Source organism: Dyella acidiphila, from assembly GCF_014863405.1.
GTDB lineage: Bacteria > Pseudomonadota > Gammaproteobacteria > Xanthomonadales > Rhodanobacteraceae > Dyella_B > Dyella_B acidiphila.
On sequence record NZ_JACZZA010000007.1, the window covers coordinates 1 to 57,671 of the forward strand.

Here is a 57,671-nt window from a genome sequence, read left to right on the forward strand (position 1 = left end):
AACACGGTTCGGCCGCATAGCGCGTTGAATTATCGGCCACCGGCTCCTGAAGCTGTCCTGCCAGCCATCCAGGATGTACATCTGAAGCTCGCTGCTTAAACTAACCCTACATCTGGACCAGTTAGTGCAGGCCACTCACTGATGTCACGTACTTATTCCATAGGCCTCTTTTCTTATCGTCTTCAGCATCAATGTATGTCTCCGATTCGAGCATCCTGAAGTCGTTCAAACTACGCTTTATGAGATAGCTCGCGAGAATGTCCTTCTCGTCCATCGCAATAATAAGATTACCAGAACGAACCGCGCGCTCCTTCTCACTTAGGTAATGAATAAAGTCGGTAGCAGTGCTCAACTCATCGAGAACTAGGTCGAGCGTAGCTCCATCGAACACATGAACGAACGTCTTTGATCCATCGAAGCCAGGAACAGTGAAGGGATGTGAAGCAGCGTCATCCACATCCATTTGAAGCCTGCATTTCAATGAGCCGTCCGATTCCCCCTCGCAAGATTCAAAGTATTTGCGCGCAGCCTCGCTGCTGTTGTGAGTGACCGCAACCAAATGAAATACGGGATTTCCCGTACTGATATCAAACGGGAAAGGCTTCTGGCATTTTTCATCAAGGAAGAGACCATTCTCCTTCCTCTGGATGCACATCTTCGCACCGTAAAGCTGCTCTACAGACTTAACAACGGAGCTTTTATACCACCGCCTCCAGGCCATATCGACATTCGGATCAGCGGGAAATGCAATATTTTTATCCGAAAAAAGAACTATGTGGCCATTAAAATGAAGAAGAAGATCGACAAGTTCTTTGCCAGTGCCGTTAGCTGAACATCCATCGTCTCGAAAAAGTGAAGAGTACGGCCATAGAGGGCTAAAGATTTGGTCAGCCTTAGCTGATAGGTATTGCTCTGATGGTGTAGTTCCAGTTTTCTTTACTATCTTTTCAAGCATATCGGCCCCACGGCTCATTGCCAGAATAATTGGCGTATCCCAGGTATCACAGCTGATGTTTTTGCTATGCTTTAGCTTTGATCGTCGTGTTGGAACAACACTAAGACGCGCTCTTGCCTCTACATCTCCGCTAAAAGATATTAGACGTGAACATTTTTTTTGCACGTCAGATGAGTCAACCCAAAAGACACCCACGAAAGTGTCTGTCTTGCATTAGCTGACTCATGAGTGCGTTCTCCTTATGCCGCTCTGCGAGCTCGCAGACGCGCCTTATTTTCAGCAAGAGCGTCATCGATGTAAGGCAGCTCGGAGAACTTAGGAATCCTAAGACTATCCGAGAAAATAAAAACTTCTCGTCCTTGATATACCCGAGAAGCGTTGTATTGAAGGTCATATAGAAACGACCTTCGCTTCTTGTAGTAGGCAAGAATTTCGGGCGCACTGTCGTAGGACACCATCCAGTTGTGGCCCACCTTTGTTTGAATATATTTGGCGATACGCTCGTGATCATCTGGCTCATATGAGTTGAGGTACAGACGACTTGCCTTTTCAAAATACGGAGGGTCGCAATAAACCAGCGTGTCTTCTGGAAGACCACCTACATGGTCAGTCATGAAACGCTCGGCATCCCAATTTTTAATGACAATGGCTGACTTTCGGTCTGCAATCGTTTCAATACGGCGAATAAGTTCATTCCTCGTGAAGCGAGCATCCATTTTCCAATCGCCAGTTTGGTCAAGCCCTCCAATCACCCCACCTGAAAGGACGCCAGACCGGTTGCAGCGATTGAGGAAAAACGCGCTGTATCCAACCTCAAGAAGAGTATGATTTTTCGGACTCCTAACAATGTCGCGGCGTCTTTTCCACTCTTCCACTGTCATGGACGCGGAAGAAATCATCGCGTTCAAGGCATCTGTTTCTTTCAACACAGAACGCCAGAAAGCGTAGATGGGTAAGGCAGAATCATTAAGATGAATCTTGCGCACGTACTTGCGCAAAAGAAGCTCCAGAGCCACGCCAGCACCACCGGCATAAGGCTCCGCATATTCGCCACCAATCAGGTCGTTGGCTTCGAGTACCTCGATGACAAATGGCGTCAGTTTTTGCTTCCCGCCTGGGTACCTGAGCGGGGTGTGATATCGGGCTGACATGTTCGGCTCCTCAGTTCATTTCTTCGAGGAGCGGGAAAATATTTCCAAACAGAACCACGATATCTCCAACCTGAAGTGAGAACTTCGGATTGTGCACCAGTTGATTCATTGATGTAACTGACAAAATTCCATCGTGGCGGCCGAGCTCAGTCATGGCCCCATGGAGTCGCTTGAGAGCCTCCTTATCCTTCTTATCATTTGTCAGGTGCTTTGTAATATCCCGCAAGACATCGACGAGTGGTCTGTCTCGACCGTCTTTTCCAATGACAGTCAAGCCATCGGCCTTATGGTCTATGCAATACGCTTTGGCCGAGACTTCGAACATACTCCGCAGAAGAAAGCAGAAGGCAATCGGGTTCTTGTCTAGACTGAGTACTCGGAGTTCCTCTTGGAGAGAGACAACCTTTTCTCGGTTTTTGCCTCGGGGACTGAACGCTCGAAGGGTTCGAGCAACACGACGGGGGTCGTCCATTGCGACCGCTTTTGGCCCTTTCCCATTTCCAGGAGTGCCAGTGGCGCCCGTACCATCTCCCTTGCTACCAGTTCCACCTGACGCGCTTCCACTGGAACCTGAGGTGCTCCCCGATTTACTACTAGTGGACCCACTGGAAGAGGCTCCAGAGGTACCTTGGCCAGGGAGTTGAGGGATGCCGTAATCCGAGGCGAAATCTGTCTTTCGTATAGCTTCAAAGCCTAGCTCTTGTTGGCCGATATCTTTAATGATTTCTTCGAGTTCAGGTCGATTTTTAACCCTTGGATAAGACTTAGCCAATTCGGGACTATTGGTACAACCAAGGCGAACAGCGACCTTCTTCATCGCTTCTTCCAGGACTGTAATTGGAAAATCACCAGCCCAACGTTGCGCTTGTTGCTCTGTCCTGTTTTTGCCTTTTTGCAGATATTTCTCAAGGAGGTCAAGGGCTGGCTCTGAAGCTCCATTCTCCTCTCGGTTATGACGAGCCCTGGCCACGGGCGTCCACTTGTCACGACCAGCTTTTTCACCCTTGCCATGGGTGAGGCTTCGGATGCGGTTGACTACATCGCTTTCACTAAGCTCATAGATAGCAGTTGGAACGGATGAGTTCGCCTTCTTCCATTCCTTAGAAATGGATTCGATGGCGGTCAAAATATTCGTTGGGACCGATAGGCCCTCTGTCGAAATCAGCCCGTGAACGAGCTTCAGGACAGAAATGCGTCGATTACCCTCTTTAACTGTGAGGCCAGCCCTCGGGCCTGTCCCATCCTTCTGCACAAGGATGTTTTCCGTTGGAAGATAACCATCGTCAAGCAGGCTCTGTGCCAGTGCCCAAAACCAGTCCGGGTTGGTAGCAATGATAGCCTCGACAGCACTGCGCTCGTTTGGCTGGTGCAAAGTTCTGTAATTACTTAAATCCAGCTTTAACTGCTTGACTGGTGTAAGTGCGGTAACTGGCATTTCCCTACCCTCTTGGTTACTTAACTTTACAAAACCATCTTGACAAAAGAACTCTTATTGATACAACTAATTAAAATTTATACTTTAGGAAATATATTTATGAGATCGAAATTTAAAGAAATCCTAATAAATTTAGTAGCAAACGTCACTATATTGACAATACTTATTCTGACAGCACTTACTATTTCTTTACTAAAAAAACATTCCATTATCTAAGTTTAATCTTAGAAAGAAGAGGAACCACCCAAGAAAAAATGGAAATATTAAATCTCTTATGAATGCTTTTTTGCCGAAAAAATAAATGATATAACCAAACCCTATGAGCATAAGGAAAGCCACAAAAGCCTTGCCGTTGCTTACAATAACTTTGTCATGAACCCGATTATAAGATAGCGTTACCACCAAAATAAATGGACCAGCTATGTAAAAAAATCTTACCAGCTCCGACAATGTTTCCATAAATAGTCTTTCTAGCTTTAGAAGCCAATATATGGCCATAACGAGGACTGACCAAACCAATAAAACTGCAAACACATTTATATCAAGAACACTTATAAGAAAAGCATTTATTGAATCCATAACCTTTGTAGAATCGTCCCACCAATGCAATTTGAAAAATAAAATATATATAGCCCCACCAAGTGCCCAAAAAATGAAGTTAGATAAGATTTTAAGTCCATGCTCACCTATCTCTTCTAAGTTATTGTGGGTCACCTGGTTGTGCTGAGACATGATTACCACCTATATGAAAGATCCACTTTTGTGGGATTTGAAAAATATTTTGCGTCTCCTTTAACCATGACGCTCGCCATCAAATCCGCACCCTTTTCAAACAATAGCTTTTGTGAAACCAAACAATTTTCGAACGTCAATACACGAACACCCCTGATGTCCCCATCAAGGTGTTGGCATGCCTAAGTTGGTAGTCCCCTATCACGCTCACAGCCCCCTGTATGCGTGTATGGCCGTATTCCTGGCCGGTCCTTAGATTGTCACTGCCCAGGCCTCTTTATGAGACCCTCGTCACATAGTTGACCATTTCAGGGCGTGAAGGAAATGTGATCCTAGGCGGTTCAAGCTGAGCCAGGACACGGAGTTATGGTGAGGTCGTAAGGAGCATCCACCGGTGCAAGAAAACGCACCTACAGTCTGGACGAATTTCTCAGCCGGGTTCTGTATTACAGGGTTGATGACAGGCCGGTGGTATCCACCCATGCGTCAGTCAAGATAGGACATGTGAGGTTCGAATCCCCACGGGGATTCGAACCTGCGGAAGGCTCTTGCTTGCACCAGGTAGCGTCCTATCACTGCCATGAGATTATCCAATCGTTCAGCAGACAACTAATTGGTCATAAGTATATTTTGGCGGCCCTTTTAGCACCCACTTCCCACCGTTATCGTATCGATTGGGCTCATAGGCTAAACAATAACCAGCCTGACGCCTTTGCTTTAAAAAATCTATGTATTCAAGATATCCATAAGCCCATAAAATTGTTTTCCGCTCTGAAATGCTTTTCCACGCATCTTGGGAAAGATGCGTATCTCTTGATATCTCGTAAACGTGTCCTTTTTCGACGATTCTGGATGAGACTTCGTCGATGACACTGGCCATCGGATAGGTCGGTTCAAGTGGGAGTGCCTGATCAATTTGCGTTAGCAAAGAGTGCGAGGAGATGATTGCTGGCGTCCTACCATGATTCCCGAGATTTATGGTTAGAGTTCCTTTCATTTTCGAAATGGTTACGTTTTCGATTACAAAAATCGGCAACTCCAAAGCTATTGCGACTTCGGACGCGCGCTTTGCAAGTGCAATTGATGTTTTCAAGTCCTCGCCTTGCTGATTCGATATCTTCCGAAGACGCCTGGTTTCCAACCATAAGTAACCACTAGAGAGCGCAAGGAAAAACGTAAAGACTGCGACAAGCCCATTAAATACAACAAGCAAAGAATCTTCCCTTTCTTTCTTTTCTTTCTCTCGCATGTCTTGAGCTATCTCATCCTTAGATTTCGGTGGAGATAAATCAATTACGTAGAGAGGCGAAGACACCGAGCCCAAAGAGGTTTGTTTAGGGTCACCACCCCAACAACTCTGCGAAAGACTCCAAACAGGTGAAAATGAAGTACATAGCGAATCTGCTTTGGTGTTTGCAAAACTGACTGAGACGCACAAAAAGTACAAACACGTCAACATAGACAAAGTAGCCCAGCATCCAAGACTCTTCGACTGGCAAACCCACCTCCAGTTAAAAACAGAAAAAGTTCCGGCGCTTGCTGGCCTTGAATCGAATTGTATTTTCATCGGTACGTAACCTTTGAATTTACGAATCTGACTTCCAATTCAACTTCTTCACCGCATCCAACAGTTCTTTCATGGTCGGTGCCCTGCTGTAAGCAGCATGATGTTCATCGTCTAACTCATGTCCAACATACGCAGCACGAAGTTCCGCAGGGACACCCAAGGTTTGCAGACCTTGAACAACAGACTTTCGAAGTGAGTGAAAACCGAACTTTCCTTTCTCTGGTTTTCCAACAACTGCCAGCACATGACGACTAAAGGCCTTTGATAGCCAGTTCCCCATGCCGTTCACACCATTCGTTTTCACGCTTGGGAAAAGGCGCGTCTCCCCTGCTTTACGCAAAGCGTCAACCCGTTTGAGAAGACCAAGCTTTATCAGTGCAGGATGGACGGGAATGGTTCGGATACTGACGTCAGATTTGACGGACTGACCTTCCGACTCATCACAGATGCGTATACATGGAATCCCATCGACTTCTACAAAATCAGCCAAGGTAAGCTGACCCACTTCGGCAACTCTTGCGCCTGTATAGAGGCCAACCCAGGCGCCCCAGCGGGCCGACTCACTGAGTCCATCTTCCATCGCCTTGTGGTCAAACAAGGCTTGAACTTGTGTTGTTGAAAATGGCTTAAATCCAAGGGAGCGGCGCTGACGTTTCTCGCGTGTTCCATACACCACCTGCCCAGCAGCAGGATTTTCATCTTTCGAAAATGGTGGGTAATACCCACGCGCCTTGGCCCAGTCGAAAAATCCGCGCAAGTAAGAAAGCTTGTTGACGATGGTCGGAGTTTCAAGCTTGCTTGCCCGAAGTGCTTGCACCCAATTGCCTACATCAATGCGCTGAGCATCCTTCAACGCATTCTTCTCACCATAGTGTTTAGCGAACCCTTCAACCGCCGTTGTTTTGATTTTAAACGTCTTGGTCTTGGTCGAAGACTTGATTTCAGCCAGCCATTGCGTCACCGCCTTGCCGATGGCAATGCTGGGAATGGAAGACGAAGGATTAGCAAGAGTCTTTGCAGAAGCAGCTTGAGCTTGAAGGACGATACGTTGCGCCTCGGCCTTGATAGCTTCCTGATGGAACGGCTCTTTCACCAGAGGACCGATGTGGTCCACAGCATCCATGGCAAAGTCATGGTCTTCTTTGCCGTTCGCTTCGATTTCGACAGTCCCATCGGGTTTGACAATAACCCGATAACCCAAGGCAATCGCCTTGGCGATTTCATCAACCGTTGGAATGCCATCCATAGCCACACTCAGCCCCCTGACTGTGAAGGCTTGAGCATACGCTTGGACCAATGCCAAAGCACGTCTTTGAGCTGTGAAAAGGTCGCGTGTCTGTAGGCTTCTTTTGACTTCCACCTTGCCCAATTTTTGAGCACTGTGGGCGGGAATACGTTGGCGAAAATGCCAGATGCCAGACGGCGCACGCTGAAGGTAGTTTGGGATACGCATCTCGGTCTCTGTGTACCGATTTGTGTACCGACAGACTTTTCGCCAGACAACAAAAAACCCTGTAAAAACAGGGCCTTTGCGTTACTGGCGGAGAGAGTGGGATTCGAACCCACGGTAGGCTTACACCTACGGCAGTTTTCAAGACTGCTGCCTTAAACCACTCGGCCATCTCTCCGTTTTAGATTGTCGCCGCTCGGCTTCCCGCTGCCGACCGGGTTTTGCAAGGCCGCCAATCCTATCAGGAACCGCGTACCCGCGGGCTATTGGCCCCGTTGGGGCCTTTGCGCGAAAGCGCTACCAGTGCCCACACCATGATGCCTACCGGAATCAGTCCACCCAGCAGCGGAAACAGTGTGGCTGGATGACGCAGCACCATCGGCACCAGTTGCGTGGCGGTGGCGAAGGCGATGATCCACACGCGCCAGCTGCGGCGGTTACGGGCGATCCAGAAGCTGGCGATGACCAGCAGCAGTGCGGTGATGCTCAGTACCAGGTCCAGCGTGGGCAGTTGCCACACGCTGGCGAAGCTCAGGCGCGTGCCGATCACCGAGGCGAGCACGAACATCAGGAAGTAGCTGGTGTAGAACTCCACTTTGTCCCATGACGTGCGCGCCGGTGTGTTCATGCAATTTTCTCCGCGCCTCCGAGATAAGGGCGCAGTGCTTCGGGGATGGTGATGGAGCCGTCGGCGTTCTGGTAGTTCTCCATCACGGCGATCATGGTGCGGCCTACGGCCAGGCCGGAGCCGTTGAGGGTGTGTACCAGTTCGGGCTTGTTGGTTTCTGCGTTGCGCACGCGTGCCTGCAGGCGGCGCGACTGGAAGTCTTCGCAGTTGGAGCAGCTGGAGATTTCGCGATAGGTTTTCTGGCTAGGCAGCCACACTTCCAGGTCGTAGGTTTTGGACGACTGAAAGCCCATGTCGCCGGTGCACAGCAGCAGCTTGCGGTAGGGCAATTCCAGCTTCTGCAGTACGCGCTCGGCGTGGCCGACCATTTCTTCCAGCTGGGCGTAGGAATCGCTGGCGCGCGCCACCTGCACCATTTCCACTTTCTCGAACTGGTGCTGGCGGATCATGCCGCGCACGTCGCGGCCGTAGCTGCCGGCTTCGGCGCGGAAGCACAGCGAATGCGCGGTGAAGCGCAGCGGCAGTGCGTCGGCATCTTGAATGGTGTCGCGCACGAGGTTGGTGAGCGAAACCTCGGCGGTGGGGATCAGATAACGGCGGGATTCGCCCACCTGGGTAGCGAAGAGGTCTTCTTCGAACTTGGGCAGCTGGGAGGTGCCGTACATCGAATCGCTGTTGACCAGCACCGGCACGTTGCATTCCAGATAGGCGTGCTCGCGCGTGTGCAGGTCGATCATGAACTGACCCAGCGCACGATGCAGCGCCGCCAGTTGGCCGCGCAGCACGGTGAAGCGCGCGCCGGAGAGTTTGGCGCCGGCTTCGCCATCCAGCCAGCCGTGGCGTTCGCCGAGGTCGACGTGGTCTTTCACCTCGAAATCGAAGTTGCGCGGCGTGCCCCAGCGGCTGATTTCCTTATTGTCGCTTTCGTCTTTGCCGATCGGCACCGACTCGTGCGGGATGTTGGGAATAAGCAGCGCGATATCGGAGAGCTTGGCCTGCACCTCGGCCAGGGCCAGTTCGTTGGCCTTGAGCTTGTCGCCGATGCCGGCCACTTCGGCCATCAGCGGGGCCACTTCTTCGCCCTTGGCCTTGGCCTGGCCAATGGCCTTGGAGCGGGTGTTGCGCAGGTTCTGCAGTTCCTGCGTCTCGGTGGCCAGCTGCTTGCGTTGGCTTTCCAGCGCCTCCACGGCGGTCACGTCCAGCGTGAAGCCGCGGGTTTCCTTCAGGCGCGCGGCAGTTTCGGCCAGGCGCGAACGCAGCAATGCGGGGTCCAGCATGTTCGGATCCGATATGAGGGCAAGAACGCTGGATTATCGCCGTGTGGCCTGCGCCATCGCAACGCGGCGAGCTCCGCTGCCGGTCGCGCGCTCAGGCCGCTTTGCGGCGGCCGCGGCCCAGCCACCATGCCATCACGGCGCCGGCCAGCAGCCAGCCGATCAGCTGCTCGACCAGGGCTGCCCAGGTAAAGCTGCCGGGGAAGCGGTACCAGTTCCAGTACGGCACCAGCAGGCTGAGCCAGGCGAATACCGGCGCCACCACGGCAATCAACAGGCGCTGGCCGAAGCTGAAAGCGGCCAGCCCCATCACCACGGCCAGGGCCAGCGCGGACAGGGTATCGGAGGCCCATTGGCGTGCCAGCGCGCCGCCCATGCGGGTCATGTCTTCGCCCTGCGGCAGGTACACCACCAGCGCGTAGGGCGATACGGCTGCCTTTTGGGCGTAGGCGGCCTTGCTGGCGGGGTCGTTCCAGTGATGCGGGTCGAGCGAGGGCAGCAGGTAGACGCCGGGCTGGGGCCCCAGGCCTTCGTGCAGGCTGTTGAGTACGGTGTCTTCGTGGGCGGGCTGGTTGATGCCGATGTTGCCCAGGCCCAAGGCCATATGGGCGGCGGCGCCCCAGAGGAACATCACGATGCCGCCGAATATGGCGGCGATGAGTATGCGCATGGCCCTACCCTCCCCGGTCGGATGCTTGGGGAAATCTAGGCTTGGGGTTGGGGTGGTGGCAAGTGCGGGGGCAGATGGTGGGGCGTGCGTGTTTGCTGATGCCCGGGCCTTGGCCTTCGCCAGGCGTCAATCACTCACCAATGTTCCCGGCGAATAAAGCCGCTTCGGCCATACAAGGATGGTCAGATCGCCGCGTGGTCCCGGCGCTGTGAGCCGGCGTTGCGGTGGACCCCATTGGCGGATGACGCCGGCTTCGCATTGCGCGGGGTCCGGGCAGATTTCTCCGTCGTTGCCGAGGATCACGAAGAAATCGTGCTGATCGGCGGGCATGTCTTGCGGGGTGATCCAGTACCGCGAAGCTTGCTGGTGTTGAGTGCTCACCTGGCCGGTAGCGGGATCGAAGCGGATCGGCCGAATGACCACGCGTCCCCGGCTGTACCACGTCACGGCATTGGCCTGCGCGCCCCAATAGGCGCCATAGCCATAGGTGAGGTGTTCGCGTTGCAGCAGTTCGGTGAGCGGTTTAACGGTGCGCACCAGCGACAGGTCGCCTTGCGCGATGGTTTGCAGCGATCGCTCCATCTGCAGCACGCCGCTGATCGCAATGACCGTGCCCCACGCCATTGCCGTGCGCGCGAATGACAGCGACGTGCTCCAGCATGCACTGCTCGCCACGATCACCGGCACCAGGAAGTACGCGTTGATCATGAAGTGCATGGCGCTGAAGCCAGCGGGCGTGGGGCCGATGACGGCACCGGCGGCGGTGCCGGCGATGGAGAGTGCGAAGCTCAGCACCATCCACGATCGCTCGCCCGATAGCGCACGCCAGCCGGCCAGCAGCCGCAGGCTGGCCCAGCCAAGCAGCACGATGACCAGCACCAGCCCAACCAGGATGGCGCTGCTGTTTTCCAGATCGCGCGAGGGCCACGGCGCAAAGGCCATGCCGAGCGAGCGCAGCGTCCATGCGGCGTTCTGGCCGAGGGTGTGGATGTCCGGTCGTTGCAGCGGATAGCCCGGCAGAAACAGCAGCAGATGCAGCACGCGCGTGCGTGCCAGCAATGCGGTCAGCAACCACAACGCACTCGCCGCTGCGAAGAACCGGCGCTGCGCGCGCGGAGCGCTTACGGCGAGCACTAGCGAACTGAGCAGCGCCGGCAGGATAAAGGCCGCCATGGACCATGGATCCGACAAGCCGACTATCAGCGCCGCCACGCAGGCGCCGGCCATCCAGCCAAGTCGGCGCACACGCAGACCGCGCCAGGCCAGCAGCCAGCCGACCAGGCACCAGATCATGGAACTGTTGTGGGTGATTGGATGCCCCAGCAAACCGGCCGGCCCGATGGCCAGGTAATTGGGACATACCAGCAGCGCAAACACCGCTGCGCCCACCCATCGGCGCTCGGTAAGGCGGATCACCAGATAAGCCGTCAGCGCGGCGCAGAGCAGAAACACCACCCAGCCCGATACGACGAGCACGAAGGGTGTGTCGCCTACCGTCGCGTAGAGCAGCCAATACCAGGGCAGCAGAGAGAACACCCAGTTGTCGGTGGTGTAGATCCAGCTCGCCAGAAAGGCCCATCCGTGCCTCGCCACACCATCCCTGAGCATGGCAACGTTGACCACGTCGGGATCCACGAACCAAGTGGCCATGACGGAGCGGTAAGTCAGCAGCAGCCCTGCCGCTGCCAGCACGGCGAGCATGGTCCATGCGAATACGCGGTAGCCCGGCGCCGACCTTTCCATGTCCCGCTCCTTGATGACGATTGGCGAGGTGGTGTGGGCGAAAGCTCGCATCGCCACCCCGTGCGCGGGCATCTTCCATGGGGGCATGTGGTTGGTGCAAGCCGAGGGCTTGGCTGCGGGCATGAGGAGGCGCGTGCTATACGCAAGTACCCCTCACCGTCATTCTGGCGAAAGCCGGAATGACGATGAGGGGTAGTAAGGATCGCGTCAGCTTGCCGGTTTGGCGCCGCGCGATTTACGGCGCCGTCACTGAACGCGCAGGTGCATCGCGCTCCACCTGCCCTTTGAGATCGGCCAATTGCGCCGTCGACAACTGCGTGGCTGCTGTAGACATGTAATCGGTCACATGCTGCAGCTGCCGCTTGCTGTCCATGCGCTCGGCGAGCGCCAGCTGATACCAACCTTTGGCCGCGTCGTGCTCGATGCCTACACCTTTCACATACGCAATACCCATCGCGTAGTGCCCGGTCATCTCGTTCGCTGCAAGCGCCTTGCGTGCCAGCACCACACCGCGGGCGCCATCTACCGGTACACCGTATTCGCCGGTGAGGTAGAACGTGGCCAGTTCGCCGGCTGCATTGGTATTGCCGCCATCAGCCGCAGTCTGCAACCAATGCGCGCCCTGGACGACGTCTTTATGGCCAAGGTTGCCGGTGAGATAGAGGCCGCCGAGTATGGATTGGGCCTGCGTATCGCCTTTTTGCGAGGCGAGCAGCAGCCAGTGTTCCGCGGCGGCCGGGTCTTTGGTGGCACCCATCTGGCCGGAAAGACTCAGCATGGCCAGCAGCTCCATACCTTTGGTCGAGCCTTTGTCAGCGGCTTTTTGGGCCCAGTTTGCAGCGTTATTGCCTTGCTCGCTGGAGAACATGCCGGTGACCATCATGGCGAAAGCCATGTTCGCCATGCGATCGGGCACGGGATCGGCCTGAACGCTTTTTTGCATCCATGCGATGGCGCTGGATGCATCGCGCGTGACACCGACGCCGCCCATATAGGCACTGCCGAGCATCCACGCACCATCCGCATCGCCCTGCTCCGCCGCTTTGCGGAACCAGTCGGTGCCGGCGGCCTTGTCGGCCTCCACACCATCGTTTTGCAGGGCGCGGCCCAAGGCCACCTGGGCTTTCGCATTGCCTGCCGCGGCTTGCTGCCGCAGCGCATCGGGGATGCTCGAGGCATTGGCGAACGCGAAAGAAGTCGTTACAGCAAGCGCCATCAGCGCCAACACAACATGAGAGCGATGCATAGCGTAATCCCTCACTCAAAAGCTTCGCTTGCGCGGACTGTACGCTTGAAAGCACATGCTGCCAAGCCATCATTTGCGCAGGAAATTCCTGTATTTATGGGCAAAATTTTGCGTTTGTATGGATGAATTTCACGCGCAAGTGCGCATATTCCTGCGTGCAGGCGGCGGTGCGCATCAAGTCGAACGGCTTTCGGCCGATAAGCCGGTGTGAAACCAGGGAGCAGACGCCATCCGCGGTATTGCGGCCACGGGCGTTCATTGTTTGGAGGAATGGCTTATGAGTTACAAACAGCCCCCGCTTCAGCGCGGCATCAACCCGTTGAAGATGAATTGGCTATGGCGCCTGATCGGCGAAGCCACGCATGTCTCCATCGATGACATCGCCGCAGCGCTGGCCAATGCCGGTATGGAAGTGAGCCGGCAGCGCATGCAGGGGTGGTACAAGGCGGAGCACGAGGAAGGTTATTTTCCGCTGACCATCGCCGAGCTGGAACAGAACCTGCGCGTGCTCGCTGCAGCGCACGCTTCACCCTCGCCTGCGGAGCCGCAGGACGCTGCCAGCTGAGTTTCAAAAACGACGGTCGACTGCCGCGATCTCACACCACTTCATCGGTAATGCGCACATGCGCGTTGGTGATGTGGAATCCGTATTGGGCGATATCGTCGAGGCATTCGGTGCTGTCGAGCCCCAGTGTAGCTTGCCCTCGCACCACCTCTTGTGATCGGAATGGCGCCCACGGCGCAAACTTTGCGGGCAGGTTCGCACCCGCCGCATCCTCGGTCACACCAAATACACGGCCCGGTCCCCGAAAAATATAGACCTGCATCGCGTAACTCCTGACTGGATGGTCGATGGATTGCCGATGGCGCGCGTCAATCCTGGCGCCAGGTGATCGCCGGCAGTAAATTGTGCCGCTTCGCTTACGCAGGGTCCGAACTATGCAAGATCCCATCATCGATGTCACGGACCAGCTGGATCAATACGCCATGGATGTGATCGGCAGCGGTCTCAATGCGTTCAACGATGAAAACACCGGCATCAACGATCGCCTGCCGCTGGGCGTGCTGGTGAAGGATCCGGCGAGCGGAAAAGTAGTCGGCGGCGTAACCGGCCGCACATCGCTGGGCCTGCTGTTTCTGGATGTGTTCTATCTGCCGAAGGAATACCGCCAGGCAGGCCTGGGCAGCCGCATTTTGCAGCTGGCAGAAAATGAAGGACGGCGCAGGGGTTGCTGCGCCGCCGTGCTGTATACGATCAATTTTCAGGCGCCCGGTTTCTACGAGCGCCATGGCTGGCGCAGATTCGGCGAGATTCCCTGCCTGCCTCCCGGCACCAGCCGGATCTTCATGACCAAGGATCTGTAATCGGTTGCCGGCGAACGGACGCCCTCACGCATGTCCCGGGTGGCTGTTCGCGTAGTCCTTGTGCAGGAAATTCGATACGGGAAAGCAGGCCGGCGCCGTGGTGTTGCTCAACACGATGATGGTTTCGCCGGTGCGCGGAAAACTGCGCACATCGGTGCAGGCGCCGCTGGCGCCGCCGGCGTGTCCCCAGCGAAAGTCGCGCAGCAGGTGGCCGGGGCCATAATCGGTGGCAAAGAAGCCAAGGCCGAAGGCCATGCGATAGGTCTTGGTAGCTTGGGCGAATAGTGCCGGCGGCATCAGCTTGCCGGACTGCAAGGCGGTGACGAAGCGATACATGTCTCCGGCGGTGGATGCCTCGCCGCCAGCCGGAAAGCCGGGCAAGGTTTCGCAATCGAACAGCAGCTTGCCGTCGGCGCTGGTACCCGCATAGCCCACCGCGAGATCCGGCGTGCGGGTGGCGCAGTCGATAAAGCCGGTGTGATGCATGCCGGCCGGCTCGAAGAGGTGCTTGCGCAAGTAAGTCTGGAAGTCTTCGCCGGAAGCGACTTCGACCATGCGGCCGAGCACCACAAACGCGTAGTTGCTATACAGAATTTGCGTGCCGGGCGTAAAAGCCGGTGGTTGCTGGTCGGCCAGCGCGACCATGTCGGCAACGCTGTGCACGTGCGCGCGATTGGCCTCATTCTCGTTGCCAAGCAGCGGCACATCGCTGGCGCCACTGGTATGCGTCAGCAGCTCGCGAACGGTAACGGTGGTGGCGAAACTGCGGTTGCGGTAATCCTTCAAGATGTCGCCTACATGCGTATCCAGCGACAGCCGTCCTGCGGCAATTTGCTGCCACACTGCCACGCTGGTGAACATCTTGCCCGCCGAGGCGAGATTGAAGCGGGTATCCAGCGTATTGGCATCGCCGTGTTTGGCGTCGCGTATGCCATAGGCCTTCTCGAACAGGATCTGTCCGTTCCTGGCGACCAGCACCACGCCGGAGAATTTGTGCTCTTGCGTCAGCCCCGAGGTAAAGCTGTCCAGCCGTGCCAGTGCGGGATCGTTGGCGCTTACGGGGCCGTCATCGGATTGCGCTAGCAGAGGTGTCGCCAGAGCGGCCAGCAGGACGGTGGCCATGCAACGGGTAAAGCAGCTGGCGGATCGCATGGCAGACGGCTCCGACGTGCGGCGGGGATGGGCGCCTGCAGATTATCGGATGTTCGATTCCACCGGCAGGTGGCCGCTGCCATGTCGATACTCTGGCTCGCCAGCGGTGGCCTTGCTCACCAGCGTGGTGAATGCCGCTTCGGTCTGCGCATCGGTGAAGTTGCAGTGCCCATCGCCAACCGGCGGCAGCACGGTGAGCAGCTTGTCGTCCCCTGCGGCATGGACCAGCTTGGGATAGCCATCATGAAATCGTGCAGGCACGGTTTGATCGAAGCTGTTCCACTGCATCACCAGCGGTACGGCAATGTGGCCGGTCAAAGTGGCGTTGCGCTGCACGTAGGCCATGGCCGCGGGCGAGCCGGCATAGCGATGCACTTTGCGATTGAAGTCAGCATCGTCGCCGAAGCCTTGGTAGACGGTGTTGCGGTTGTCTACCGGCATGCCGCCGGCACGCTTTTCCAGTTCGCGCAGAACCATGTAATAGAGCGACAACGACAGCGTGCCGGGCCGTTCCTGCAGGCGCTGTTCAAGGATCGCAGCCTGCTGCGGATGCGCCTGCAGCGCCTTGTCAAAGACTTCCGGCGGAATAAAGGCCGGCGCATCGGGCGCGGTCAGGTCCGGCAGTACGCCGGGAATCAATGCATCGAAGGCCACCAGCGGCGTGAGGGCGCCATCGGCGATAATGTCGGCAGTCGAAACAGCAACACCGCAGGTGACCAGCGCGCCGGAATAGATATGCGGATAGCGCTCGATGGTGGCCAGCGTTTCCAGGCCGCCGAGCGAGAAGCCGTATACGTAAGTGTGCTTCGGATGCGCAAGGTTGTGCTCGAAATAGTGGCGCAGCCGCTCGTTGTCGACGATGGCGTCGTCTACCGCCCAGCCCTGCGATGCGTATTGGCTCTGTGCAACCGCATAGCCCAGCTTGAGCAACACGGATGTGGGTTCGGCGGCCCTCATCGGCGTGGTGATTTTCGCGCCCACAGGCTGGTAGCCGTGCATCAGCATCACCAGGTCGCCGTTCCAGTGGTCGGGGATATCGATGCGATACAGCGCGCCCTGCAGCGTGCCCGCGTGGGTGCCCGGCTGCAGCTCGGCCGCACGTACTGGCGCCAGGCCGATACCGATCGACACGGCCAGGCCAAAAACCATACAAATGCGGCGGAACATGGTGTAGTCGGCAATACGTGTCATCTCATCACTCCAGCGGGCACAGGGGCATCGAGGTGGCCATTCGTGATGGCCACGGGGATCGGAGGGGTGCTAGGCGCCGGTCAGGTCTGCGGGGCCAGACCTGCCGGAGAGATCAGCGGTAAGCAAGGCTTAGCGGTGCCGGAAAGCGCTCACCAGGGTGCCGTGCTCATCCACCACCAGCGTGACAGTTTCCGAACCGTGCTGGCGCTTGACCAGGTAGACGTCGGAGCCGAACTGGCTGACACCCTGGAACGTGTAGGACTCGACCGGCCCCAGCGCGGCGAGATATTGCTCTCTCGATGCCTTTTGCTGCTTGCGCACGAAGACCAGGTCGGGACTCATGCCGGCACCGCTGTCGGGATCGCTGAGCAGCAGCTGCAAGGCCTTCTCGCTGCCGGGGAACGCCTTCTGCGCCTTGATGCGCGCGGCGAGCGCTGCGAGGGTCTGTTCGGCGGTGGCTTGATCGGTGCGCGGCCGGTTGAGGACTTCGTGTCCGTCTTTGTTCTGCGTGGCGACGAAGCGCAGGCCTCGGCCCTGAGCGTCGGTAACGAAGTGCACGGTGTCGTCCATGCCGTCCACGGCGAAGCGAGTCTGGTCGATCGGCACGAGATGGAGCGGCTTGGGCGCGGCGATCTGGCCACTGACGCTCGCGATAAGGCCGTTGCCGTCACGCGTTACGGTGATCACCGACATCGGGCTGATCAGGTAGTAGCCGGTGTAGCGGTCCAGGATATCGCTGCTCAGCACGACCGGTGCATGGGCGTCGCGCTGGCCGGCGCTGGGCGGTGTGACCTGCGCGGCAAACGCCGCCATGCCCAGCGACACACAGATCAGCGCCGCTGCCGATGCACCCGCCCATTTGTTCGGCTTGCGCAGCATGTGCCGGATGCGCAATTCCAGGAACGAGGCGGAATCGGACATCGCCGGCACCACGCCGAGACGGCTGGACTGACGTTGCCCGACCTCGATCAGCGTTTCGCAATACGCATCGATATCGTGGCCGCCGCGCAGCACACGGGCATCGCAGTCCACCTCGATGGCGCGACGCAGGCGGCTGAACTGCCACCACAGCAGCGGGTTCCACGGCATCAACGTCAACAGCAGCAAAGCGAAAGCGACTAGCTGCGGATCGCGTGCATGCAGATGCGAGCGCTCATGCGCGATAGTGCATTGCTGTTGCGCCTGGCCGGCTTGCAGCAGCCACACCGGCACCACGATGCGCGAACGTAGCAGGCCAATCACCGCCGGGCCTGCATCCGGCGCGATCAAGATCGATTCGCCGCACAACTGCCCTGCTGCCCAGCCACGCTGGCGTCGTTGCAGCAGCAGGGAACTCAGCACGAGCACCAGGCCCATCAAGGCCGACGCGGCGATCCAGCTGTCGCGCAGCAGCGTGTCGATGCGGGTGGAGGTGTCGTCGGGCTGCGCATCCCCAAACTCGAGCAGCGCTGCCGGCATCGCGATCGAGGTGGTATTGCGCAAGGCGATAGAGGCCGGTGCCGTGCTGGGCTTCAAGCCAGCAGGCAGGTGGATCGATACCGATGCAATCACCGGCGGCAGCATCAGCGAGCCGACCAGCGCGGCCAGCCATAGCCAGCGTGTGGCAGCGCGGCGCACTTTTGCCGCACGTTCGGCCGTGAGCGCGGCGGCGCTCAGCATCAGGGCGACGAGTATGGCGTAGATCATCCAGGCGATCATCACGATTCCTCCTTGCCGGAGCGCTCGGCCAGCAACTGCCGCATGCGGCGGATCTGCTCGGCGCTGAGTTTTTGTTCGGATACCAGATGTGAAAAGAGCAGTTCTGCCGAGCCCTTGAACAGCTTGTCGGTCAGATGCTGCACGGCATTCTTGCGTGCGGCCTGTTGCTTGACGCTGGCGAAGTAGCGATGCCCGCGGCCTTCTTCCTCGTGCCCCACGTAGCCCTTGCCTTCGAGCGTGCGCAGCACGGTAAGCACCGTGGTGTAGGCGAGTTCGTCGCTCAGCCGCTCGCGCACTTCGGCGACCAGCGAGGGCCCGTGATCCCATAGCGCCTGCATGACATCGGCTTCGCGATCGGTGAGAGAGATCTTCACGATGACTGTCCGTCCTTTTTGTCAACTATGGACATAGTAGATACCCGCAGCCTCCCGGCTTGTCAACTATGGCCATAGTTGATCGACACCCTGCACCGGCTGCATATGACAAATTCGCGCTAGACGCCGGCGTATTGCTGCACCTGCGTCGCAGTTATGCCAGCGCGGCGCAATAACGCCCCTGCAAGATGGAGAGATCGTGTGAGGAGCGGTGATTTGCACGCGATACCAGGCGATTTCAGTTGCGTGCCAAGCGCAAATCCGGCGCATATATTCCGGAGCGGGCTGTAGGAGCGGACAGCCATGCATGCCACGGGGAATGGACTTCTGGATGAAGATCCCGGCGCTGCTTTCGGCGCGTGGCACTAGCTTGAACGCGGGGAATTCACATGTCGAATCACAAGCATCGGCCGTGGCTCGCGGTTGCCAGCCTGGCCCTGGGCATCGGGGCACCGGCCGCAGCCAGCGCCAGCACCGCCACGCAAAGCCCTGGTTATCTCCCACCCGTTACGCAGGACAAGGCGCAAATCGCCGGGTCCGTCAACGACAACCAAAAAATCGCCCTGGTCAATACACGCTCGGCCTATGCCCTGGCTACCTACGACAAGGGTGCGCTGCCTGCCACGCAAAGCTTTTCGGATCTGTCGCTGGTGCTCAAGCGCAGCGTGAGCAAGCAGCAGGAGTTCGACAACTTGCTCAGTGCGCAGGCCAATCCCAGCTCGCCCTACTTCCATCATTGGTTGACCGCGGCGCAGATCGGCCTGTTCGCGCCCAATCCATCCGACGTCACCAAGGTGACCGCGTGGCTGCGCTCGCACGGCCTGAAAGTGAAGGACGTCAGCCCGGACGGCATGATCATTCACTTTTCGGGCAACACGGCGTCTTTGAACAGTGCGTTCAACGCCTCGATGCACAGTTATCAGATCAACGGCGAAAAGCATTTCGCCAATGCAAACGCCGCGCAGATTCCGGCCGCACTGGCACCGATCGTGCAGTTTGTACGCCTGCATAACTTCCTGCCTAAGCCGCAGCATATGGACGTTGGCGTGGTGAGCAAGAACAAGGCGAACGGCCGCTGGAAGATGGTGGCGAAAGCCGATGCCACGGCCAACGGCAAGCCGACTGCGCAGTTCACGGTGCCGGGCGGCACGGTGGATCCGCAGACCACCTACGATGTGGCGCCCGCCGATTTCAACACCATCTACAACGTCAACCCGCTGTGGAACCAGGGCACGCGCGGTGCCGGCCAGACCATCGTGGTGCTGGAACGCACCGACGTGAATCCGGCCGATATCCTGGCTTTCCGCAAAGCTTTCCTGCCGGCCGATGCCAAGGGCAGCATCAGTTACATCCATCCCAACAGTTGTACGGATCCGGGCGTCAACGGCGACGAGAGCGAAGCGGCGCTCGATGCCGAATGGGCCGGCGCGGCCGCGCCCGATGCGAACATCGTGTTTGCCTCGTGCGCGGATAGCGGCAGCGATTTCGGTGCGTTCCAGGCCGGCTTCGGCATGGCCGCCACCGCCGGTCAGGCGCCGGGCAATGTGTGGAGCCTGAGCTATGGCGAGTGCGAATCCGCCGCGGGTGGCGACACCACCGCATCGCTGCTGTGGTCGGATGCGGAAGCCGAAGGCGTTACCGTGTTCGTCTCCACCGGCGATGCCGGCTCGGCGGCGTGCGACCAGAACGCCATTGCGGCGGCATCGGGCGGCGCGCAGGTCAACATCATGGCGTCCACGCCGTACAACGTCGCGGTAGGCGGTACGGACTTCAATGATCTGAACAACTACAGCCAGTACTGGACCTCGACCAACCTGGCCTTGAACGCGTCGGCCATCAGCTATGTGCCGGAGCAGACCTGGAACGACTCCTGCGCCAGCAGCGTGCTCGATGGCCTGATGGGTTATGCCAACGGCATCGATGCGTGCAACAGCAGTGGCGAGGGCAGCAACTATCTCGACACCGGCGGTGCCGGTGGTGGCCCCAGCAATGTGTTCCCACAGCCGGCATGGCAGACCGGTGTATACGGGCAAACCAATTTCAGCTCGCGCACCCTGCCCGACGTGTCGCTGTTTGCCGCCAACGGCTTGTATGGCCACGCCCTGGTGTATTGCATGTCCGACGCCAACGAAAACGGCACGGCCTGCAATTACAGCAATCCTGACGATGTGTACTACAACAGTGCCGGCGGTACGTCGTTCGCGGCACCGGCGATGGCAGGCGTACAGGCCTTGATCAACCAGGCCACCGGCGATACCAGCGGCAATATCCTGCCGGCGCTGTACAACATCGGCAGCAAGCAATACGGCACCAATGCCACGCCGAACAAGGCCACGGTGAGCAGCTGCGATGCGTCCAACGGCGCCTCGATCGGCAGCAGCTGCGTGTTCAACAACGTCACCCTGGGCAATATCGACGAGCCGTGCTGGGCGGGTACCGCCAATTGCTATCTCGGCCCGAACAGCAATTCGCTGCAGTCGTTCGGTGTGATCTACGCCACGCCGAGCCAGAGCTCGCTGACCCTGGTACCGGCCTGGAATGCCGGCCCGGGCTACAACATGGCTACCGGCCTGGGTTCGGTCAATGTCACCAACCTGGTCAACGCGGTGGTGGCGTTCGAGAAACCGTTCCATCGCGCGAACAAGTACGTGGCGCCTTACGACTTCATGTCGTCGAATGTCACCATCACCGACTGGTTCAGCAATGACGGTTTCAGCGACATCGCGGTAGTGGATCCGGTCAAGGGCAGCATCACCACGCTGGCGATGAAAGGCAGCGTGATCCGCGGTCAGGTGACGCAGCCGTCCACGCCCGGGCAGACCGTGGCCAACGCGGCGGATTATTTCCCGGCACTGGATGCGCTGGGTCTGGATTCCGCGCACCTCGCCTGGACCGGCCCGGACAATCAACTGTACGTGTGGGTGTCTGACGATATCGGCGGCTTCTACCAGTACCAGGTCGCGCCGTATGCAGCGGGCTGGAAACTGCTGGGTTCGGAGGTGACCGACAGCAGCGGCGCGCCGCAATTGCTGTGGTACAACGCCAGCGCCTCGCAGTACGCCTGGTGGAAACTGGGTACCGATCCGAGCACCGGTGCGCCCACGCTGGCATCCAACTCCGGCGCCATCGCGGCGAACAAGGGTGATGTGCCGACCATGGCCGACGTCAACGGCGACGGCTACGGCGACCTGGTCTGGACCAATCCGGCCAATAACACCGTCACGGTATGGATCAACAACCAGCAAGGCGGCTATGCCACGCACACTATCGCCAACCGTCCCAGCGGCTACACCTTGGTGGGCGCGGGCGACTTCAACGGCGATGGCATTACCGATCTGGTGTGGGTGAATACCTCCACTCACGATCTGCAGATCTGGACCATGAACGGCTTCACCGTCACCAAGCAGAAGACCATCAGCTACAACGCCACCTACACGCTGGCGGCGATTGCCGACTATGACGGCGATGGCCTGGCCGACCTGCTGTGGGTGAACACCAAGGGCGCGGTGTTCGACTGGCAGAGCGACGGCAGCGGCGGCTTCCAGAAGCTGCAGGTGGCCACGCCCGACGGCACGCCGTTCAAGGTGCCGGCCGGCTCCAGCATCCAGCCGAACTGGCTGCAGGGTTCGGCCACGGGCGGCATCGCTGATCCGCCGGCCCTGGCAAGCCACTGAAAGCCATCGAAAATAACTGCGACACCCTTAAAGCCGGGCAGCGATGCCCGGCTTTTTTATGCTGCATCACAGATTGGCAACCGGTTACTGCCTACCTTATGGTGGTTAAGGTTGCTGCCCATTGGGGGATGGTCAGCTGGCGTCACGCTTCAGATAGTGATCTCGATACCCACGTGAGTTCGCAATCTCCTCTCCATGTGCTGCTGCTCGAGGACGACGATCTGTTGCGCGATCGCGTACTCGCCCCGCATTTGCGGCAATTCGGTTTTCAGGTGGAAGCCATCGGCCACGCGGCGGAGCTCGACGCCAGGCTGCAGCATCAACTGCCGGACATGGTGGTGCTGGATATCGGCCTGCCCGACGTCGACGGTTTCGAAGTGGCGCGCACGCTGCGCGCGAAGGCGGCCGGCATCGGCATTGTGATGCTTACCGCGCGCTCCGAGCCGCACTACCAGGTGCGCGGTTTATCCGAAGGCGCCGATGCCTATCTGGCCAAGCCGGTGGATATCGACGTGCTGGGGGCCACGCTGTACAGCCTGGCCCGACGACTGCAACTGCGTACGAGCGTGCCCGTCGATCACAGCTGGCGCCTGGGTGCGGATGGCTGGTGCCTGCTGTCGCCCGGCGGCGATGCGGTGGCGTTGAGCCAGCTTGAAAGCCGCTTGCTGGCGCCGTTGATCGACGCACCCAATCGCGTGGTTTCGCGTGAGGCGTTGATCCAGGCGTTGACCGCCAATATCCATACCTATGATCCGCATCGGCTGGATACCTTGGTGCATCGCATCCGTAAAAAGGTGATGCGGGTGCTGGGTACACCGTTTCCGTTGAATGCCGTGCCCGGGCAAGGATATGTGTTGGTCTTCCATTGATGCCGAGCGTAGGTTGGGTTACCCCGGACTTGATTCGGGGGTAACCCAACATGGCGGTGCAGCATTGTTGGGTTACGCTGCGCTAACCCAACCTACATTGCATGGCGTTGAGCTACTTGTTGCACGCGAGCCAGCAACGTTTCCGGTGCGAACGGCTTGGGCAATCGCTCGTTGAGTGCGTGATTCACCTCACCGCCATCCGTATCCCCTTCCAGGTAAGCGGAAATAAGAATGGCCGGCACGGCGGGATAGCGTTCGCGAATATGCGCCAGCAGGGTCGAGCCATCCATGTCCGGCATGCGGTGATCGCAGATCAGCACTTCGGGTGGCGCTGAGGATTGCGCCAGCTGCTGCATGGCTTGCGTGCCATTGGCGGCTGCTTCCACCACACAGCCGCCTTGCGCCAGCGCGGAGCTGAGTAAGGTGCGCAGGTCATCGTCGTCATCGATCAGCCAGACGCGCAGCGATGCGGGGGATTGCTCCGGCATCTGCGCCGTGACGCTATCGGTTCTGGGCAGGCGGATTTTCACCGCCGTGCCGAAGCCCGGCGTGCTGTCGATGATCACGTCGCCGCCGGCGCGCTGGACCAGGTCGTACACCACGCTCAACCCCAGCCCGGTGCCGACACCGACCGGCTTGGTGGTGAAGAACGGTTCGAACGCACGCTGCACGGCTTCGGCGGACATGCCGCTGCCGTTGTCGCGGATGGCGATTTCGATCTGGCCATCGCCATAGGGTTCAGCGCCCACTACGCATACGCCACCTTCCTGCATCGCATCGCGCGCATTGGTGACCAGGTTGAGCAAGGCCAGCTCGAATTGATTGCGGTCGAAATGGATCGGCAGCGGTTGGTCGGGTGTCTTGATCTCCAGCCGGATATTCGGCGGCAGCAGTTGCTGCAGCAGCGGGCGCAGTTCGCGCAGCGCTTCGGCGACGTCGAAGGTTTCGGTCAGGGTGACGCTGCGGCGACTGAAGTTCAGCAGCTTGCGGCACACCGCCGCGCCGCGGCGGGCGGCAAGCTCGGTGCCTTCCAGCGCATCGGCCAGTTCCTGCGCTACCGGTGCCAGGTCGTCCTGCGGTTCGTCCAGGCGCTGGCGGGTGCGGGCGAAGCCCAGGATGATGCCCAGCACGTTGTGGATATCGTGCGCGATGCCGCTGGCCAGCTTGCCCACGGCATCCATTTTCTGTGCATGCAGCAGTTGCTCCCGCGCCTGCTCGCGCTCGGCGATTTCGCGCTGCAATTGCTGGTGCTGGCGATTGACCTGCTCGTAGCTTTTGCGCAGCGACTGCACGCTGCGGTCCAGCACGATCGCCACCGCGATATAGGCATACATGGTTCCCGGCAAGCCGGCATACAGCCCGACCAGCACCTGCGGCAGCGGCGGCGGAAACAGCGTTTCCACGGTCATGCCGGCAAAGTAGGCCAGCAGCACGCCGCCATACACGTACCACAGCGCACGCCGCCCCAGCATCAGGCCGGCGATGATCATGGCCACGAAGAAAATCGAGTCGTCGCGCGTATCGGTAATGCCGGTTACCGCGAAATACACCACGGCCGAAACGATGATCACGCTGAGAAACTGTTTTACCGCTTGCCGGAACAAACCGCGGCGGATCAGATAAAAGCCGATCCACGCCGACGCGGACATGGCCACATCGGTGGCCAGGTCGACGATAAACGGAATGCTGGTGCCGCGCAGCTCATGGCTGTGCGAGGTCATCAGCAAATGCAGATTGGCATGCGACAGGATGTACAGCTTGTTCAACGGCTGCATGCAACCGTAGAAAGCGAAAAAGAACTGCATGAAAAACGCGTTGCTGCGATCGACCGGATCGTCGACCGGTATCGTCGCGAACCATGCCAAGGCGCGCTTTGCCAAGCCGCCGCCGCCACTCGCCACCGCGCTGCGTGAGATCACTGGTCGCCCCGCCCCGTTGCCGGCCTGAACATCGAACAGGTAGTGCAGGCCGCCCCTTCGGCTGCGCCGGCATCCTACCGCAGCGGCGGCGGCAAAGGATATTCAGCCGCCTGGGCTTGAGACCTGTCGCACGGAACGGGTGCGGCCGGAGATCGGCGGAAAAACGTGGGCGGAGGCCCCGAATGTTCCCGCACGACAATGATTTAGACGGCCAAATGCCGGCACCCTGTGCGGGTGCCGGCCGGATCTTCAGGGCTGCGCCGCGGCGCGGATGGTCGCCTCGTTGATCGCCCGTACCTTGGCTTCGTCCGCTTTTTCGATCTTGCGGTCGTAGGTGTACAGGCCGTTGTGCTCGCCTTCCACGTCGGTGATCTGGGTGTAAACGCTGCCGGACATGCCCTTGGGCACGCCCTGGTCGCGCAGCACGGCGGTGTTGGCGACATAGCCGGCGGTGAGCGCGGCGCGGTCTTTTACGGCGCCGTAGGGATTGATCGGCGTGTTCGGCCAGACGTGACCGGGAATGCCCAGGGTCAGGCCGCCGTGTTCGCCGTCGATGGCGGCGCGCGTCGCATCCGGGCTGGGCAGGCCGGGGCCCTGGTAGTCGTGCACGTCATAGACATCGCCGGCATGCGGGTCGCCCTTGGTGTCGCAGCAGTTGGCGCCGCTGCGCGCATCGACCAGGCGCGAGGGATCCAGCTGCTTGATCTGCGCAGCCAGCTCGGTAGCGGCCGGAATGCTCCACTGGCCCCAGCCTTCGTTGAACGGGATCCAGCCGATGATCGCGGTGTCGCCCTTGAGCTGTTCGACAATCGCCGACACGTCGGCGCGAAAGCGGGCCTTGTCGGCGTCGCTGAGTTTGTCGTTGCTACCGGTGGGCAGCGCCGGCATGTCCTGCCACACCATCAGGCCGATGCGGTCGGCCCAGTAGTACCAGCGTGCCGGCTCCACCTTGATGTGCTTGCGGATGGTGTTGAAGCCCAGATCCTTGGTCTTCTGGATATCGAACTTCAGCGCCGCATCGGTGGGCGCGGTGTAGATGCCATCCGGCCAATAGCCCTGGTCCAGCGTGGCCAGCAGGAAGGTCGGCTTGCCGTTCAGCACGATGCGGTTGTGACCGCCCACGTTCTGGATCGCGATGGTGCGCAGGCCCGCATAGCTGGTGACGTCGTCGTGTTGATCGCCCTGCGTCAGGGTGGCCTTGAAGGTGTAGAGGAACGGATCCCGCGGGCTCCACAGATGCGGATGCGCAATAGCCAGATGCAGCGACTGCCCGGCCGGCCCGCTCGCTTCGCCAACTGACTTGCCGTCGGCATAGGCGGTGACATGCAGCGTGGCGTTCGCGTCGCCGCCGTGCAGCGTGGAGGTGACGTCGAAGGCATCCAGGCTGCGCGCGGCAGTGAAATTCAATTGCGCCAAGCTGGCGGCCGGCACCGGCTCCAGCCATACCGATTGCCAGATGCCCGAGGCCGCGGTGTAGAAGATGCCGTCGGGCTTCAGGCGCTGCTTGCCGATCATCACGTTGGCGCCATCCACCGGCGCATGCACGGCGACGACGATCTCCTGCGGCCCGTGCGGGCGCAGTGCCGGCGTGATGTCCGCACTGAAGGCGGTATAGCCGCCGGCATGCTGCGCCACCTGCTTGCCGTTGACGTATACCGTGGCCTCATTGTCGACTGCGCCGAAGTTCAGCTGCACATGCTGGCCATGCGCGGTGAACGCCGCCGGGATTTCCACCAGACGGCGATAGACCATGAAATCCGCATGCTTTTGCACGCCCGAGAGCACCGACTCGATCGGATATGGCACCAGCACTTGTTCTTTCAGCGTCTGGCCGAACGGCGGCGGTGACTGCCCGTCCGTGGCGGCGTATTGCCACAGCCCGTTCAAGCTCAGCCATTGCGGATGCTCCAGCGACGGACGCGCCAGCTGCGGGCGCGGATACTCCGGCAACGCATGCGTGGGCGACACCTCGGCCGTCCACGGCGTGGCCAAAGGTGCCTGCTTGCCGTTCCACACCTTCGCCTGATCCGGTGCCGCCATCGCCAGCGAGGCAAAGCTCATCGCCATCGCTACGCCTATCCACGTACACGCGCCCTGCATGCTGATCTTGCTGGTCATCCGCCCTACCCTCATCGGCCTCGGTAAAAAGCAGCGCTGAGCACTGCCATTCCCTAAGAATGGCCAATTGTCCGACAAATGTCCAAGCCTGCCGGCGATATAGGGCATAGGCAGCAGGTCGCGCTTGTTTTGCTGCGGCCTGCGCGAGATCAGTAGTCGCGGATATCCAGCGCGATAAAGCAGCGCGCGCTGTAGCCCTGCTCCGCGGCAGGCCACGACAACTGGCTCAGCAGGCGATCGCCGGCCGGCCATGGCTCGTTGTCCAACAATGCCTCCGCCATCACCGAACCGTCATCGGCGCGACGGTGGAACAGACGGATCCAGTGCAATTGGCTACTCAGCGATTCGTTGCGCAGCGCATCGTGCAAGGCCGGCAGCAAGCCGTCGGGTGCCGCAAGGTCGTCACGGCTGAAACTCAGCGGGCCGACCAATACATCCCAGCTGCGTGCGCCGAGCTCCCAGCTGTGCACCTGGATGCGCCGATCGTCGGTGAGGTACCAGCATGCGGCCAGCAACACGTACATGGTGTTGCGCTCGAACGCGCGCAGTGCGTCGCGGATGCCATCGGTGCCACGTCCGTTGCCGGCAAAGCTTTCCTCGATCTGGCGCTCTTCGCTGATCACCACGTCGATATCCAGGCGGCCCGCGCCGGCGCCGTCCTCCTGCCAGTTGGCACGCACGGCCGGAAAATCGCCATCGGTAACCAGCCAGTCTTCGTCTACTTCGAGCTCCACTTCGTGGCGGTCGAACAAACGAAGCAATTCGGTTTGCAGGGCATCGGCGTTGGCCATGGTTTTCTCTGGCAGCTAGGTTGCTGTGGGTGATGGATGTTTCGAAAGGGCATGGCCGATCAAGCAGCTGGTCACAGTGCCCTGTGGCGAGAAGACGTCTATTTCTTGCGTGCCTGCGCGCGCGCTTCGCGCAGGGCCAGCAGCTTTTCGCGCAGCTTCAATTCCAGGCCGCGCTCCACCGGATGATAGAACTCGGTACCGACCAGGGCATCGGGCAGGCATTGCTGGTCCAGCGCCACGCCGCCCTGCATATCGTGGTCGTATTGATAGCCCTTGCCATAGCCCAGCCCTTTCATCAGCTTGGTGGGCGCATTGCGCAGATGCATCGGCACCTCCAGCGTGCCGCTGTCGCTCACTACGCTGCGCACCTGGTTGTAGGCCATATAGGCGGCATTGCTCTTGGGTGCGATGGCCAGCCAGATCGCCAGCTGCGCCAGGCCCAGCTCGCCTTCGGGGCTGCCGAGGCGTTCGTAGGTATCCCAGGCATCCAGCGCCATGCGCCAGGCGCGCGGTTCGGCCAGGCCGACATCTTCCACCGCCATGCGGGTAAGGCGGCGCGCCAGATAAAGCGGGTCACAACCGCCGTCGAGCATGCGCGCCAGCCAGTACACCGCAGCATCGGGATCGGACGAGCGCACCGATTTGTGCAAGGCGGAGATCTGGTCGTAGAACTGTTCGCCGCTCTTGTCGAAGCGGCGAGTGCGATCGGCCAGCACCTGCTCCAGCGTGCTTTGCTCGATCACGCCGCCATCGGCGAGTTCGGCAGCGATTTCCAGCAAGGTGAGCGCGCGGCGTACATCGCCGTCGGCGGCCTGGGCGATCAGCTGCAGGGCGGCATCGGTGACATCGAGCTGCAAGGCGCCAAGGCCGCGTTCGGCATCGCCCAGCGCACGCCGCAATGCCGCGGCGATATCGTCGGGCGAGACCCCATCCAGCACGTGTACGCGACAGCGCGACAGCAATGCGGAATTGAGCTCGAACGACGGGTTCTCGGTAGTGGCGCCGATAAAGATGATCACGCCGCGTTCGATATGCGGCAGGAACGCATCCTGCTGCGCCTTGTTGAAGCGGTGCACCTCGTCGACGAACAACACCGTGCGCCGCCCCTGCGCAAAGTTGGCTTCGGCTTCGGCCAGCGCCTTGCGCACGTCGGGCAGGCCGGAAAGCACGGCGGAGATGGCGCGGAAATCGGCATCGGCATAGCGCGCCACCAGCAGGGCCAGGGTGGTCTTGCCGCAACCAGGCGGCCCCCACAGCACCATGGAGTGCACGCGCCCGCTTTCCAGCGCCCGCCGCAATGCCTTGCCCGGCGCCAGCAGGCGCTGCTGGCCGACGATCTCGTCGAGGCTGCGCGGACGCATGCGCTCGGCCAGGGGCTTGAGTTCTTCGGAGTCCGACGCGAACAGCTCGGAGGTGTGATGCGATCGATCCATCGCCGGATGATAGGGCATCCGGCCCGGAAGAGCCCGGCGCGTCAGCTTCGCGACAGCCGGCCCTTGCAATGCGAAATTAATCGCATTTATTATTTCTCTAAATCGACATTACGCTTACCTTGCATTTCTTAGGGCAAGCTTATATTGCTCAATTAATAATCAATACGAAGCCCTTTTCATTACAGCTTTCTGGCAAATCTTAGATTAAGCTTAGCGTATTAACTTTCGCATTATAAAATGCGTCGATTTAATCCATTTGTTATGGAACCGTCATAAAGCGTCTTTACGGTGTCGGCCTTTCTAACACCCCGCCGATACCGGAAAAAAACAATGACGCCATCGACCCATGCCCTGTACCGCCGCTCGCCGGTCTATCTTGCTCTTTGCCTTGCGCTGGCGATTTCCGCTCCGATTTCGGCACAGGACGCCGTGGCCTCCGCCAATACCACGGGTGGCGCATCCGATAATACGACCGGCACTAATTCGACCAAGAATGCCAAAACCCTGGCCGGCATGCAGGTAACGGCCAATACGGCGGTCAGTGCAATTGCCCCCACGCAGGGTTCCACCATTGCCACGGAACCGCAGTCGACCATCGGCGGCAAATACATCCAGGAAAACATCGCACCGACCGGCGACTACACCGATGCGGTGGCGATTTCGCCCAGCGTGTACACCGTGACGCCGAACGGCTCCGGCCTGATGGAAACGGCGGTGGTGTCCATCCGTGGCTTCCAGGACGGCCAGTACAACGTGACCTTCGACGGCATTCCCTGGGGTGATTCCAACGACTTCACCCACCACTCCACGTCGTATTTCACCAATCAGGAAACCAGCAGCGTCACGGTCGATCGCGGCCCGGGCACGGCCGGCACGCTGGGCGACGCCACCTTCGGCGGCACCATTTCGGTGGATTCGATCAACCCGCGGAGCCAGTTCGGCATCAGCCCGTACATCAGCTTCGGCAGCTGGGCGACCGCCGTTGAAGGCGCCCGCATCGATACCGGCAGCCTCAACAGCAGCGGCACCAGCGCGGTGATGAACGTGCAGAACAGCACGTCCGACGGCTATCTCAGCTATGCCGGACAGCGCCGCCAGAGCGTGTTCGCCAAGGTGGTGCAGCCGCTGGGCGACAACACCACGCTGACCTTCGGCGGCCTGTGGAACAAGATCAATCAGTACATTCCGTTCGGCGCCACCAAGGCGCAGATTGCCGAATACGGCCCGAACTACGCGCTGAACAACGATCCGGCCAGCCAGACGTATTACCGCTACAACCAGGACCAGATCAGCACCTACATGGGCTATATCGGCCTGCATTCGGAATTCGACGGCTGGACCATCGACAACAAGGGCTACACCTACGCCTACAACCACTACGGCTACAACGGCCTGGATCCGAACGGCGAAACGCCGAACGGCACCTTCTGCAACGGCAAGGGCGACGACTGCCTGTATCCGGACAATGTGCCGGGCCAGCACATGCGCAACTGGTACCGCTCCTTCGGCGACATCCTGCGCGTCAGCAAGGAACTGGGCCCGGGCGAATTCCGCACCGGCCTGTGGTTCGACAACCAGGACAACCTGCGCTGGCAGTATGAGTTCGACGATACGCTGGACGTGCCGGCGATCAATACCACCGGCCAGCCGACCAAGGGCAGCGACAGCCCGGTCGACCGCTTCATGACCGACTCGCTGCGCACGCTGCAGCCGTTTATCGAATACCAGTGGAACATCACCGACAACACCTACCTGATCGGCGGCGTGAAGTACGAGAATTTCGAGCGCAATATCGATTCGCTCTACAACCAGAAAACCGGTCTGCCGCTGAACTATTCCAAGGACTGGAACGCCACCCTGCCCTCGGCCTCCTTCCACTACGCCTTCACTTCCAACTGGACCGCGTACGCGCAGTGGGCCAAGGGTTTCCTGGCGCCGAACCTCAACCTGTTCTACGTACAGGACCCGAAGGTTACCGACTCGCTGGTACAGCCAGAAAAAACCACCAATATCCAGCTGGGCACCACCTGGAGCAGCGACCGCCTGACCTTGTCGGGTGACGTGTACAAAATCGACTTCAACAACTTCGTGCAGACCGAAAGCATTGGCGGCACGCAGTACTTCTACAACGTCGGCGGCGTGCACTACAAAGGCGTGGAGCTGGAAGGCACTTACATGATCGGCGGCGGCTTCAGCGTCTACGCCAACGGCTCGCTCAACCGCGCGGTCCAGACCGCCGACAATATGTGGAATGCCAACACGCCGCACAAAACCGCGGCGCTGGGCTTCATCTACAACGACGGCCCGGTCTATGCTTCGCTGGTCGACAAGTTCGTCGGCAAGACCTACTACACGGCCAATGCCACCGACGACACCCCGATCGGCGGCTATGCGATCACCAATTTCGCGGCCAGCTACAAGTTCGATCCGCACATCAGCGAGGTGAAGGATCTGAAGATCGGCGTGCAGCTCAACAACCTGTTCAACAACACGCATATCAACGCACTGGCCGGCACCACCGTGGCCGACAGCACGCCGCTGTTCTTCACCATCCCCGCCCGCAACTTCAACTTCACCATTACGGCTGACCTGTTCTGATGAAAACTGCTTTAGCCACCAAGTCTGCGCTGCTGTTGTCGCTGTTGTTGCTCGGTCAGGTCGCGCTGGCCGACGATGACGATGCACCCGCCAAAATCGAACTGACCCGCCTGCTGCCGCCTCCCCCGGCAGCAGGTTCGGCGGTGGCTCAGCACGATCTTCAGGCGGTGCTGGCAACGCAGCAGCAACGCACGCAGGCGGACATGGATGCGGCCAAGGCGGACACCGAGCGATCGGTGTTCCGCTTTGCCGATGTGCTGGGGCCCGGCCTGCAGCCAAAAGGCCTGCCGAAGACCGCGGCCTTCTTCGATCGCCTCGCCGCGTTCGACAAGGCCGAGGTAAAGGATGCCAAGGAAGACTGGAAGCGCCCGCGTCCGGCGGTAGTTTCCAGCCAGGTGCATCCGCTGGCGAAGGAAAAGGCCAACGACTGGAGCTATCCGAGCGGCCATGCCACTTTCGGTTACTCCACGGCAGTACTGCTGGCGAACATGTTGCCGGAGAAGCGTGCGGCGATTTTTGCGCGGGCGGATGTGTATGCCGAGCATCGCATCGTGATGGGTGCGCATTTTCCCAGCGATATCGAGGCGGGGCATCTGGCGGGGACGGTGATTGGTGCGGAGATTCTGCGCGATCCCAGCTGGAAGCAGGATTACGAGCTGGCGCGACTGGAGTTGCGGCATGCGCTGGGTTTGCCGGCCAATCCGCCAAGGGATGCGGATGGCGATGGGGACGATCATTGAGGCATAAAAAAAGACGCCCGCCGGGCGTCTTTTTTTGGTTGGGTCAGGCCGGCGCTGTCCGAGATAAGCCGATGATGTTTGCTTGGATGAGGGTTCGTTGGGTTGCGCTGCGCTAACCCAAGCTACGCAGCTTAGTCGTGTACGCGTAATACGAAGTAGCGGTATGCCGCGTAGCCGAGTCCCACCACGCCGGTTACGGTCGCCGGTATCAGCAGCACGCGCTCCTGCAGATATGCAAAGCCGATCGTGCCGAGCACGGCCCCGAGAATGAAATGCCCCGCCACCAGCAGGCAGACATGGATGCGCAGCATGTCCACGTCGAGCCCACGCAGGCGCTGGCCCAGGTAGATGCCAAGGTCGGTGAAAATGCCCGACAGATGCGTGGTGCGCAGGCTGGCGCCGCTATAGGTGCTGACCATGGCGTTCTGCAGGCCGCAGGCCGCGGAGGCCAGATACAGGCCCAGGTCCTGCGTGTCGCGGATCAGCGGCGTGGCGGCGAACAGCAGCAGCGATTCCAGCATCAGCACCACGCCATAGCGCCGGCCGAGCTGCAGCGTGCTCTGCTTGACGATAAACCCGCTGAGCATGGCGCCGAGCAGGAACGACACGATGGTCAGGCCCCAGTGCGCCACGCCGGCCAGATCCCGCATGGCCAGCGCAATGCCGAACTCGGTGCTGGTGCCGGTGAGATGGGTGATCGGCTGGTGGCGAAAGCACAGATAGCCGACTGTATTGATGCAACCGGCGACCAGCGCCAGCACGCCGCCGCCTACCCAGGCCCAACGCGGCAGCTGGCGAATCACGGCGGCGTCAGTTCTTCAGGGGTTGAGTGGTGAGCTCGGGCAGATCGCCGATCACGTCCGCGCCCTTGGGCGGGGTGAAGTTGAAATCCTGCGGCGGAATCGGCGGATTGCGCTGCCAGTTGCTGAAGCGGATATCGCTGAGCGAACCGAGCTGGTCCTTGAACTGCATGCGCGCCAGGCCGTTGGCGTCGAAGCCGAGATCGACGTAGTTGAATTGCGAATCCGGCGAGTTCGAGGTCAGGCGCAGCCAGTTCAGGCCTTCGCGCTCGCCCTGCTCGGTGACTTTGAAATCCTTGTCCAGCTGCTTGAGGTCGGTAAGCACGGTGAGCGGGCTATGCGCTTCCTCGGCGTCCTGCTTGCGCACGGTGACCTGTTCCAGATCCGGGTCGTAGATCCAGATGCGGCTGCCATCGGCCACCAGGGTCTGCTTGTTCGGCGCGAGCGTGTCCCAGCGGAACTGGCGCGGCGCTTCCACCACCAAGGTGCCGCTGCTGGTCTGCACTTTGCCGTTGGGATCAGTGAGGGTCTGATTGAAGTTGCCGGAGATGGCGTGCAGCCCTTGGGCGAAGGCATCCAGGCGCGCGCGTGCCGGGCCGGTGTCGGCGGCCTGCGCGATGCTGCCCAGGGATAACGCGAACAAGCCGGCGATGGCGGCGGAGCGGAGGCGGTTCATGGGATCCTGTTCCTGCGGGAGCTGGTGGCCAAAGTTTGCTGCTGGAATGCTTAACCGTTGGGCTTTTTGCTCCTCCCTCTGCTCGGCAGGGGGAGGTTGGGAGGGCGCTGTTGAGGCTTGCGGTGATGTGGGGCTTCACCCCAACCCTGCCCTCCCCTACGACACGTAGGGAAAGGTGTTGGATTGCACGCTACGGCTTCAATGCTTGGGCGGCGGCGGTGCCAGCACCTCGCGGTTGCCGTTGTGCTGGGGCGCGCTGACGACGCCATCCTGTTCCATCTGTTCGATCAGGCGCGCGGCGCGGTTGTAGCCGATGCGCAGATGGCGCTGCACGCCGGAGATCGAGGCGCGGCGGGTTTCGGTGACGATGCGCACGGCCTTGTCGTACAGCTGCGTGTCGGCGTCGCCGCCCTCTTCGCCGTCCTGCGGCAGGCCGGAGTCGTTGATGAACTTGCCGTCGCTGGTGGCCTGCACTTCTTCCAGCACGCCTTCGATGTACTGCGGCGCGCCCTGCGCTCTCAGCCACGCGACCACGTTATGCACTTCGTGGTCGTCGACGAAGGCGCCGTGTACGCGGTCGGGCGTGGCGGTGCCGGGCGGCAGGTACAGCATGTCGCCGTGGCCGAGCAGGGTTTCGGCGCCGGACTGATCGAGAATGGTGCGCGAGTCGATCTTGCTCGACACCTGGAAGGCGATGCGGGTGGGGATATTGGCCTTGATCAGGCCGGTGATCACGTCCACCGACGGACGCTGCGTGGCCAGCACCAGATGCACGCCCGCGGCGCGCGCCTTCTGTGCCAGGCGGGCGATCAGTTCTTCCACCTTCTTGCCGACGATCATCATCATGTCGGCGAATTCGTCGATGATCACGACGATGTACGGCAAGGTCTCCAGCGGCTCGGCGGCCAGGTTGGGCATTTCCGGATTGGGGCGGAACAGCGGATCGAGCAGCGGCTGGCCGGCGTTCTCGGCGTCCTTCACCTTCTTGTTGAAGCCGGCCAGGTTGCGCACGCCCACCGCGGCCATCAGCTTGTAGCGGCGCTCCATCTCGGCCACGCACCAGCGCAATGCGTTGGCGGCTTCCTTCATGTCGGTGACCACCGGCGCCAGCAGATGCGGAATGCCTTCGTAGACCGAAAGCTCCAGCATCTTCGGGTCGATCATGATCATGCGCACGTCTTTGGCGCTGGCCTTGTACAACAGGCTCAGCACCATCGCGTTCACCGCCACCGATTTACCCGAACCGGTGGTACCGGCCACCAGCAGGTGCGGCATCTTGGCCAGGTCGGCCACCGCGGGGCGGCCGGCGATGTCCTTGCCCAGGGCCAGCGCGAGCGGCGATTTCTGCTGGTCGTATTTGTCGGAGCGCAGGATCTCCGACAAATACACGATCTGTTTCTTGGCGTTGGGGATTTCCAGGCCGATCACGTTCTTGCCCGGAATCACGTCGACCACGCGCACGCTGACCACCGACAGGCCGCGCGCGATGTCTTTATCCAGGCTCGATACCTGGCTACCGCGCACACCCGCGGCCGGCTCCAGTTCGAAGCGCGTGATCACCGGGCCGGGATACACGCCGACCACCTTGGCCTCGATGCGGAAATCCTTGAGCTTCAGCTCGACCTGGCGCGAGAGCACTTCCAGCGTTTCTTCCGAATAGCCCGGGCCCTGCTCCGGCGCTTCGTCCAGCAGCGACAGCGGCGGCAGCTCGCCCGGCTGGGCGGCGCCGACGAACAGCGGGATCTGCGTTTCCACGCGGGCGCGCTCGCTCTTCACCACCGGTGCGGCGGGCGCCTCGATGCGCACCGGTTCGCGCTTGGCCTGCTTGATCGCCTCGACCTTCTTCACCACTTCGCGCTCGGCGCGCGCCTGGTGTGCCGCGAGCACTTCCGGCGCTTCGCGCAGCTTGCCGCCGAACCAGGAGAACAGCTTCAGCACGCTCTGCCCGGTCAGGTCCATCACCTTGAACCAGGACAGGCCTGTGGCCAGCGTCACCGCGATCAGGAACAGCGCCAGCAGCAGCAGCGGCGCGCCCTTGTCGCCGAACGCGCGCAGCAGACCGTGGCCGATCGCATGGCCGATCACGCCGCCGGCGCCTTCCGGACCCATGCTGCTGTCGGGGAAATTGATCCAGCACAGCCCCGGCAAGGTAATGAAAAAGAACACCGAGCCGATCAGCCGCAGCGACGGCTCCCACGGCTGCACGCTGCGCGCGCCATGGTTGCGCAGCACCTGCACGCCCAGGAACAGCAGCAATAAGGGGAAGAAATACGCCACGCCGCCGAACAGGTAGCGCAGCAGATCGGCGATGTACGCGCCCACCGTACCGCCCAGGTTGTGCACGTGGCCGCCGGTATCGGCGTGCGACCAGCTCGGGTCGGCGCCGTCGTAGCTGAGCAGGCACACCAGCAGATACAGCGCCAGCGGCAGCAGCAGCAGTGCGCCGGCCTCGCGCAGGCGGCGCTTGAGCTCTTCGCTCATGCCCGGCGGCTTTGCTTTTTCTTTACGTGCGTTCGCGCTACGCGCCACCGGGGTCTTTTTCCTTGCAGTTTCGGGATTTGGCATGAGTTTGCGCGACGCAGTGTAACAAGGGGCGGTTGGATGAGGGCGGCAGGCCCGGGCGCAAGCGCGCTCGGGGCGAAGGAACTCCTGGGACGGCCCGTGCCGGGCTGGAATGGCCGCACATGCTGACGACCCGCAGATGAATGGCACCCCAGGCCGGCCAATACCTTGAATAGCCCCCGCGACTTCCCCATCCTTGCGGACTCCCGGCGCCGGCCTGAAACCCGCGCCGCCGATCCAGCGAAACAACGCACAAGTCGCCCGCAAAACCTCAAGGATTATAGCAATGACCACCCCTAAACATAGCCGCCTGCTGATCCTCGGCTCCGGCCCCGCCGGCTACACCGCTGCCGTGTACGCTGCGCGCGCCAATCTCAAGCCGACCATGGTCACCGGCTTGCAGCAGGGTGGCCAATTGATGACCACCACCGAGGTGGACAACTGGCCGGGCGACGTCCAGGGCGTGCAGGGTCCGGAACTGATGCAGCGCATGGCCGAACATGCCGAGCGCTTTGAAACGGAGATGGTGTTCGACCACATCCACTCCACCGATCTCAAGCAGCGTCCGTTCCGCCTGAAGGGCGATTCGGGCGAATACACCTGCGATGCGCTGATCATCGCCACCGGCGCCACCGCCAAGTATCTGGGGATTCCCAGCGAAGAGCACTACAAGGGCAAGGGCGTATCGGCCTGCGCCACCTGCGACGGCTTCTTCTTCCGCGAGCAGGATGTGGTGGTGGTCGGCGGCGGCAACACGGCGGTGGAAGAAGCGCTGTACCTGTCCAATATCTGCCGCAAGGTCTACCTGGTGCATCGCCGCGACAAGCTGCGCGCCGAGAAGATCATGCAGGACAAGCTGTTCGAGAAGGCCGCCGCCGGCAAGATCGAGCTGGTGTGGAACCACACCATCGGCGAAGTGCTGGGCGATCACACCGGCGTGACCGGCGTGCGCGTGAAGGACATCAACAGCGGCGCCACCCGCGACCTGGAAGTCACCGGCTTCTTCGTGGCGATCGGCCATACGCCCAATACCGGCATCTTCGAAGGCCAGCTGGACATGCACGACGGCTACATCAAGATCCGCAGCGGCCTGGAAGGCCTGGCCACGATGACCTCGGTTCCGGGCGTGTTCGCGGCCGGCGACGTGGCCGATCATGTGTATCGCCAGGCGGTGACGTCGGCCGGCTTCGGCTGCATGGCGGCGCTGGATGCGGAGCGCTGGCTGGAGCAGAACAAGTCGGTGGGTTGATGCTGCCGAGGGGCTTAGGGGCTGACGGCTGACAGCCGCCGCCCATCCGCCCCAGCCCCCACCGCCGTCATTCCCGCGAAAGCGGGAATCCATGTTGCTCTGATGCTCAAGGTCAAAATGGATTCCCGCTTTCGCGGGAATGACGGCGGTTAGGGAAACGTACGCATTGCGAGGTACACGCATCTCCACAGTACCTACGCTTTGAAGAACAACTACGCTTCTTTTCACACTCCCATGGTGTGATCCCCACGTGATCGAAGCCCGCTTCCACGACCATATCGACGACATCCCCGCTGCCGCCTGGGATGCCTTGCGCCCGGACGACAATCCGTTTCTCTCGCACGCCTTCCTCGCCGGGCTCGAACGCAGCGACTGCATCCGCCCCGAATGGGGCTGGCAGGCCCATCACCTGGGCCTGTATCGCGATGGCCGGCTGATCGCCGCCGCGCCGCTGTACCTGAAAGGCAATTCGCACGGCGAATTCGTGTTCGACTGGAGCTGGGCCAGTGCCTGGGAGCGCGCCGGTGGCGATTACTACCCGAAGCTGCTCAACGCGGTGCCTTATTCGCCGGTGATCGGGCCGCGCCTGCTGGTAGGCAATGATCCTGCGCTGCGCGAACTGCTGGTGCAGACGATGCAGCAGCAGGCCCGGCGCCTGCAGCTGTCCTCGGTGCATGCCAACTTCCTCGCCAAGGAAGATCTGGACGCCTTCAACGGCGACTGGATGGCGCGCAGCGATGTGCAGTTCCACTGGCACAACCAGGGCTATGCCGACTTCGATGCCTTTCTGGCCGCGCTCAATCACAAGAAGCGCAAAAACATCCGCCACGAACGCCAGCGCGTCGCCGGCCACGGCCTGGAGATCGGCATGCATGGCGGCGCGCAACTGGATCGGCGCAGCTGGCAGCGGATCCATGCGCTGTATGCGTCGACCTTCGACGCCAAGGGCAATCACGCCGCACTGACCGAGGCCTTCTTCCAGTATTTGCGCAAGGAACTGGGCGACGCGGTGCAGGTGGCGCTGGCCAGGCAGGCCGGCGAGATCGTGGCGGTGGCGCTGTTCCTGCGCAGCGCGTCCACTTTGTATGGGCGCTACTGGGGCGCCTGCGTCGACCTGCCCGACCTGCATTTCGAGCTGTGCTACTACCAGGGCATTGCCTATGCGATTAAGCATGGGCTGCAACGCTTCGAGCCAGGCGCGCAAGGCGAGCACAAGCTCGCGCGCGGTTTCCTGCCGATGCGCACGCATTCGCGCCATTACCTGCTGCACGAAGGTTTCCGCCATGCGGTGGGGCGTGCGCTTGCACAGGAGCGGGAAGATATGGACGCTTATGCGCAAGAGCTGCTCGGCCGCAGTCCCTACAGTCAATCATGATCCGTCTGCCCTTGCTCGACGAACATACGCCGGATCACTTCCCTGATCCGCGCACAGCGTTGGTCGAGCCCAATGGATTGCTGGCCTTCGGTGGCGATCTGTCGCCGCAGCGCCTGCTGTTCGCCTATCGCCACGGCATCTTTCCCTGGTTCAACGAAGGCGAGCCGATTCTGTGGTGGTCGCCCGATCCGCGCTGCGTGTTCGATACCGAACAGCTGCGCCCCAATCGCAGCCTGCGCCGGGCGCTGGCCGGCAAGACCTGGCAGATTACGGTGAACCGTGCGTTCCAGCAGGTGATGCAGGCCTGCGCGGCGCCGCGGTCCGGTCAAGTCGGCACCTGGATCAGCCCGGCGATGATCGAGGCCTACGCGGCATTGCATGCGCAGGGACACGCGCACAGCGTGGAAGTATGGGAAGCCGGTCGCCTGATCGGCGGCATCTACGGCGTCGCTGCCGGCCGCCTGTTCTGCGGCGAATCGATGTTCAGCGCCTGCAGCGGCGGCTCCAAGCTGGCCCTGTGCGCCTTGGCGACGCAGTTGCGCCGCTGGGGCTTTCCGCTGATCGACGCCCAGGTAAGCAATCCGCACCTGGCCGGCCTGGGCGCCATGGACATTCCGCGGAATGTCTTTTTGCGCAGCATCCACACGCTGGTATCAGCACCGTTCGATGCGCGGCAATGGCATGGACTGCCCACGCTTGCAGCCGCGCAGGTGCTGGCCGGCACCTGCTTTACGGATGCGGCGTAAGCGCCAGCGTCTTCAGCGCGGGATAGTTGTCCAGGAACAACTGCACCAGCTTCGGATCGAGCTGCGCACCGGCGGCCTCGCGCAGGTATTTCAGTACCTCCGCTTCCGGCCATGCCGGCTTGTATACGCGCGGGAAGCTCAGCGCATCCCACACGTCGACTACGCTGAAAATACGCGCGGCCAGCGGGATTTCCTCGCCGGCCAACCCGCGCGGATAGCCGGTACCGTCCCAGCGTTCGTGGTGGCTGTAGGGAATGGCGCTGGCGCCGCGCAGGAAGTCGATCCGCTGCAGCATGTCGTGGCCGATGCGCGGATGCGTACGCATCACGCGAATTTCCTCGTCATCGAGTTTGCCGGGCTTGATCAGGATGCTGTCGGGCAAGGCCAGCTTGCCGATATCGTGCAGCAGCGCACCGAATTTGATGTCACGCATGGCCTCGCCCTGCAGGCCGGCCACGCGCGCCAGGCCGGCGGCCATGCGCACCACGCGTTCGGAGTGATCGCTGGTTTCCTTGTGGCGCACATCCATCGCTTCCACCAGCACGCGCAGCGCCTGCTCATGCCCATCGAGCAGACGCTGGTTGGCGTCGGCCATGCGGTGCACCGTGCGGCCGATCATCCAATACAGCAGCAAGCCGGTACCGGCGACAAAGGCCCAACCCTTGATGATCTGGTAATGCACCAGCTGGTGCGGGTCGTGCACGAGGTCGCCGAGCAGGCGGCCGGAAAGCCAGATGTAGATGGCCGAAACCAGCACATAGGTGCCGGCGGTGCGCAATTGCGGGCTCAGGACCACCGGACTGCCCTCCCCTATGACGCGCCCGACGAAGGCGCATTCTGCCATCGGCCGTCATTGGCTCGATGTGCGTCCATGCGCAAATCATCCTACGCATGCTCTGATTGTAGGAGTGCCGGTCCGGGCCGCGCCCGGACTCATCATCAAAAACGGGCAATTTTCTTGGCCGTCATTCCGGCGAAAGCCGGAATGACGGCTGGGCAATCTTTAAGATGCCGAACGCTCGACGATGTCATCGTCAACGGCGCAGTGCCGCCTGCAGCAAACGACGTTGCAGGCGATCGCCCAAAGAGCGCGCGTCCGTCAATCCCATCCGCTCCAGCGCAGCCGCTTCTTCAGCTCCGGCCTCACCCGGACGCAGCACCGCCTTGAGCAAGTGCCAGCGGCCCCGCCAGTTCGCGCTGGACGACTTCAGCCATGCCAGCGCCGGCAACAGCCGCTGCTCCACTTCGGTGAAGTCGCTGCCGAACGGGAAACGTGGCAACACGCCCTTGCGCACCTGCCTGGCCAGTGCTTCGTGCAGAACCTCGGGGCGATGCCGCCGCCAGGCCTCGGGAATCTTGAAATCCGCGGCCAGTTTGCCGTGCGACTTCGCCTCCGCCGCCAGCGCATCGACAAAGCGTGCGTCGCTGATCGCCAGCATCGCCTCGATGCATTCGCTGTCGCTCTTGCCGCGCAGGTCGGCTACGCCATACTCGGTAACGATGATGTCGCGCAGGTGGCGCGGGATGGTGGTGTGCCCGTAGTTCCAGCGGATATTGGTTTCCACGCCATGCCGGCCGCTGCGGGTAGCGCGCAGCAGCAGGATCGAGCGGCCGTCGGGCAGTTCGTGCGCCATCGCCACGAAGTTGTATTGGCCGCCGACACCGCTGACCACGTGGCCGTCTTCCAGCGCGTCGGACACCACCGCGCCGAGCAAGGTGGCCATCATGCAGGTATTGAAGAAACGTGCGCCGCGCCGTTGCAAGGTGGCCAGCGCCTGGTGATCGCCGTAGAGGTGATTGATGTTGGAGATGCGGGTCATGTCGATCGCATCCGGATCGGTGCCGGCGGTGACCTCCAGCCAGTCGTACAGCTCGCGCGAGCCGAGGAAAAAGCCGCCGCGCAGGTAATGGCCGCCGGGCACTTCCTCGGGCAGGCGGCCGGCCGCGGCGGCGCGCTCCAGCGCCAGGTTGTCCCAGCTGCGCCGCTTCAGCACGCCGCCCTTGACCAGGTGCATGAAGCCGTCCATCACCATTTCGCTGGCGCCATACAGGCCGGTCTTGAATGGAGTGAGGCCGCCCATGCGCGCGCCCAGCGCATGCGTGGCGCCGCCGGGGTCCAGGGCCAGCAGCGTCTGCCGCCAGGTGACATTGTCCTGCTGGCGCAACAGCAAGCACTTCACCAGCGCATCCGACAAGGCGCCGATGCCGATCTCCAGGCAGCCGCCGTCTTTCACCAGAGCACTGGCATGCATGCCCAGGGCATATTCGACCGTGTCCACCGGCAGGCGCGGCATGGCAAACAGCGGCGGCGACACTACCGGGGCCAGCTCCAGGTCGAAGAAATCGTGCGGCACTTCGGCGTTGCCGCCCATATACGGCAACGCCGGATGGACCACGGCCACGCACAAGGGCCGCGGCTTGCCGGCGGCTTTCACGCGATCGAGAAAATCCAGCGTAAGGTCGGGATTGCAGGAAAGGCTGTAGCGCACGCCGCCCGGCGTTTCATGCCGCGCTACCAGCTGTACCAGCAGGTTGATGTCCTGCACCACCAGGTCGCGCGCCACATGCGTGTAGTTCTGGCTGATGTAGTTGCGCTGGGCGCCGCCGGCATTCAGCAGCGCGCCCGACTGCATGTAGAACTCGTGCACCGCCACGTTGGGCGGCAACTTGCCGTGCTGCTGGTCGAGCGCGTACTGCGGATCGAGGCAGTCGACGCCGAAATGGCGTTCCAGAAAAGGATCGAGAAAGCGCGCTTCCAGCCCCGGTTGCGCTTGCGGCCGGGTCAGCGACAAGGCGGTGTAGAGCGTCATCGAACGCCAGGTATCGGCTTGCATCAGCGCATACAGCGCATTGAGCAAAGCATGCGGCTTGCCCAGACCCAAAGGGGCGGCAATGCGCAGATCGGCACCCAGCCGCTCGACTATCAGCTGCGCACAGGCGTCGACATCCGTAAAACGCTGCTCTGGCAACATGCCGCGATCATGCCAGAAGCCTGCGAGCTTGCGCATGGCCCTCACGGCGATGCATGCAAGGCGGTCGATATACTCCGGGGATGGCCACCACCTTTTCACCCACGCCCAGCCGCTTGCTGGCTGAGCAGGCATTGAGCCGTACCGCGGGAGCGCCCCTGCTCAGCGGCCACCACGTGGAACTACTGATCGATGCACAGGCGCACTACGCCGCGTGGCTGACGGCGATCCGCGGTGCGCGCCAGCGCGTGCTGCTGGAGAACTACATCGTCCGCGACGATGAGGTAGGCCAGGCGTTCCGCGCCGCCCTGGTCGAACGCGCGCGCGCCGGCGTGTTTGTGGCGGTGATCGTGGACTGGATGGGTTGCCTCGGCCAATCCGGCGCCTCGTTCTGGAAGCCGCTACGCGAAGCCGGCGGCCAGGTGCGGGTATTCAATCCGCCGCAGTTCGGGCATTCGCTGGGCTGGATGAGCCGCGATCACCGCAAGCAGCTGGTGGTGGATGGCGCGCTGGGTTTTCTGTCCGGCGTATGCATCAGCGCCAAATGGCTGGGCGAAGAGGCACGCAAGATACCGCCCTGGCGCGACACCGGCGTGGCCCTGCGCGGGCCCGCGGTGGCGGAACTGGAAGTGGCGTTTGCCGACAGCTGGTCGGCGGCCGGTGGATCGCTGCCGGTATTTACGTCCGCTCCATTGACCGAGCCGGCCGGCTCGGTGGCGCTCCGCCTGATCGCCACCCAGCCGGCCACCGCCGGCATGTATCGGCTGGATCAGCTGATCGCGGCGATGGCGCGCCGCAGCCTATGGCTGACCGATGCCTACTTCGTCGGCGTCGCACCTTACGTACAGGCCTTGTCGGCGGCGGCGCGCGATGGTGTGGATGTGCGCCTGCTGGTGCCGGGCACCAGCGATATTCCGCTGGTGGCCAGCATGTCCCGCTCCGGCTATCGCCCCCTGCTCAAGGCCGGCGTGCGCGTATTCGAATGGAACGGTTCCATGCTGCATGCCAAGACCGCGGTAGCCGACCAGCAGTGGGCGCGCGTGGGCTCGTCCAATCTCAACCTGGCCAGCTGGTTGAACAACCGCGAGATCGATGTGGCGATCGAAGATGCCGGCTTTGCGGCACAGCTGGCCGAGCAATACGAACGGGATCTGCACAACGCCACTGAGATCGTGCTTTCGCCGCGCCGCTATCGCCGCGGCGAAAGCGTGCGCAGCAGCGAGGCGCGTCCGCCGCATCCACGCCATGTCGGCGGCAGCTCCAGCCGCGCGGCGGCGGGTGCCCTGCGCATCGCCAATACAGTCGGCGCCGCGCTGAGCGAGCGGCGCGTATTGGGCGACACCGAAATCGGCACCCTGGCGCTGACCTCGCTACTGCTGGCGGTGCTGACCATCGTGGCCGTGCTGTGGCCGGCGGTAATTAGCTGGCCGATCGCCGCCCTCGCCGCCTGGTTCGCCATCAATACCGGTATCCGCGCCTGGCAGTTGCGCCAACTGCGGCAGCGGCGCATCGAGAGCAGCGAGGAGGGCGATTGAGCCCTCCGGATGACCAATAGGCAGGCTTAATCAAGCACTTGTAAAACACCCGTAAGGAACTGCCTGCGCATACCGCGCCAATCGAATGTTCTCCAAGCCGTTCGTGCTAGTCTCCCGCCTCCATGCAAGCGCCCGATGACTTCAGCGACGGTGCCGGCGGACAGCCGCCTCGGCACATCCTTACGCCCAGCACCCTCAATCGCTTGGTGCGCGGTCTGCTGGAAGATGCGCTGCCGCTGGTCTGGATCGAAGGCGAGCTGTCCAATGTGGCGCGCCCTGCTTCGGGCCATCTGTATTTCACCTTGAAGGACAGCGCGGCGCAGGTGCGCTGCGCCATGTTCAAGCCCAAGGCCAGCTGGCTGCGCTTCAAGCCCGCCGACGGCATGCAGGTGCTGGTGCGCGCACGGGTCGGCCTGTACGAGCCGCGCGGCGAATTCCAGTTGGTTGCCGAACATATGGAGCCGGCCGGCGAAGGTGCGCTGCAGCGCGAGTTCGAACGGCTCAAAGCGCAACTCGATGCCGAAGGCCTGTTCGCCCAGGAACGCAAGCGCGCGCTGCCGAAATTTGCGCGGCGGATTGGTGTGATCACCTCGGCTACCGGCGCGGCGATCCGCGATGTGCTGAGCGTGCTCGGCCGGCGCTGGCCACTGGTCGACGTGGAAGTATTGCCCGTGCCGGTACAAGGCCGCGAAGCGCCGCCGGCTATCGTTTCAATGTTGCGCAAGGCTTCGGCCAGCGGCCGCTACGACGTGTTGTTGCTGACCCGCGGCGGCGGTTCGCTGGAAGACCTGTGGGCCTTCAATGACGAACAGGTCGCGCGCGCCATCCATGCCAGTGCCGTGCCGGTGGTCAGCGCGGTAGGCCATGAGATCGATTTCAGCATTGCCGATTTCGTCGCCGACCTGCGTGCGCCCACGCCATCTGCCGCAGCGGAACTGCTGGTGCCCGATGCACGTGCGCAACTGCGGCATCTGGAGCAGTTGCGCCAGCGCATCGTCGTCATCCAAGAGCGTCGGCTGCAGGCGCGCATCCAGCGCATCGATCATTTACTGGTGCGGCTGCAGGCACAACGCCCGCAGGCACGGCTGGCGCGCGACCGCGAACGGCTGCTGCAATTGCAGCGGCGCCTGCTCGGCGTGCGCACCGCCCATATCGCCCAGCTCAAGGCACGGCTCGAGCATGCGCATGCGCGCCTGCTTGCCCATCATCCGCGCCAGCAACTTGCCCTCTCGCGCCAACGGGTGCAGCAACAGGTACTGCACCTGCGCCGGCTGATCACGCATACGCTGGAACGCGAACGGCTGGGCCTGCAACAGATCGCACGCACCATGCATGCCGTCAGCCCGCTGGCGACATTGGAACGCGGCTACACCATTTTGTTCGATGCACATGGCAAGGTGCTGCGTTCGGTGCAGAATGTGGCGCCGGATACAACCCTGCGCGCACGCCTGGCAGACGGTGAGCTATCGCTGCGCGTAAGCAAGGAATAAGTCATACGCCGGTCATCGGCACATCGTTTCATTCTTCACACGAATTAAACGTGTCGCCGAACAAATCGAATATTCGTGTACATATAGCATCTGCTTTATCACCTGGAGGCGATGCATGAAGGCCGCGGCTCTGTTTGTGAAAGCGCTGGAAGCAGAAGGTGTGCGCAGCATCTTCGGCGTACCCGGCGAAGAGAACCTGGATCTGGTCGAGGCGCTACGCGAATCCTCGATCAAGCTGATCCTGACCCGCCACGAACAGGCTGCCGGCTTCATGGCCGCCACCTGGGGGCGACTGACCGGCGAAGCGGGCGTGGCGCTTTCCACCCTGGGCCCCGGCGCCACCAACCTGGTCACGGCCGCCGCCTACGCCCAGCTCGGTGCCATGCCGATGCTGATGATTACCGGCCAGAAACCGATCCGCACGCACAAGCAGGGCCTGTTCCAGCTGGTGGACGTGGTCGACATGATGCAGCCGCTGACCAAGTACACGCGGCAGATCGTGTCCGGCGCGACGATTCCGGCGCGCATCCGCGAAGCGTTCCGGCGCGCCGAAGAAGAGCGCCCCGGGGCGGTGCATCTGGAACTGCCCGAAGATATCGCCCGCGACGAGGTCGAGGACGCGATCCTGCTGCCCACCGAGTATGCGCGGCGCCCCTCCCCCGACGACGCCGCCCTGGTGCAGGCCGCCGAGGCGATCAGCAATGCCAAGCATCCGATCCTGATGATCGGCGCCGCCGCCAATCGCCAGCGCACCGCAGTGGCCTTGCGGGCCTTTATCGACAAGCTGGGCATTCCCTTCTTCACCACCCAGATGGGCAAGGGCGTGGTGGACGAGGATCACCCGCTGTGGCTGGGCAATGCCGCGCTGTCGGATGGCGACTTTGTCCATCGCGCGATCGATGCGGCCGACGTGATCATCAATGCCGGCCATGACGTGGTGGAAAAGCCGCCGTTCTTCATGCGCGTCGGCCGGCGCACGGTGATCCACATCAACTTCTCCTCGGCCGAAGTGGATACGGTGTATTTCCCGCAGATCGAAGTGGTGGGCGATATCGCCCATACCATCGAGCGCCTGACCGACGCGCTGACACGGCAGAACTGGGATTTCAGCTACTTCGACAAGGTGCGCCACGCCTTCCAGCAGCAGCTGGGCCAGTACGCCGACGAAGCGCGCTTCCCGATGCATCCGGTGCGGATTGTCAGCGACACGCGCAAGTGCATGCCCGACGACGGCATCCTGTGCCTGGACAACGGCATGTACAAACTCTGGTACGCGCGTTACTACAAGGCGCGCCAGCCCAATACCGTGTTGCTGGACAACGCACTCGCCACCATGGGTGCGGGGCTGCCTTCGGCGATGGCGGCCAAGATGGTGTATCCGGAACGCAAGGTGCTGGCGATCTGCGGCGACGGCGGCTTCATGATGAATGCGCAGGAGCTGGAAACCGCGGTGCGACTGAAGTTGGACCTGGTAATCCTGCTGCTGCGCGACGATGCCTACGGCATGATCCGCTGGAAGCAGGCCGACATGGGCTATGCCGACTACGGCATGCAATTCAGCAACCCGGATTTCGTGCAGTTCGCCCAGGCGCATGGTGCCCACGGCCATCGCCCTGCCCGCGCCGAGGATTTCCTGCCGACCTTGCAGCGTGCCTTCGAAGAAGGCGGCGTGCACCTGATCGACCTGGCCATCGACTACTCCGACAACCACCGCATCCTGGACGAAGAAATCCGCCGCCTCAGTGCTGCCGTCTGACCTTAGGGAAACGACCATGCTCGAGAAAACCTACCCTTACTATCTCGCCAATCAGCCGCAGACCTCCAAGACCATGATGGAGGTGTACGACAAGTACAGCGGCAAGGTCGCCACCCGCGTCGCGGTGCCCGACGACAGCGCCACCGAAAAAGCGATCAAGGCCGCGGTGAAAGCCACCGGCCCGATGAAGGATTTCCGGCCCTGGGCACGCCAGGCGGTGCTGCAGCATTGTGCGCAACGTTTCGAGGAGCGCCGCGACGAGCTGGCGATGGCGCTGTGCGTCGAGGCGGGCAAGCCGATCAAGGATTCCGCCGGCGAAGTTACGCGCCTGATCGAAACCTTCCGCATTGCCGCCGAAGAAGCGGTGCGCATGAACGGCGAGACGCTGAATCTGGAACTGGCGTCGCGCCTGGATGGCTATCACGGCTATACCCGGCGCGTGCCGCTGGGGCCGGTGTCGTTTATCACGCCGTTCAATTTTCCGTTGAACCTGGTGGCGCACAAAGTGGCGCCGGCGATTGCGGCAGGTTGCCCGTTCGTACTGAAGCCGTCGGAAAAAACCCCGATCGGCGCGTTGATCATCGGTGAGATCCTGGCCGAAACCGATCTGCCCAAGGGCGCGTTCTCGGTGTTGACCCTGGATGGCAAGCACGCCACGCCACTGGTGGAAGACCCGCGCCTGAAATTGCTGTCCTTTACCGGCGGCCAGATCGGCTGGGACCTGAAAGCACGCGCCGGCCACAAGAAAGTGACGCTGGAGCTGGGCGGCAATGCCTCCTGCATTATCGATGCGGACCAGAAGCCGCACCTGGACAAGGTGATCGAGCGCCTGATCTTCGGCGCGTTCTACCAATCGGGCCAGAGCTGCATCAGCGTGCAGCGCATCTATGCGCACGCCTCGCTGTATGACGAGCTGAAAAAGCGGCTGATCGAGGCGGTGAAGAAGCTCAAGGCCGGCGATCCGAAAAAGAAAGATGTGTTCCTCGGCCCGATGATCGACGAGGCCGCGGCCGAACGCCTGCAAGGTTGGATCCGCGAAGCGGAAAAAGGCGGCGGCAAGATCCTGTGCGGCGGCAAGCGCAAGGGCAATATGCTCGAAGCGACCTTGATGGAAAACGTGCCGCACGACGCCAAGGTCAACCGCATGGAAGCCTTCGGTCCGTTCGCGCTGCTGGCGCCGTTCAAGCGCATCGACGATGCCATCGCGATGGTCAACGATTCCGACTACGGCCTGCAGGCCGGCATCTTTACCGACAGCCTCGCCAACGCCATGCGCGCATGGAACGAACTGGAGCAAGGCGGCGTGCTGGTGAATGACGTGCCGAGCTTCCGCGTGGACAACATGCCGTATGGCGGGGTGAAGCTGTCCGGCCTGGGGCGCGAGGGCGTGCGCTATGCGATCGAGGATATGACCGAGATTCGCCTGATGGTGATGCGCGAGTCGTGAGGTAAATCTATTTGCTTGCCGATACTGCTCCCTCCCCTGTTTACAGGGGAGGGTTGGGATGGGGTAAGCACGAGCTTGCCGCAAGCAGCAACCACTTCACCCCATCCCGACCCTCCCCTACTGCGACGCGAAGCTAGTCCGGTGGGACACGCAGGAGAGGGAGCACGAATGCGCATTCCCTCGCCTTCGTAGGTTGGGCTGCAACCCAACATTTCCGCACCTTTCGTTGGGTTACAACCCAACCTACGGAAGCGGTGAGGGTCAACTTTCCGGTGCCATCACCGAAGCCCCCATTGCCCGCAGCCGGTTCACATGACGCGAAGGCGTGCGCTATGCGATCGAGGATATAGCCGAGATTCGCCTGATGGTGATGCGCGAGTCGTAATGCGCATTCCCTCGCTTTCGTAGGTTGGGTTGTAACCCAACATTCCCGCACGTTTCGTTGGGTTACAACCCAACCTACGGAAGCGGTGACGGTCAGCTTTCCAGCGCCATCACCGAGGCTCCCACTGCCCGCAGCCGGTTCACATCGCGCAACGGCGGTGCGCCATGCTGGCGGCTGTATTCGCGGCTGAATTGCGACGGGCTTTCATATCCCACCCGGTGCGCCGCGGTGGCGACATCGCAGCCTTCGGTCAGCAGCAGCCGGCGTGCCTCGTGCAGACGCAGCACCTTCTGGTATTGCAGCGGACTCATCGCGGTGATTTCGCGGAAATGATGGTGCAGCGAGGAGGCGCTCATATTCACCAGATTGGCCAGGTCGCTGATGCGCAGCGGCTTGTTGTAGTGCAACTTCAGCCACTGGATGGCGCGCGCGATCTGCTGTCCCTGGCCGCCGTTGAGCGCAATCTGCGCCAGCCGCGCGCCCTGCTCGCCGGTCAGCAGGCGATAGATCAGTTCGCGCTCGATCAGCGGCGCCAGCAAGGGCAGGTCCTCGGGTGTGTCCAGCAGGCGCACCAGGCGCAACAGCGGGTCGAGGATCTCGCCGTTGACCGGGCTCAGCGCCAGGCCGCGCGCCGTGGCCGGCCTGGCCGGCTTCAGCTCGGACAGCCATTCGCCGATGCGCACCGGATCCAGCCGCAGCGTGAGGCACAGACACGGCTGCTGGCGGCTGGCGCGGATCACCTGGGCCGATACCGGCACGTCGATGGAACTGATCAGGTAATGCCCGTTTTCCTGCTCGAAGCGCTCCTCGCCCAGAAGGATGTGCTTGTTCCCCTGCAACAGCAGGCCCAGGCAGGGCTCGTACATGGCGCAGGTACGGTCGCCGGGGCTGTCGGCGCGGAAGAACGACAAGGCCGGCCAGGCGGTGGGCCAGACCCCGTCGGCCTGGGCGTATCGTTCAACGAGGGCTGTCAATTCCTCGCGATCCTGTTCCAGGCGCGAAGACGCCATTTCTGGCTTGAGCTGGCTATTCATGGGGATGCAAGGGGGCTCTGCGGGAAATCGCAGATTGCCTGTTCCTGCAAATCTTGGCGAGTGCGCGGTGCTCGGGTTTGCAGGATCGGGCAAGCATCTCGCAGGATCCGGCTACACGGATGCGCAGGCCGGTTCGCATACTTTCGGCCTGCCCCACCCTCTACCCCTCCGGAGACACCCATGACAGTGAGCATCCGTGGTTATGCCGCGCAATCCGCCAGCACCCCGCTGGCGCCGCACAGCTTCGAGCGCCGCGAGCCGCGCGCAGACGATGTGGCGATCGACATCCTCTACTGCGGCGTGTGCCACTCCGACATCCACCAGGCCCGCAACGAATGGGGCAACAGCGTGTTCCCGGTGGTGCCGGGACACGAGATCGTAGGCAGGGTCACCGCGGTCGGCGCCCAGGTCAGCGGCTTCAAGCCGGGCGACCTGGTCGGCGTAGGCTGCCTGGTCGATTCCTGCCAGCACTGCGATGCCTGCGCGCAGGGCCTGGAGCAGTACTGCAAAGAAGGCCCGACCTTCACCTACAACAGCACCGATCGCCATGACGGCATGCGCACCTACGGCGGCTATTCCGAGCGCATTGTGGTGTCGCAGAAGTTCGTGCTGCGCATTCCCGACGGCGTCGATCCCAAAGCCGCGGCACCGCTGCTGTGCGCCGGCATCACCACCTGGTCGCCGCTGCGTCACTGGAAGGTCGGCAAGGGTCAGAAAGTGGCCGTGGTCGGGCTGGGCGGCCTGGGTCATATGGGCCTGAAGTTCGCCAAGGCGATGGGCGCGGATGTCACCTTGTTCACCCGCTCGCCGGGCAAGGAACAGGAAGCGCGCCGGCTCGGTGCCGATCATGTGGTGCTGTCCACCGATCCGCAGCAGATGGCCGCGGTGGCCGGCAACTTCGACTTCATCCTCGATACCGTGCCGCATCAGCACGACCTCAATCCGTACCTGGCCACGCTGAAGCTGGACGGCGTGCACGTGCTGGTCGGCCTGGTGGAACCGATCGATCCGCCCACGCATGCCGGCAACCTGATCTTCGGCCGCCGCTCCATCGCCGGTTCGCTGATCGGCGGCATTCCGGAAACCCAGGAGATGCTGGACTTCTGCGCCGAGCACCAGATCAACGCCGACGTGGAAATGATCAACATCCAGGACATCAACGAGGCCTACGCACGCATGCTGAAGAGCGACGTGCGCTATCGCTTCGTGATCGATGTGGCCTCGCTGGCCAAGGCGGCCTGAGCGACGCGCCTGCCCGCAACGGCCCGGCTAGCGCGCTAACCGGGCCGTTGCATTACCAGGTACTCGGATCGCCGACCGTGCCGACGTTGAGCTGGATCGCGATCGCCACCGGCATGGCCAGGTCGTACGACGGCGAGTCCACGTTCTGGTGCAGCTCGGAGCGGTAGTCGTCCACGTAGACGATATTGATCTGCGGATCCTTGGCCGAGTTGTAGCTCTGCTGATCGGCCCAACGGGTTTCGTTGGAGAAAAAGCTGGCCAGCGCGGGATTGGCGTATTTGTCCGCGTAGTCGATGGGATCGCCGCCGATCGACTGCGGCGTGAGCGTCCACGACAGCAAGTGCAGCGTGCTGTCCACGCCCAGCGGCGCGTCATCGGTCCACTGCGGGGCATAGCCGCTGGGCACGATCCAGTTGGAATTGGGCGCGTAGTTGTAGCTGCTGCGATGGACCAGCTTGTCGTATTGATTGGGCAGCATGCCTTTGAAAATGCCCCAGTCTTCGACATAGATTTTATTGGCGTACTGGTCGAACAGGTAAATATTGTTGGCCGGGGCAATGTACTTGGGCGCGAGCACAAAGAAGCCCGCCGGAAACGCATCCTTGCTCAGCAATCGCTTGGTGACATAGCTTTCCTGCGCCGTATCCAGCGCACCGTCGTAGAGCACCGCCACGCGCGAAAAAGCGTTGCCGCTGCCGTCGGTCAACAGCTTCTGGTAAGGCGCATCGAACAAATTGATCTCGCCCTGTGTATACGGCACCAGCAAGCCCTTGAACTCCTCGGCGATCTTGTTGATCAGCTGCTGGTGCGCCTGGTCGCTGAAGTCGGCGAAGTGGGAGATGTTGAGGATCACCAGTTCGCGATCCGTTTCATCGAGCTCCGTAAAGAAGTCGCGAATCTGGCGCAGGATGCCCTGCTCGCCGGTAAGCATGCCGCCGTAGTACAGCGCACCGTGATAGGTGGTGAACTGCTGGTCGCCCAGGTATTTCGGCCGCAGATCGAAATAGCGGATGCCGCCTTTCAATTGCGAATTGACGTCTTGCCGCTGCGTCTTGGACAGCGCATTGGTCACCGCCTTTTCCACATAGCAGCCCGAATCGTGCGTACCGGGCAAGGCAATGCGACGCAGGGGCCGCTCCGGAAACGGGCCTCTGACTTCGTCAGCATTGACTTGTTTGTTGTTGAATAGCTGCGTCATCCAGGGCATAGCGGCCTCCCGTTCGGCATGATTGAGTGAGCGATAGCGTATTGATCGGGACGCGGCGCGCCGTTGCACGCCACGTCGGCTGCGTTACCAGGTGTTGGGATTGCCCACGGCGCCCACGTTCATGCGGGCCGCGATCGCCACCGGCATCGCCAGACCGTTCCAAATGGAGAGTGGGTTGTTGTGTTGCAGCGATTCGTAGTGGTCCACATAGATGATGTTGACCTGCGGATCCTTGGTGGCGTCGTAACTGGTGCCGTTGGCCCAGCGCGCCGGATCGGAGAAGAAATCGGCCAGGAACGGATTGGCGCGATGGTCGGCGTACCAGATAGGTTCGCCGCCGCGGAACTGCGGCGTCAGCGTCCAGGACAACAAGTGCATGGTGCTGGCGACGCCCAATGGGGCGTTGTTGGTCCAGTTCGGCGCAAACGGGTGTGGCACCACCCAGTTGGCGTTCGGTGCGTAGTCGTAATGATCGCGCTGGATCAGCTTGTCGAACTGATCCGGCTTCATGCCGGTGTAGAAGAAGTTGTTGTCGAGATTGGCTCGGTTCGAATACTGGTCGAACAGGAAAATATTGTTGGCGGGGCTGATGTATTTGGGCGCGACCGTGAAAAAGCCCGGCGGTAGCGTCCCGTTCTGCGCAGCCTGCGTCACGAAGGGGTCGATGGGCGTATCCAGTGCGCCGTCGTACAGCACCACCACGCGCGAGCGCATGGTTGCATTCGCATCGCGAAGCAGGCTGTGGTACGGCGCATCGAACAGATTGATGGCACCTTGCCGATGCTGTACCAGAATGTTGCCGAGCGTGGCGGTGATCGCGGTGATCAGCGCGTTGTGCGCCGCCGGACTGAAATTGGAGAAGTGCGAGATATTCAGGATCGCCAGTTCGCGATCGTTCGCCTGCAAGCCGGCGAAATAGGCCTGGATTTGCTGCAGGATCCCGCCTGCCCCGGTCAGCATGCCGCCTTCGTACAGGCCGCCGTGATAGGTCACGAACTGGCCGTTGCCGAGGAATTTCGGCCGGATATCGAAGTAGCGGATACCGCCCTGCAGCTGCGTGCCGATATCCTGCATCTGCGTCTTGGAAAGAAAGTTCGACCAGGTCTGGTCGACATAGCAGCCCGAATCATGCGTCCCCGGCAGGGTGATGCGATTGAGGGGGCGTAGCTGGAATGGGCCTCTAGCTGGATCGGTGGTGTTGAAAAGCTGGGTCATCCAGGGCATGGGCTGTCCTCGCGTTCGGCAGGAGTGAAGGAGGCGGTGTCGCCCTCACTTGAACGCGGCTGGCAGCTGCTTGTGAATGAATGCCCTGCGCATGACCTGCTTGCACGCCATGCGCGCAAGCAGGTCCGCATAAGGATTGCGCGCTACGCGGCGCCATTGCGGCTGGGCGGCGCGTTCCAGCCCATCAGGTTGTACAGGTGATACGTCAGGCGGCCAATGTATTCATGCATGGCCAGGTCGGTCAGCGAGACATTGGTGGCGTTCGGCCAGTAACTGAAACGCACGTCGACGTAGTCGCCGCGTATCGGTGTGACGTTCATGCCGAAGTGGGTGAAGTACAGCAAGGCGCGGTCCATATGCGCGGCAGAGGTGACCAGCAGTTCCTGCTCGGGTCGGTAGTCCTGCAGGATCGGCCGCACGAACTGCGCGTTCTGCCAGGTGTTCATGCTGCGCGATTCCTGCAACAGGTCATCGCGGCTGACGCCCATCGCCGCCAGCACGTCGGCATAAGACGCCGCTTCCGTCATGCCGTTGCGGAACGGATCGCCGCCGCTGATCACGATCTTGCAATCGTTGCCGCCCTGCTTGCAGGCGCGATAGAGGGTATAGGCCTGGATGATGCGGCCATGGGCGAACAGGGTCGGCCTCACTTGCGAAGTGCCGCTGACGCGCACGGTGCCGGCGCCGAGCAGGACGATGGCGTTGCGTTGCGCCCAGGTCACCGTGGGCGGCGTGACATACGGTGCCTGCAGCCGCTTCAGCAATAGCGCCGGCAACGGCCCGCAGCCCGCGGCCACGAACAGCACCAGGGTCGCACCGTAGAACGTCCACTGGCATCGGCGCCAGCGCAGCATGCCGAAGGCGGTACCAAGCAAAGACAGCAGCAGCAACAGGATCAACATGCCGGTTCGTTCCCATGAAAGAATGCGCAGCGTAACGCAGCCCGTGCGCAACCGAGCCAGGCTGCGACCACCCCGCACTTTGCCGAGCCGATGTTACATACCCTTGTCGCCCCTGCCCGCCACAGCGAGGACATCCGCAAAAGCCGCTTCCTTGCCCAGGCCGCGCCGGTGGAAACGCCGCAGCAGGCGCTGGCTTTCGTGCAGGCCGTCAGCGACGCCGGCGCCACGCATAACTGTTGGGCCTACCGCATCGGCCAGGAATACCGTTTCAACGACGATGGCGAGCCGGGCGGCACCGCGGGGCGGCCGATTCTGCAGGCGATCGAAGGGCAAGGCATCGATCGCGTGGCGGTGGTGGTGACGCGCTGGTACGGCGGCATCAAGCTGGGCGCCGGCGGCCTGGCCCGGGCCTATGGCGGCACCGCCGCCGAATGCCTGCGGCTGGCGGCGCGCACGCCGATCGTGGCGATGGTGCAGCTGGGCTTGTGTTGCGATTTTGCCGAGCTCGCGCGGATCAAGGCACGCTTGAAGGAATTGGGCGCCGAGCTCGAGCAGGAACAGTTCGAGGCCGATGGTGCAAGACTGCAATGGCGTTTGCCCGAGCAGCAGTTGGAAGAAGCGAAGCTGCGCATCGTCGACATCAGCCGCGGGCGCAGCGAAGGCTATCTGGTCGATTGATTCGGCGCGCCATCGAAACGCCTTTTTTCGGCCTTTCGCGCTGCATCCGCCCGATCCACACTGCCCGCTTCGATACGCAACGGATGCAGGCGGGGGCCTGCCCGCGCGAAGGGGATGGATGCCATGCAACGCCTGCCCGGCCTGGACCTGTTGCGCGCCATCGCGATCGTGTGGGTGATGCTGTTTCACTCCTGGATCGTCGACGGCAACCTCGGCGCGCTGCAGCCCGTGGCGACGTACGGCTGGATGGGCGTGGATCTGTTTTTCGTGCTCAGCGGTTATCTGATCGGCTATCAGTTGCTGCGGCCGTTGAGCCAGGGCATGCCGCTTCACTGGCGCACGTTCTACCGGCGCCGTGCTTACCGCATCCTGCCGGCGTATCTGCTGGTGCTGGCGGTCTATGTGTGGTTTCCGGCCTGGCGCGAAGCACCGGGGCTGCAGCCGGCGTGGCAATTCCTGACCTTCACGCTGAACTTGCTGATCGACTATCAGCACAACGCTGCCTTCTCGCATGCCTGGTCGCTATGCGTGGAGGAACAGTTCTACCTGGCCTTTCCACTGCTGGCGTGGCTGTTGACGCGGCGGCCGTCGCTACCGCTGACCGTAGGCGTAAGCGCCGCGGTGGTGGTCGGCGGCATGCTGATTCGCGACTATGCGGCACGCCACGGCCTGGATTATCTGCAAACCATCTACTACCCCACCTATTCCCGGCTCGACGGCCTGCTGGCGGGCGTGGCGCTTGCCGCCATCCAGGCGTATCGCCCGCAAGCATGGCGCTGGCTGCAGGCGCATGCCCGGCAGGTAACGGCGATCGGATTGGTCATCTGTGCTGCCGCAATCTGGCTGTTCCGCGACCGCCTCGCCCTGCTTCCCAGCGTGTACGGATTTCCATTGCTGTCGCTGGGCCTGGCCTTGCTGGTGGCCGCAGGCGCAGGCAGCGGCAGCTATGGACGCTGGCGCGTGCCCGGCGCCGGCTGGCTGGCCGCCTTGTCCTACAGCCTGTACCTGAGCCACAAGCTGGCCATGCATGCGGTGTGGTTATGGCTGGCCGCGCATCCGGCGGTGCATGGCCCGGCGGCATTTGCGCTGTATGCGCTGGCCATCCTTGCCCTTGGCGCCCTGCTCCATTACGGCGTGGAATGGCCCTTCCTGCGCCTGCGGGACCGCCGTGCCGCAGCCGCGCCGGCCGCCGTCACGCCGGCGGACGCATCCGCCGGGTAAGCTGGGTTGCTTGTTGTCGATTGAATCGACTCGCGCCAGCCCCATCTGAATCCGGTCCTGTCAGCGGCGAGGCCCCATGAGCGAACAACCCGCAAACGATCCCAAGCCGCGCCGCCGCATCGGCTCGCTGACCATGTTGTGGCCCTTTATCCGGCCACATTGGCGGCTGGCACTGGGCTGGCTGGTGTTTCTGGGCATCGCTTCGGGCGCCACCCTGGTGCTGCCGACCGCAGTGCGGCACATGATCGACCACGGCTTCCGCAATTCCAGTGCGACCGCGATCAACAGCAGCTTCCTCGGCTTGTTCGTAGTGGCGCTGGTGATGGCCTTCGCCACCGCGGCGCGCTTCTACTGCATCTCCCTGCTGGGCGAACGCACGCTGGCCGCCCTGCGCGCCAAG

General features: G+C 61.6%; 46 protein-coding genes and 1 tRNA gene (1 of these 47 running past the window's edge). 17 read left to right on the plus strand and 30 right to left on the minus strand.

Annotated features, from left to right (window positions below):
* Window positions 1-121 precede the first annotated feature (121 nt).
* From IGX34_RS11975 to IGX34_RS12030, 12 genes are all read right to left on the minus strand, one after another.
* Entirely contained in the window at window positions 122-1,150 is a 1,029-nt protein-coding gene (locus IGX34_RS11975; protein WP_192555969.1) for a hypothetical protein, read from the minus strand.
* Between the two features lie 44 nt (window positions 1,151-1,194).
* The gene (locus tag IGX34_RS11980; protein ID WP_192555970.1) at window positions 1,195-2,106 is read right to left on the minus strand and encodes a DNA adenine methylase; all 912 of its coding nucleotides are present in this window, start codon (window positions 2,104-2,106) and stop codon (window positions 1,195-1,197) included.
* 10 nt (window positions 2,107-2,116) lie between these two features.
* Window positions 2,117-3,541, minus strand: coding sequence for a hypothetical protein (locus IGX34_RS11985; protein WP_192555971.1), 1,425 nt, complete (start codon window positions 3,539-3,541; stop codon window positions 2,117-2,119).
* Window positions 3,542-3,733: 192 nt separating this feature from the next.
* Window positions 3,734-4,273 carry a hypothetical protein gene (locus IGX34_RS11990; RefSeq protein ID WP_192555972.1) on the minus strand — a complete coding sequence of 180 codons (540 nt, stop codon included), beginning with the start codon at window positions 4,271-4,273 and terminating at the stop codon, window positions 3,734-3,736.
* A 598-nt stretch (window positions 4,274-4,871) separates the two neighbouring features.
* A complete protein-coding gene (locus IGX34_RS11995) occupies window positions 4,872-5,522 on the minus strand; it encodes a hypothetical protein (protein ID WP_192555973.1) in 651 nt (216 codons plus the stop codon).
* 337 nt (window positions 5,523-5,859) lie between these two features.
* Window positions 5,860-7,293: a DUF6538 domain-containing protein gene (locus tag IGX34_RS12000; RefSeq protein WP_192555974.1), complete on the minus strand. Its 1,434-nt coding sequence runs from the start codon at window positions 7,291-7,293 to the stop codon at window positions 5,860-5,862.
* Window positions 7,294-7,378: 85 nt separating this feature from the next.
* A tRNA-Ser gene (locus IGX34_RS12005) sits at window positions 7,379-7,468 on the minus strand.
* Window positions 7,469-7,531: 63 nt separating this feature from the next.
* Window positions 7,532-7,918, minus strand: a complete 387-nt coding sequence (locus IGX34_RS12010; protein ID WP_192555975.1) for an LrgA — start codon at window positions 7,916-7,918, stop codon at window positions 7,532-7,534.
* Window positions 7,915-9,195, minus strand: coding sequence for a serine--tRNA ligase (serS, locus tag IGX34_RS12015; protein ID WP_192555976.1), 1,281 nt, complete (start codon window positions 9,193-9,195; stop codon window positions 7,915-7,917). The genes IGX34_RS12010 and serS overlap by 4 nt, the downstream gene beginning before the upstream one ends.
* Window positions 9,196-9,286: 91 nt before the next feature.
* Window positions 9,287-9,862 carry a hypothetical protein gene (locus IGX34_RS12020; RefSeq protein ID WP_192555977.1) on the minus strand — a complete coding sequence of 192 codons (576 nt, stop codon included), beginning with the start codon at window positions 9,860-9,862 and terminating at the stop codon, window positions 9,287-9,289.
* Window positions 9,863-9,988: 126 nt separating this feature from the next.
* On the minus strand, window positions 9,989-11,605 hold the full coding sequence (locus tag IGX34_RS12025) for a hypothetical protein (protein ID WP_192555978.1): 1,617 nt from the start codon (window positions 11,603-11,605) through the stop codon (window positions 9,989-9,991).
* Window positions 11,606-11,840: 235 nt separating this feature from the next.
* The gene (locus IGX34_RS12030) at window positions 11,841-12,851 is read right to left on the minus strand and encodes a tetratricopeptide repeat protein (RefSeq protein WP_192555979.1); all 1,011 of its coding nucleotides are present in this window, start codon (window positions 12,849-12,851) and stop codon (window positions 11,841-11,843) included.
* Between the two features lie 277 nt (window positions 12,852-13,128).
* Between IGX34_RS12030 and IGX34_RS12035 the strand changes: the two genes are divergently transcribed.
* Window positions 13,129-13,416 (plus strand): hypothetical protein, encoded by a 288-nt coding sequence (locus IGX34_RS12035; RefSeq protein WP_192555980.1) that lies wholly within the window; start codon window positions 13,129-13,131, stop codon window positions 13,414-13,416.
* A gap of 31 nt (window positions 13,417-13,447) precedes the next feature.
* On the opposite strand, the gene IGX34_RS12040 is transcribed toward IGX34_RS12035, so the two are convergent.
* Window positions 13,448-13,678: a hypothetical protein gene (locus IGX34_RS12040; protein WP_192555981.1), complete on the minus strand. Its 231-nt coding sequence runs from the start codon at window positions 13,676-13,678 to the stop codon at window positions 13,448-13,450.
* Between the two features lie 112 nt (window positions 13,679-13,790).
* Between IGX34_RS12040 and IGX34_RS12045 the strand changes: the two genes are divergently transcribed.
* The gene (locus IGX34_RS12045) at window positions 13,791-14,216 is read left to right on the plus strand and encodes a GNAT family N-acetyltransferase (RefSeq protein WP_192555982.1); all 426 of its coding nucleotides are present in this window, start codon (window positions 13,791-13,793) and stop codon (window positions 14,214-14,216) included.
* 24 nt (window positions 14,217-14,240) lie between these two features.
* On the opposite strand, the gene IGX34_RS12050 is transcribed toward IGX34_RS12045, so the two are convergent.
* The 4 genes from IGX34_RS12050 to IGX34_RS12065 all read right to left on the minus strand — a co-directional run bounded on the left by IGX34_RS12050 (window position 14,241) and on the right by IGX34_RS12065 (window position 18,631).
* Window positions 14,241-15,368 (minus strand): serine hydrolase domain-containing protein, encoded by a 1,128-nt coding sequence (locus IGX34_RS12050; RefSeq protein ID WP_192555983.1) that lies wholly within the window; start codon window positions 15,366-15,368, stop codon window positions 14,241-14,243.
* 42 nt (window positions 15,369-15,410) lie between these two features.
* Window positions 15,411-16,559: an alpha/beta hydrolase family protein gene (locus IGX34_RS12055; RefSeq protein WP_225737426.1), complete on the minus strand. Its 1,149-nt coding sequence runs from the start codon at window positions 16,557-16,559 to the stop codon at window positions 15,411-15,413.
* A gap of 129 nt (window positions 16,560-16,688) precedes the next feature.
* A complete protein-coding gene (locus IGX34_RS12060) occupies window positions 16,689-18,257 on the minus strand; it encodes a M56 family metallopeptidase (protein ID WP_192555984.1) in 1,569 nt (522 codons plus the stop codon).
* Window positions 18,257-18,631: a BlaI/MecI/CopY family transcriptional regulator gene (locus tag IGX34_RS12065; RefSeq protein ID WP_192555985.1), complete on the minus strand. Its 375-nt coding sequence runs from the start codon at window positions 18,629-18,631 to the stop codon at window positions 18,257-18,259. The genes IGX34_RS12060 and IGX34_RS12065 overlap by 1 nt, the downstream gene beginning before the upstream one ends.
* A 389-nt stretch (window positions 18,632-19,020) precedes the next feature.
* Between IGX34_RS12065 and IGX34_RS12070 the strand changes: the two genes are divergently transcribed.
* Window positions 19,021-22,305, plus strand: a complete 3,285-nt coding sequence (locus IGX34_RS12070; protein ID WP_192555986.1) for a protease pro-enzyme activation domain-containing protein — start codon at window positions 19,021-19,023, stop codon at window positions 22,303-22,305.
* 173 nt (window positions 22,306-22,478) lie between these two features.
* Window positions 22,479-23,174, plus strand: coding sequence for a response regulator transcription factor (locus tag IGX34_RS12075; RefSeq protein WP_338015464.1), 696 nt, complete (start codon window positions 22,479-22,481; stop codon window positions 23,172-23,174).
* A 92-nt stretch (window positions 23,175-23,266) separates the two neighbouring features.
* Here the strand turns inward: IGX34_RS12075 and IGX34_RS22435 are convergent, their stop codons facing one another.
* The 4 genes from IGX34_RS22435 to IGX34_RS12095 all read right to left on the minus strand — a co-directional run bounded on the left by IGX34_RS22435 (window position 23,267) and on the right by IGX34_RS12095 (window position 29,435).
* The gene (locus tag IGX34_RS22435; protein ID WP_192555988.1) at window positions 23,267-25,093 is read right to left on the minus strand and encodes an ATP-binding protein; all 1,827 of its coding nucleotides are present in this window, start codon (window positions 25,091-25,093) and stop codon (window positions 23,267-23,269) included.
* A 249-nt stretch (window positions 25,094-25,342) separates the two neighbouring features.
* Complete coding sequence (locus tag IGX34_RS12085; RefSeq protein ID WP_192555989.1) at window positions 25,343-27,211, minus strand: glycoside hydrolase family 2 protein; 1,869 nt, start codon at window positions 27,209-27,211, stop codon at window positions 25,343-25,345.
* Window positions 27,212-27,360: 149 nt separating this feature from the next.
* Complete coding sequence (locus tag IGX34_RS12090) at window positions 27,361-28,002, minus strand: DUF6348 family protein (protein WP_192555990.1); 642 nt, start codon at window positions 28,000-28,002, stop codon at window positions 27,361-27,363.
* A gap of 98 nt (window positions 28,003-28,100) precedes the next feature.
* Window positions 28,101-29,435, minus strand: coding sequence for a replication-associated recombination protein A (locus IGX34_RS12095; RefSeq protein ID WP_192555991.1), 1,335 nt, complete (start codon window positions 29,433-29,435; stop codon window positions 28,101-28,103).
* Between the two features lie 330 nt (window positions 29,436-29,765).
* Here IGX34_RS12095 and IGX34_RS12100 point away from each other — a divergent pair, with 330 nt between their 5' ends.
* Together IGX34_RS12100 and IGX34_RS12105 are read left to right on the plus strand one after the other, a co-directional pair.
* Window positions 29,766-32,033, plus strand: a complete 2,268-nt coding sequence (locus IGX34_RS12100) for a TonB-dependent receptor (protein ID WP_192555992.1) — start codon at window positions 29,766-29,768, stop codon at window positions 32,031-32,033.
* Complete coding sequence (locus tag IGX34_RS12105) at window positions 32,033-32,773, plus strand: acid phosphatase (RefSeq protein WP_192555993.1); 741 nt, start codon at window positions 32,033-32,035, stop codon at window positions 32,771-32,773. The genes IGX34_RS12100 and IGX34_RS12105 overlap by 1 nt, the downstream gene beginning before the upstream one ends.
* A 131-nt stretch (window positions 32,774-32,904) precedes the next feature.
* On the opposite strand, the gene IGX34_RS12110 is transcribed toward IGX34_RS12105, so the two are convergent.
* From IGX34_RS12110 to IGX34_RS12120, 3 genes are all read right to left on the minus strand, one after another.
* Entirely contained in the window at window positions 32,905-33,576 is a 672-nt protein-coding gene (locus tag IGX34_RS12110; RefSeq protein WP_192555994.1) for a DUF1275 family protein, read from the minus strand.
* Between the two features lie 7 nt (window positions 33,577-33,583).
* Window positions 33,584-34,249: an outer membrane lipoprotein periplasmic chaperone LolA gene (gene lolA, locus IGX34_RS12115; protein WP_192555995.1), complete on the minus strand. Its 666-nt coding sequence runs from the start codon at window positions 34,247-34,249 to the stop codon at window positions 33,584-33,586.
* A gap of 198 nt (window positions 34,250-34,447) precedes the next feature.
* Window positions 34,448-36,814, minus strand: coding sequence for a DNA translocase FtsK (locus IGX34_RS12120; protein WP_192555996.1), 2,367 nt, complete (start codon window positions 36,812-36,814; stop codon window positions 34,448-34,450).
* Between the two features lie 283 nt (window positions 36,815-37,097).
* Here IGX34_RS12120 and trxB point away from each other — a divergent pair, with 283 nt between their 5' ends.
* The 3 genes from trxB (at window position 37,098) to aat (ending at window position 40,181) form a co-directional block, all read left to right on the plus strand.
* Window positions 37,098-38,060: a thioredoxin-disulfide reductase gene (gene trxB / locus IGX34_RS12125; protein ID WP_192555997.1), complete on the plus strand. Its 963-nt coding sequence runs from the start codon at window positions 37,098-37,100 to the stop codon at window positions 38,058-38,060.
* Window positions 38,061-38,310: 250 nt separating this feature from the next.
* A complete protein-coding gene (locus IGX34_RS12130) occupies window positions 38,311-39,435 on the plus strand; it encodes a GNAT family N-acetyltransferase (RefSeq protein ID WP_192555998.1) in 1,125 nt (374 codons plus the stop codon).
* Window positions 39,432-40,181 (plus strand): leucyl/phenylalanyl-tRNA--protein transferase, encoded by a 750-nt coding sequence (gene aat / locus IGX34_RS12135; protein WP_192555999.1) that lies wholly within the window; start codon window positions 39,432-39,434, stop codon window positions 40,179-40,181. Before IGX34_RS12130 ends, aat begins: the two co-directional genes overlap by 4 nt.
* Here aat and IGX34_RS12140 read toward each other — a convergent pair.
* Both IGX34_RS12140 and IGX34_RS12145 read right to left on the minus strand, forming a co-directional pair.
* The gene (locus tag IGX34_RS12140; protein ID WP_338015465.1) at window positions 40,165-40,977 is read right to left on the minus strand and encodes an HD-GYP domain-containing protein; all 813 of its coding nucleotides are present in this window, start codon (window positions 40,975-40,977) and stop codon (window positions 40,165-40,167) included. The two genes, aat and IGX34_RS12140, sit on opposite strands and share 17 nt — an antisense overlap.
* 238 nt (window positions 40,978-41,215) lie before the next feature.
* Window positions 41,216-43,189: an acetyl-CoA hydrolase/transferase C-terminal domain-containing protein gene (locus tag IGX34_RS12145; protein WP_425598787.1), complete on the minus strand. Its 1,974-nt coding sequence runs from the start codon at window positions 43,187-43,189 to the stop codon at window positions 41,216-41,218.
* Window positions 43,190-43,233: 44 nt separating this feature from the next.
* Here IGX34_RS12145 and IGX34_RS12150 point away from each other — a divergent pair, with 44 nt between their 5' ends.
* From IGX34_RS12150 to IGX34_RS12165, 4 genes are all read left to right on the plus strand, one after another.
* Window positions 43,234-44,685 (plus strand): phospholipase D-like domain-containing protein, encoded by a 1,452-nt coding sequence (locus tag IGX34_RS12150; RefSeq protein WP_192556001.1) that lies wholly within the window; start codon window positions 43,234-43,236, stop codon window positions 44,683-44,685.
* A 122-nt stretch (window positions 44,686-44,807) separates the two neighbouring features.
* Entirely contained in the window at window positions 44,808-46,175 is a 1,368-nt protein-coding gene (xseA, locus tag IGX34_RS12155) for an exodeoxyribonuclease VII large subunit (protein ID WP_192556002.1), read from the plus strand.
* Window positions 46,176-46,290: 115 nt separating this feature from the next.
* The gene (locus IGX34_RS12160; protein ID WP_192556003.1) at window positions 46,291-47,931 is read left to right on the plus strand and encodes an acetolactate synthase large subunit; all 1,641 of its coding nucleotides are present in this window, start codon (window positions 46,291-46,293) and stop codon (window positions 47,929-47,931) included.
* 16 nt (window positions 47,932-47,947) lie between these two features.
* The gene (locus tag IGX34_RS12165) at window positions 47,948-49,378 is read left to right on the plus strand and encodes an aldehyde dehydrogenase family protein (RefSeq protein WP_192556004.1); all 1,431 of its coding nucleotides are present in this window, start codon (window positions 47,948-47,950) and stop codon (window positions 49,376-49,378) included.
* Between the two features lie 477 nt (window positions 49,379-49,855).
* Here the strand turns inward: IGX34_RS12165 and IGX34_RS12170 are convergent, their stop codons facing one another.
* Window positions 49,856-50,797, minus strand: coding sequence for an AraC family transcriptional regulator (locus IGX34_RS12170; protein ID WP_192556005.1), 942 nt, complete (start codon window positions 50,795-50,797; stop codon window positions 49,856-49,858).
* A gap of 180 nt (window positions 50,798-50,977) precedes the next feature.
* Between IGX34_RS12170 and IGX34_RS12175 the strand changes: the two genes are divergently transcribed.
* On the plus strand, window positions 50,978-52,039 hold the full coding sequence (locus tag IGX34_RS12175) for an NAD(P)-dependent alcohol dehydrogenase (RefSeq protein ID WP_192556006.1): 1,062 nt from the start codon (window positions 50,978-50,980) through the stop codon (window positions 52,037-52,039).
* Between the two features lie 52 nt (window positions 52,040-52,091).
* Here IGX34_RS12175 and IGX34_RS12180 read toward each other — a convergent pair whose 3' ends face one another.
* The 3 genes from IGX34_RS12180 to IGX34_RS12190 all read right to left on the minus strand — a co-directional run bounded on the left by IGX34_RS12180 (window position 52,092) and on the right by IGX34_RS12190 (window position 55,372).
* Complete coding sequence (locus tag IGX34_RS12180) at window positions 52,092-53,246, minus strand: PI-PLC domain-containing protein (RefSeq protein WP_192556007.1); 1,155 nt, start codon at window positions 53,244-53,246, stop codon at window positions 52,092-52,094.
* An 84-nt stretch (window positions 53,247-53,330) separates the two neighbouring features.
* On the minus strand, window positions 53,331-54,470 hold the full coding sequence (locus IGX34_RS12185) for a PI-PLC domain-containing protein (protein ID WP_192556008.1): 1,140 nt from the start codon (window positions 54,468-54,470) through the stop codon (window positions 53,331-53,333).
* Between the two features lie 143 nt (window positions 54,471-54,613).
* A complete protein-coding gene (locus IGX34_RS12190; RefSeq protein WP_192556009.1) occupies window positions 54,614-55,372 on the minus strand; it encodes a YdcF family protein in 759 nt (252 codons plus the stop codon).
* Between the two features lie 90 nt (window positions 55,373-55,462).
* Here IGX34_RS12190 and IGX34_RS12195 point away from each other — a divergent pair, with 90 nt between their 5' ends.
* From IGX34_RS12195 to IGX34_RS12205, 3 genes are all read left to right on the plus strand, one after another.
* A complete protein-coding gene (locus tag IGX34_RS12195; protein ID WP_192556010.1) occupies window positions 55,463-56,050 on the plus strand; it encodes an IMPACT family protein in 588 nt (195 codons plus the stop codon).
* Between the two features lie 123 nt (window positions 56,051-56,173).
* Window positions 56,174-57,271 (plus strand): acyltransferase family protein, encoded by a 1,098-nt coding sequence (locus IGX34_RS12200; protein WP_192556011.1) that lies wholly within the window; start codon window positions 56,174-56,176, stop codon window positions 57,269-57,271.
* Between the two features lie 76 nt (window positions 57,272-57,347).
* Window positions 57,348-57,671, plus strand: partial view of an ABC transporter transmembrane domain-containing protein gene (locus IGX34_RS12205; protein WP_192556012.1) — the start only. It continues 1,449 nt past the right edge of the window; 324 of the gene's 1,773 nt are visible here — the first part of the coding sequence; the start codon lies at window positions 57,348-57,350; its stop codon lies beyond the right edge, outside the window.

Bases quoted from the DNA above. Each gene is read 5' to 3' on its own strand.
- IGX34_RS12120 (WP_192555996.1), bottom strand. From the start codon at position 36,814: ATGCCAAATCCCGAAACTGCAAGGAAAAAGACCCCGGTGGCGCGTAGC.
- IGX34_RS12020 (WP_192555977.1), bottom strand. From the start codon at position 9,862: ATGCGCATACTCATCGCCGCCATATTCGGCGGCATCGTGATGTTCCTC.
- IGX34_RS11995 (WP_192555973.1), bottom strand. From the start codon at position 5,522: ATGCGAGAGAAAGAAAAGAAAGAAAGGGAAGATTCTTTGCTTGTTGTA.
- IGX34_RS12035 (WP_192555980.1), top strand. From the start codon at position 13,129: ATGAGTTACAAACAGCCCCCGCTTCAGCGCGGCATCAACCCGTTGAAG.
- IGX34_RS12050 (WP_192555983.1), bottom strand. From the start codon at position 15,368: ATGCGATCCGCCAGCTGCTTTACCCGTTGCATGGCCACCGTCCTGCTG.
- IGX34_RS12190 (WP_192556009.1), bottom strand. From the start codon at position 55,372: ATGTTGATCCTGTTGCTGCTGCTGTCTTTGCTTGGTACCGCCTTCGGC.
- IGX34_RS12030 (WP_192555979.1), bottom strand. From the start codon at position 12,851: ATGCATCGCTCTCATGTTGTGTTGGCGCTGATGGCGCTTGCTGTAACG.
- IGX34_RS11985 (WP_192555971.1), bottom strand. From the start codon at position 3,541: ATGCCAGTTACCGCACTTACACCAGTCAAGCAGTTAAAGCTGGATTTA.
- IGX34_RS12170 (WP_192556005.1), bottom strand. From the start codon at position 50,797: ATGAATAGCCAGCTCAAGCCAGAAATGGCGTCTTCGCGCCTGGAACAG.
- IGX34_RS12095 (WP_192555991.1), bottom strand. From the start codon at position 29,435: ATGGATCGATCGCATCACACCTCCGAGCTGTTCGCGTCGGACTCCGAA.
- IGX34_RS12185 (WP_192556008.1), bottom strand. From the start codon at position 54,470: ATGCCCTGGATGACCCAGCTTTTCAACACCACCGATCCAGCTAGAGGC.
- IGX34_RS12150 (WP_192556001.1), top strand. From the start codon at position 43,234: ATGGCCACCACCTTTTCACCCACGCCCAGCCGCTTGCTGGCTGAGCAG.
- IGX34_RS12100 (WP_192555992.1), top strand. From the start codon at position 29,766: ATGACGCCATCGACCCATGCCCTGTACCGCCGCTCGCCGGTCTATCTT.
- IGX34_RS12010 (WP_192555975.1), bottom strand. From the start codon at position 7,918: ATGAACACACCGGCGCGCACGTCATGGGACAAAGTGGAGTTCTACACC.
- IGX34_RS12090 (WP_192555990.1), bottom strand. From the start codon at position 28,002: ATGGCCAACGCCGATGCCCTGCAAACCGAATTGCTTCGTTTGTTCGAC.
- trxB (WP_192555997.1), top strand. From the start codon at position 37,098: ATGACCACCCCTAAACATAGCCGCCTGCTGATCCTCGGCTCCGGCCCC.
- IGX34_RS12025 (WP_192555978.1), bottom strand. From the start codon at position 11,605: ATGGAAAGGTCGGCGCCGGGCTACCGCGTATTCGCATGGACCATGCTC.
- IGX34_RS12180 (WP_192556007.1), bottom strand. From the start codon at position 53,246: ATGCCCTGGATGACGCAGCTATTCAACAACAAACAAGTCAATGCTGAC.
- aat (WP_192555999.1), top strand. From the start codon at position 39,432: ATGATCCGTCTGCCCTTGCTCGACGAACATACGCCGGATCACTTCCCT.
- IGX34_RS12055 (WP_225737426.1), bottom strand. From the start codon at position 16,559: ATGACACGTATTGCCGACTACACCATGTTCCGCCGCATTTGTATGGTT.
- IGX34_RS12195 (WP_192556010.1), top strand. From the start codon at position 55,463: ATGTTACATACCCTTGTCGCCCCTGCCCGCCACAGCGAGGACATCCGC.
- IGX34_RS12085 (WP_192555989.1), bottom strand. From the start codon at position 27,211: ATGACCAGCAAGATCAGCATGCAGGGCGCGTGTACGTGGATAGGCGTA.
- IGX34_RS12070 (WP_192555986.1), top strand. From the start codon at position 19,021: ATGTCGAATCACAAGCATCGGCCGTGGCTCGCGGTTGCCAGCCTGGCC.
- IGX34_RS12145 (WP_425598787.1), bottom strand. From the start codon at position 43,189: ATGCGCAAGCTCGCAGGCTTCTGGCATGATCGCGGCATGTTGCCAGAG.
- IGX34_RS12200 (WP_192556011.1), top strand. From the start codon at position 56,174: ATGCAACGCCTGCCCGGCCTGGACCTGTTGCGCGCCATCGCGATCGTG.
- IGX34_RS12000 (WP_192555974.1), bottom strand. From the start codon at position 7,293: ATGCGTATCCCAAACTACCTTCAGCGTGCGCCGTCTGGCATCTGGCAT.
- IGX34_RS12045 (WP_192555982.1), top strand. From the start codon at position 13,791: ATGCAAGATCCCATCATCGATGTCACGGACCAGCTGGATCAATACGCC.
- serS (WP_192555976.1), bottom strand. From the start codon at position 9,195: ATGCTGGACCCCGCATTGCTGCGTTCGCGCCTGGCCGAAACTGCCGCG.
- xseA (WP_192556002.1), top strand. From the start codon at position 44,808: ATGCAAGCGCCCGATGACTTCAGCGACGGTGCCGGCGGACAGCCGCCT.
- lolA (WP_192555995.1), bottom strand. From the start codon at position 34,249: ATGAACCGCCTCCGCTCCGCCGCCATCGCCGGCTTGTTCGCGTTATCC.
- IGX34_RS11990 (WP_192555972.1), bottom strand. From the start codon at position 4,273: ATGTCTCAGCACAACCAGGTGACCCACAATAACTTAGAAGAGATAGGT.
- IGX34_RS12040 (WP_192555981.1), bottom strand. From the start codon at position 13,678: ATGCAGGTCTATATTTTTCGGGGACCGGGCCGTGTATTTGGTGTGACC.
- IGX34_RS12160 (WP_192556003.1), top strand. From the start codon at position 46,291: ATGAAGGCCGCGGCTCTGTTTGTGAAAGCGCTGGAAGCAGAAGGTGTG.
- IGX34_RS12165 (WP_192556004.1), top strand. From the start codon at position 47,948: ATGCTCGAGAAAACCTACCCTTACTATCTCGCCAATCAGCCGCAGACC.
- IGX34_RS12105 (WP_192555993.1), top strand. From the start codon at position 32,033: ATGAAAACTGCTTTAGCCACCAAGTCTGCGCTGCTGTTGTCGCTGTTG.
- IGX34_RS12060 (WP_192555984.1), bottom strand. From the start codon at position 18,257: ATGATCGCCTGGATGATCTACGCCATACTCGTCGCCCTGATGCTGAGC.
- IGX34_RS11980 (WP_192555970.1), bottom strand. From the start codon at position 2,106: ATGTCAGCCCGATATCACACCCCGCTCAGGTACCCAGGCGGGAAGCAA.
- IGX34_RS12175 (WP_192556006.1), top strand. From the start codon at position 50,978: ATGACAGTGAGCATCCGTGGTTATGCCGCGCAATCCGCCAGCACCCCG.